The sequence below is a fragment of the Paenibacillus macerans genome (assembly GCF_900454495.1).
In the GTDB taxonomy this organism is placed as follows: domain Bacteria; phylum Bacillota; class Bacilli; order Paenibacillales; family Paenibacillaceae; genus Fontibacillus; species Fontibacillus macerans.
The window spans coordinates 690,443-748,113 of record NZ_UGSI01000002.1 but is presented as its reverse complement, the minus strand read 5'-3'; the positions used below and the strand labels follow the sequence as shown (position 1 = coordinate 748,113).

Sequence of the window (57,671 nt, the reverse complement as noted above, 5' to 3'; positions counted from 1 at the left end):
CGCCGCCGAAGACTGGATGACCGCCAGTACGCCGAAAAACGCGGCGATGCCGTAGATAATCAGCACCGTCTGGCGGTGGCTGAAGCCCAACTCGCGCAGGCAATGGTGCAGATGTCCCTTGTCCGGGGAGAAGATCGGCTTCTTCTGCATCCAGCGGCGCACGATCGCGAACATCGTATCCGAAAGCGGCACGCCAATCAGAATGAGCGGTGTTAGGAAAGATACAATCGCCACCTGCTTGAAGCCCAGCAGCGACAGGAGCGCCAGGCAAAAGCCAAGGAACAGTGCGCCCGAATCGCCCATAAAGATTTTGGCAGGGTGAAAGTTAAAATACAGGAATCCCAGAATACTGCCGAGCAGCAGCAAGCATAAAAGCGCAACCATAACATTGCCCATAACAAAGGCCATGACGGCGATCGTGCCGATGGCAATCGCGGATACGCCTGCCGCCAAGCCGTCCAATCCGTCGATCAGGTTGATCGCATTCGTCACGCCCACGATCCACAGGATGGTGAACGGAATCGCGATCCAGGTTTCCACGGCAGCATAAGAATGAAACGGAATATTTGCAAATTCAATCCGGATATCGAAACCGAACACAACGATGCAGGCCGTCGCGATTTGCACGAGAAATTTCAGCTTGGCCGGTAAATCGAAGCGGTCGTCCAAAGCTCCCAGCAGCACGGTAATCGAACCGCCGACCAGAAAGGCCTTGATGAAGTTCACTTCACGAAGCGTAAAAATCTCCGGAATAAACGGGAAAAGCAGAAGCATCGCAATAATAAACGAAGCGAAAATACCCAATCCGCCGAGTCTCGGCATAATTCGCGTATGAACTTTTCGGGCGTTTGGCACGTCCACGGCGCCGACGGCAAAAGCGAACTTTTTGACGAGCGGCGTTAATCCCAGTGCCAAGCCGAGCGAAACAATGAATCCGATGATATAAATCATCCACAACATTAAGTATTCGACCTCCAATTGTTCTGCCGGAATGAATTATACTCCGTTTAGAGAGAAACACCAACCCCGTATTTGCGCAAAATTCCGATGTTTTGCAAATAAAACGCGACTTTTAGCCCATTTTCGTAAGGTTTTCTCTATCCCGCAGTACGCGCAACGCAAATTTGGGCAGCGCAAGCATTCTGCGGAAACGTGTAGGTTCCTTCAACAAACGGTACAACCATTCCAAGCGGAGCTTGCGAAAAGCGATTGGAGCTCTTTTGGCGCGGCCCGAAATGACGTCAAAGCTGCCGCCGACCCCCATTATCACCGGCACGCGCAGCTTTTCCTTATACTTGGCGATCCAGGGTTCCTGATTGTCCGCTCCCCGCGCGACAAACAGCAAGTGCGGAGCAGCTTTGACGATCTGTTCCACAACTATTTCATCTTCGTCCGGCCCAAAAAAACCGTCGCGGTAACCTGCGATCTCCGTCCCGGGATACTGCAGCGCCAGCCGCCGGGCCGTTTCCTTGACCACTTCGGGCGAAGAGCCTAATAGATACACCTTCCATTGGTGACGTTCCCCCTGCCTCATCAGCTCGTGCAGCAGCTCGTACCCCGGAACCCGCTCGGTTACCGGGTCGCCCCCTTTTTGTGCAGCCCACACCAGCCCGGTGCCATCCGGAACTATAAGCTCGGCGTTTTTCATGATCTCCATATAGTCCGGGTTCTCCAGGGCCGCCATCATCATAATCGGATTGGCCGTAATCACCTGATGCGGCTTTCCTTCGTTGGCCGCCCGGGTCAAGTAGGCTACCGTATCCTTCATTCCCCACTTGCAGACGGGAACACCGTACACCGATACCGTAGGAATCCGGTCCATTGACTTCGTCATCACCTTGCTCACCCTTTGCTCCGTAAAAATTCCACGATCCGCCGCGCCGGCACGCGCGCCTCGCGTTTGAGGCCGGCGATTTGCGATGCACGCGTTTTACGCCAGACATCGCCTTCCTGCAGCAAACGCTCGCCCTCGGCGGCCAAAATCCGCGGGTCCAACTCCTCCGCCGTGCCGACCGGAACGCTCCCGATTCGGCCGAGAAATTGGTCGATCTTCGGGTCATACGAGACGCCGAGCAGCGGCACGTTTTGCGAGGCGGCATAGATCAAGCTGTGCAGCCGCATGCCGATCAGCAGGCTGCACTCGCTTACCTCCCGCAGCATATCCTGCGGGTGCTCCGTCTCCGGCGCTATGCTTACGGCGCAGCCGCATTCCGCCACACTTCCGAGCCGTTCCATCACGAAACGCGAAGCTTCGTCATCACCCGGGAAATGAAACGGCAAAAAGCGGATATGCACCGACTTGCGTCGACAAAGGAGCGACAGCCCCTCGGCCAGCTGCGTTAGCTCGGTCCGCTGCCGGTTCCAGAAGCGGACCGATACGCCAACGACCGGCAGAGGGGAGGCGGAGTCTATGCTTGAACCTTCCGTTTGCCCAGGGGCTGCAACGGAAATGCTCTCATTCGAATCACGTTCAACCGGTGAGTCCGCTCTGCTGCCGCCTTCCGGCAGCGTCAACCCCATTACCGGATCCGGGACCACCTCCACGTTGCCGCCGCGCAACCCCATGCTGCGCAGCAGGGCGGCCGATTCCGCATCGCGGACGGAGATGTAATCGCAGCGCCGGAAAACCGCGGCGATCAGCGGGCGGAAAAATTTGCGTTTCACCGGACCGATCCCCTGGGCATAAACAAAGGTAGGTTTGCCCATCCATTGGGCCAGTTTGATAAAGCCCAAATAATAAGGAATCGTCATGACCCCCGTCGCATCCTGCAGCAGGCTTCCCCCGCCGCTGATCAACCCGTTGCTGCTTTTTATAGCCTTCCTAACCTCGCTGAGTTTCATCCGGTGCACGGCTTCGACGCCATACGTCCGGCGCGTCCATTCCGGATCATTCGACAGCACAACCGGCTTAATGTCGATCCCCGAGGTCAGCCCCTCTTCTTCCAGTGCGAGCAGGATCGACTTTAGCACCGCTTCGTCCCCACTGTTGCGAAATCCGTAATACCCCGACAAAACTATGGTTCTAGCAGTCGCGGCGACCATTTATCCCAGCACCTTTCAATGATTTGCCAAACCAGTACGGCAATCAATCCGAATACCAAACCAAGCCCGAGGCCCAATACGTCGCGAACCAGGGAAATCGCCGCCGGCGTATGAATATGGGCGAACGTGTCGACCATCGACAACTGCCCCATCACCGCCACGATCATCGAAAAAAACGCCCAGCGGTAACGGAAAGCGGCGAAAATACCGACGATAAACAGCGGATGCGCCAGCAAAAACTCCTTGTTGCGCGGACGCACGCCAAACGTGTTCTCCAGGAACGAACGGAAGACCGCTTCGCCCGGCAGCAGCGTACCCGCATTCCCTGTACGAGTTAGGTAATAATACGCAGCGGCGGCAAGTACCACGGCAAGCACGACCCAAATCACCGTGATGGGCATCTTCAGCCAATTTTTCAGCTCTTCCCATACGGAATTGCCCCGGTACAGAAAGACGTAAACGGCGATTAACAAAATCGGCATCAAATGCAGCAGGCTGACGCCGCGGAACTGATTCAACACCAGGCTGTACGTAATATTGTTAAGCAGTGCAATTACGAACGGAACCGCAGCAAGCGAGATGATCGCGGTTTTGACGTACAATACTAACGTATGCATTAATCTTCTTCCGCTTGCCATGCCCGGATGCTTGTCCCCCAGCTCCTGAATCTTGCGGATCGCCAGCACCATCGCCACGGTTGGTGCGCTGATCGCCACGAACAAAGCGAGCGCCTGCTCCAGCATCACCGGTTTCAGCACATACAGCCCGGCCGAGCCGATCAAACCGAGGGCAAACGCAGCCAGCGTGAGCGAAGGCAGAAAACAGGAAATCAGCAGAGCGACAAAAGCGACACCGCCCAAAACGGCCAAGGCTTTTAGATATTTCTGCCAACTGGAATCATGAATTTGGAAAGGCTCCGCCGTCCCTAGTTCAAATCCGTTGTTTTCTATACGCTGAATCGCATTGCCCGGTGCCAGCAGGGAATGAACCAGATTGTCGAGCGGGTTGGTGATCGCTGCTTTTCCGGCATCTTTGGACGGGGAAGCGTTCAAGTAAATCATCCGGATATTGCGGTCCTTAGCGGCCAATACAAAGCGGTCAGCCAAAGTAGCCGTATCCTGACCGGCTTCCGCATCTGCCAAAGAATGCAGCCGGACAACGTTGTAATCGATCAAATACGCCAGCTTGTTGAAGCCTTTTTGCGGCGCCTTCAAGCCTTCGATCGCGGCGATGCCGATGTGATATTTGTTCAGCAGCTCGGCAAAGCCCTGCAAGCTGTTCATATTTTCATTGTCTTTGTACCCCTTGACGGAATCCCCGTCGAATAAAATGCGGGTTACTCCGTTTTCGGCGTAAAAAGCCAGTTGCCGGTCCATCGCTTGCTGATCGTAAGGCTTGCTGTCCGAAAGCCTTGGCAAAATATGAAACCCTTTGTCCCGCAGCATAGCAAACGCGATAGGATCTTGCGGCATCGGTTTCAGCACGGCTTCTTCCATGCCCATACCAATGATCAAGCCGCCATGGCCTTGATACTCCCAATCGGCCACCGAGGCGCCCAGATTCCGGAACGTTTCCTCAATCATCGGCCGAAGCTGCTTCTCGTTTTCCTCGCTGGTAAAAGCGATATAGGTGTAATTGCCGTCCGGGGAAATGACGGACTGGTTCAACTTTGCCGCTTCAAGCGCGCTAAACACCATGATCCGGCGCGCTTTCGACAACTCGTCGAGCGTGCTTTCAAACATCGCCATCGTGTGAATTCCGGCCGCTTTCAGCCGCTCAAGCTGTTCGTTCATATACGTCGCCGGATCCGCTTGATAAGAAGCGATCTCCAACAAACCGCGATAATTGAAAACAAACTCCACCTTATTGGAGGACGACTCCGTTTCCACCCGTTCATAAATCACCGGCACGGAAGCCACGATTCCGACAATCACCAATATCCACAACCATTTGCGGGAAAAGTTATTCCACCGCTGCCAACTTCGAATCACAAAGGTACCTCCTCAAAATGCATAAATGCAGTTGCTTAACGGCTGAAAGTTTGGGTCACCCTATCAAGAAGACAACTGCAAAAGCGCACATACGATGAGCTGTCCACGAAACCAATATTTCCATCATAAATGCACCATTGCAGTTAAATCTTCTCAAATTGTCATTTAAAATCTAAGAAATTGTAACAGAGTTCTAGTCGATTAAGCGTCGACGCGAGCCAGTACTTCGTCCTGGATTCGTTCAAGCCGCGCTGAAGCATCTTCACTCGACGTACCGCAAACGCCGAAATAAAATTTGATTTTCGGCTCCGTACCGGAAGGCCGCAAGCAGAACCAGGAGCCGTCCTCCAGCAAAAATTTCAGCACGTTCTCCTTCGGCAAGCCGTCCAAGCCAAGCGAGTAATCGAGCATTTCGTTAACCTGCACGCCCCCGATTTGCTGCGGCGGATTGCTGCGGAAATTCTCCATCAACTCGCCGATTTTAGCCAGACCGTCCTTGCCTTTCAGCGTGCGGGACGCCAGCGCTTCGCGGTAATACCCAAACTGCGCGTACAGCTCCTCCAGCACGTCGATCAGCGTTTTGCCTTGGCGCTTGTAATAAGCCGCAGCCTCGCAGATCAGAGCCGACGCCACTACCGCGTCTTTGTCGCGAGCATAATTGCCGGCCAGATATCCATAGCTTTCCTCATAGCCGAACAAATAAGTATAATCTTGCGTTTTTTCGAATTGGTCCATTTTCTCGCCGATATATTTGAAACCGGTTAGCGTATTAAACACCGTTGCTCCGTAATGGCGGGCAATCGCCGCACCGAGTTCGCTGGTGACGATCGTTTTGACGACCGCCCCGTTCGCCGGAAGCGTACCGGCTTCTTTCATTTGGCTTAATACATAGTGTACAAGCAATGAGCCCGATTGGTTACCGGTAAGTATTTCATATTCTCCGGTTGCCGTTCTGACGACGGCTCCCATCCGATCGGCATCCGGGTCCGTTCCGATCAGCAGATCGGCTCCCGCTTGTTTGCCCAGTTCGATCGCCATCGCAAACGCCTCGCGCTCCTCCGGATTCGGCGATTTCACGGTGGAGAAGTTCGCGTCCGGCTGCTCCTGCTCTTTCACGATGTGCACCTGCGTGAAGCCCAGCTTCTCCAATACGCGGCGCACCGGCACATTACCTGTGCCATGAAGCGGCGTAAAGACGACGACCAACTCTTTGGCCGCTCCCGCCAAAAGCAGCTCCCGGTTCACGCTGGTGCGGGCAACCGTCTCCGCAAACGCCTCATCCTCCGCTTCGCCTAGCCAAACGAGCAGCCCCTTCGCTTCCGCTTCCTCGCGAGTCAGGCGCTTCACCTGCGCAAACGCGCTGACTTCCTGAATGTTCGCGATGACGCGTTCCGCTTCATGCGGCACCAATTGACCGCCCGAAGCGTTGTACACCTTGTACCCGTTGTATTCCGGCGGGTTATGGCTGGCCGTAATGACAATCCCCCCCGTCGCGTTCAAAGCCCGTACGGAAAAAGATAGCTGCGGCGTAGGACGGAGCGACGGAAACAGCTTGGCGACGATACCATTTCCGGCCAAAACCAGCGCCGCCTCCAGCGCAAATTCCGGCGAAAAATGGCGGCAATCATGGGCAATAACCACCGACGGATTCCCCTCTTTCCCGGCATGCGCTTCCAGAATATATTTTGCGAAGCCTTGCGTAGCCCGCGCCACCGTATAGCGGTTCATCCGGTTGCTGCCGGCGCCGATCACACCGCGAAGCCCGCCGGTTCCGAATTCGAGATCCCGGTAGAACCGGTCCTCCAGTTCCTTCGGATCGTTCTCTAAACTGCGCAGCTCCTGCTTGGTCGCTTCATCTACGGAAGGGTCCTGCAACCATCCCTCCACTTTCGCTTTGATGGATGCGCTGATTTCAGTCATGGTTCATGCTCCTCCTTGTTTTCTCCTTATTGCAATGCGAACATAATCTCGCCTTCGGCAACCACTTTCTCATCGACCTTGGCCACCGCGTGTCCTTTGCCAATCGAGCCTTTCAGGCGGATAATCTCAACCTCCAAGCGAAGCGTATCGCCGGGAACGACTTGGCCGCGGAACCGGAAATTGTCCAAACCGGCCAGGAAGCCGATTTTGCCGCGATTGGCCTCGACCTGCAAAATCGCTACCGCCCCTACCTGGGCGAGCGCTTCCGTAATCAGTACGCCGGGCATGACGGGATACTCCGGAAAATGTCCGGTGAAAAACGGCTCGTTGATCGTTACGTTTTTGATCCCTACCGCCCGTTTTCCCACCTCCAGCTCCACGATCCGGTCAACCAGCAAAAACGGAGGGCGGTGCGGAATGATCTCCTGTATCTGTTTAATATCCAGCATATGTATCTCCTTTCGGTTTTAAAGAAATAGCGGATGACCTCGCCTGAATAAAACGGCCGGCATTCGGTCAAACTGTAGTTATCCTTCGCATCTGCGCAAAGCGAAGGTTAAGATAAGGGGCTTATCCGCAGACGGCGTCAGCGCCGCTTACGGATGAAGCCCTTTTGAACTGTTTTTTCGCCATACGGTCCCCCATCATTATACATTTTCCGCAGGCAAAAAGAAAACTCCCATTGCAGGGAGTTGTGGACATTTCCGCTCAATTTCTACTATATTAATGTATATTCAAAAAGTCAGGTTTTCAGCACCGAGAAGGTTGGATGAAGCTAGGGACGTAAGGAGCGGAGCGTACGTTTGGGGTACGTGAGCAACTGAAATGTTTCCGTAGGAAACATGCTTCGGAAGCATTCGCTTGGCCCGGCTGAATTCAAGATTCGATGCCGATTAAGCTCCATAGTTCTACTTCGTGATCAAAAGATGACTTTTTGAACTTCCTCTTAAGGGGCGAACACCAGATCAAACACATGCCGCCAGGTGGCCCATTGCCAGATGTCCGATGCGTCCTGCTTCCCGAACACAACGTAACCGACGACGGCGCCTCCCACCAAAGCGACGAGCAGGAACAATAAGATAAGTACGATGCGCAGGATTACGATCCAGGCAGCCCGCTTGGGTTCAGGGCGACGTTCTTCAGTCATGGAACTCCCCACCTATCCGCGCAAGTTGTTGGCCAGACCCATCATCGTCTCGCTGGACGTCAAGGCGCGTGCCGAAAGTTGATAAGCCCGCTGCACCTGAACCATCTCCGCCATCTCATCGGTCAAATCCACGTTGGATTGTTCCACCGCTCCCTGCCGGACTCCTGCCTGTTTCCCCACTGGAAGCGTCAGCGTATCGACAAGTGCATCGGCTTCATTTACGCCGTCAGCCAATACGAACAAATTACCGTCCCGTTGACGCAGCGCCTCCGGCCGCTCCGGCGTCAGCAAAGCGATCCGGCCTACTTCCGTCACCTCTTCCCCAAGCGTCGCCCGGATATTGCCCGCACCGTCAATTTCCAGTTTGGCTCCGGCCGGGATTTCAATGGGTTCTCCGTCAGAGTTGAGCACCACATATCCCTGGTTGTTCATTAGATAGGAGCTTTCCCCATCATTCGGATTCGGCTGAATGTGAAAATCCCCGGCCCGCGTATAAGCTTTGACCCCATCCGGCGTCAGTACGCTAAACAGAGCGTTTCCTTCGATCGCCAGATCGGTGGCGTTCCCGGTTTCCTTGATCGAGCCTTGCTGAAAATTCAACGCCACATGAGACAATCTCGAACCAAAGCCCAAATTGAACCCGGACGGCGTCGCCCGGCCCGTCAAATTATTGAATTTGGGAATTTGCTGTTGCACCTCGGTTAATGTATCTTCAAACGAGGCCTCTTTACGCTTATACCCCACGGTATTCACATTCGCGATGTTATCGGCAAGCAAATCGAGACGCTGCTGGATTCCGCCCATCGATACCATGGCGCTGATCATGGAGTTGTTCATGCCATACCTCCCTATTCCCTAGCCCGCGTTATACGCGGCCGATTTCATTTACCGCTTTTTCCAAACTCTTATCATAATATTGGATAATTTTCTGATTCGACTCATACGCCCGCTGGGCAGCCATCAGGTCGACCATCGACTGGGCCGCGTCCACATTGGATACTTCCAGATATCCCTGACGAACGGACGCACCGTCAGCGGCCGGATCAAAAGTTCGGATGCCGGCGGCCGTTTCATCTTGGGCGACATACACACCGTTCCCTTCACGGACCAATTGCTGCGGACGGTCCGCAACAACGATGCCGAGGGCGGCAACCGGAACCGTCGTTCCCGTATTGTTATCATAAGTCGTCAATTGCCCGGCGGCACTGCTTTTCAAACTGTCTACCGACATTCCGGCGGCCAGAACAATAGCGTTTCCTTGATCGTCCAAAACGCGGTAACCGGTCGAAGTTCTAAGCTCGCCCGCAGCGTTCACGTTAAAATTGCCATCTCTCGTGTATCGGACATTGCCGTTCTCATCCGCCACGGCAAAAAACGCCTGGGGCTGATAAGTCACCGTTCCGTCCTGCCCGACGTATTTCCCCGAGGCGTCGAAAGCAATCGGCTCACCGGTAGCCGGATCGTCCAAACTCAAGCTGGAAACGAGGGCAAAATCGGTGCTTTTTTGCGTCTCCTTCAGATCGCCTTGAACGAACGCAGGCAAGCTTTCCTCCGCAAACACCCCGGTCACCAGCTTTCCGATCGGAGCGGGGCTTCCCGAGCGCTTGTCCCCCATCAATGCGATCAGCATCTCCGGAAAAGAGTGCGCTACCGAATTCACCTGTTTGTACCCCGGCGTATTGAGATTGGCGATATTTTGCGTCACCGTATCGTGGCGGCGCTGCTCCGCAAGCATCCCCGAAGCCGCCGTATAAAGACCTCTTAACATGGCCATCCCTCCATCTGCCCAATTTTATGTTCAATTGCCCCGCGGCAATAACATTCCTACATTAATAATATCGTCGGATCAGATCTTTTTCTTGAGGGCCTTGTCCAAATTATCGAGCATGATGCCGGTCCCCTTCACTACGCAGTGCATCGGATCTTCCGCGATCAGCACCGGTACGTGCAGCTCCTCCGCGAGCAGTTCGTCAAGTCCGTTCAGCAGAGCGCCACCGCCGGTCAAAATCACGCCGCGGTCGATAATGTCGGCGGATAATTCCGGCGGAGTGCGCTCCAGCACCGATTTTGCCGCCGCCACGATGTTCGAAACCGGATCGGCAAGCGCCTCCTGCACCTCGTTAGCCTTAATCGTCACGGTCAGCGGAAGCCCGGAAACCATGTCCCTCCCGCGAATATCCATTTCATCCAACCGTCCGTTCGGATAAACCGTTCCGATCTTGATTTTGATATCTTCCGCCGTCCGTTCGCCGATGAGCAGCTTGTACTTCGACTTAATATATTTAATAATGGCGGCATCGAACTTGTCCCCCGCGACTTTAATGGACGAAGCCGTGACGATGTCCCCCATGGAGAGCACCGCCACATCCGTCGTCCCGCCGCCGATGTCGACAACCATGTTGCCGCTCGGTTCGTAAATATCCATCCCGGCCCCGATGGCTGCCGCCTTCGGTTCCTCTTCCAAGAAAACTTCTTTGGCCCCGCTGCGCTCAGCGGCTTCGCGAATCGCTTTCTGCTCAACCGAGGTGATGTTCGTCGGCGCGCAGATCAGAATCCGCGGGTGGCTGTACCAGCTTCTTCCCCCAACGCGATCGATAAAATACTTCAGCATCGTTTCCGTAATTTCAAAATCGGCGATAACCCCGTCCCTCAAAGGACGGATCGCAGTGATGTTGCCCGGCGTACGCCCAACCATTCGCCTCGCTTCTTCGCCAACGGCCATAACGCGTTTTCCTTCGCTGTCGATCGCCACGACGGAAGGTTCGTCCAGAACAACTCCCTTTCCTTTAACGTGAATCGCCACATTGGCCGTGCCTAAATCAATACCAATATCCTTGCTCATCATTACGATGCTCCCCCAAAGCGTATTTTTAACGGATCACGGAAAAGACGGTACAGCCATTTCCAGAGCCCTATGGTAAAAGTCCCACATCTCAGAAGTCGGATTCGACAAAAGCCGATCATAATCGTTAAAATTCGGGAATGATGGATAGAAGTCCACGATCTTATACCTTAGTTAAAAATACCATACTTTAGGGGATGTATTCAATCCTAATCCGCTTAAAGCAATTTTAATATTTACCCATTAGTTTACCGTGCTAATCACCTCGCGTTTGGTCTGCCCTTTTTTCTTATACTTGATCTTGGTCGCTTCTCCACCCCGCAGGTGACGGATCGACTTGTGGTACTCGAGAATGTGTTTGACCTGATCGGCCAAATCCGGATTGATCTCCGGCAGACGTTCCGTTAAATCTTTGTGCACCGTGCTCTTCGACACCCCAAACTCCTTGGCGATCGTTCGAACCGTGTGCCGCGTCTCAACGATGCACCGGCCTATTTTAATCGTCCGTTCCTTGATGTAATCGTGCACGCTCCCGCCTCCCTCTGCTTCGAGATAGTTTGGTACATTATATGAGTGGCGGGCCTATATATTCTTTGTTTCCAAGCCTGACAAGCTTCCGTGGAACCAATTTATTTTCGGGGCATGCAAACGGCTGCCGATAAACGGATGAAAAGTGCAAACGGCATTGCTTTCTTTGGAGAGATTATAGGGGGGCTGAAGAATGCTTGCCTAACGGATAAAAAAGCGGAGGACTTTCGCCCTCCGCCATTGCCGGCGATCCGGGTGGCCGGATCGTTCGGCGTTCTGTTGATACTAATTTAGCCGGGTTGGTTAGTTTTTCGGAAGCACCGTTTCCGGATTCACCAGCTCGTCGTTTTCATAAACGGCGAAGTGTACGTGGTTGTCGAGATCTTTTTCCATCTCGTTGCGTCCGGCGCTGCCGACCACATCGCCCTGCTTCACTTCGGCGTCTTTCTTCACTTTTACTTCCGACAAGCTTTCGTACACGGTTTTCAGGTTGTTGGCATGGGTAATTTCCACGACATAACCGAGCAGCGGAACTTCCTCCACCCGCGTCACTTTCCCGCTCATCGCGGCTTGCACATCAAACGGCTTGCCGTCTTCGCGCGCCAGGTCGATCCCGGTGTTCGGCGTAAACGTATCGTTATACTGCACCAATGCCGCCTGATGCTGCTCCGCCGTAGCGTCCTTTTCGTAGAACGGCTTGACGACGGATACCTCGGACACATTCGCGACCGGCCATGCCAGATCTTCGGAGGAAGCGATCACCTCGGCTGCCTCTCCACCTTGCGTCTCTTCCTGGCCCGTCACTCCCTCATCGCCGGACAGGTTTACGGAGTCGGTCACGCTGGCGGGGGTCGAGTCCATCGGCTTGTTGCTCGCATCCTGGTAGACCCACACTAAGGTTAGTATAATTGCCGCTGCCGCCACATATGCTGCCGGGTAAACCCATCTCTTCGACAATAATCTTTTCCACGAAGATACCGGAGCTGCCGGTTCTCCCAATCCAATTTTAGGAGATTCTTCGCGGGACTGTTTCTTTTGGTCTTGTTCATTCATTTAATCATCACCTCAGTAACCATTGTTACCGGGGCGGATTCTTTTATACTCGGATTATATTAAAATTTCAAAAAAAGTTAGAATACAAGTTTGCATCCTTTTCGGCTACTTTAAAAAATGCGAGGCCTGCTGGAAGGCGATCCCCGTATAATAGTGTTTTAAAATCTGCGTGGCCGTGAAACCCTGCTTGGCCATGCCGTTGGCGCCCCACTGGCTCATTCCGACGCCGTGGCCGTACCCGTAGGTGGTGATCTTCACCTCGCCTGCGTCCAGCGTCATCGTAAACTGGCTTGAGCGCAGACCCAGCTTTTCCCTAACTTCTCGTCCGGTATACGCCTTGCCGCCGACGCGGACTTCTTTTACTCGCCTCCCGGTCGTCCAGGACAGCACTTTAAACGGGGCGGCTTTGAGAGAGGCGGATGCCTGCCGGTTTGTACCGCCGCTCCCGAAAACGGCTTTGACATCCTCCGGCATCTCTTGACCCAGTTTGCCGAACAGCTCAGCCACCGGTAAACGGACGGTTTCCCGATTCCCGGGATTGACGCTCGCGTCCCAAGGGCTTGGAACACTGCGCAAATAGGGTATTTTCAAAGACCAGTATTCCTCGGAATTTTCCGTGTATCCTCCGCTGGAGGAAAAAAAGGAGGCGGTGATAGGCTGGCCTCGGTAGGTCATGACGATTCCCTGCGTTTGCCGGACCGCTTCCTGCAGCTTGGCCAGCTGCTCCGCTTTGCCGTCCGTTTTCCATGCGTTCAAAACGGAGCGCGAGAGGTAGACCTGATGGTCGACCGTATCGGTAACGTCGGCGTTTTCCGCCGGAACCCCGCTCGTGTCGCCGGCGGCCAGGCGGCGGACGATGAAAGTGCGGGCCGCGATCGCCTGCGCTTTGAGCGCCGCCAGCTCAAAGTCCGCCGGCATTTCGGCGGCGATGACGCCGGTCACGTATTGTTCGAGCGGCACGGTTTCGACGGCGCCGGTGCGCGACAGGTAAACGCGCACCGGCGTGTCCGCCAGCGGGGCCGGGGCCTCGCCGGCCTGCGGCGGATTGGCGCCAGCCGCGCCCGGCGGCGCTGGCGCCTGCACAGCGGCGGGCGGCGTGCCCGGCACCGCCGCCGGGTCCGTGCGCGCGGCCGGCGCATGCGCCGCGCGCCAGGCGTGCAGCGCTGGCAGCAGCAGCGCCAGCGCCAGCGCGGCGAGCGCCGCCTGCCAGGCGGCGCGCCGCCCGCCCCATCCGCCCGCCTGGCGGCGGATGGGTGGCTTTCGCGTGCGCACGCTGACGCGCACGCGGTCCGTGCCCGCCCGCGCGCGGGCGTCTGCGACGCGCGCGGGCGCCTCCGCCGCGGACCGCTCCGCGCCGCGCGGATCGCCTGCCGCCACACGCGGCTTCGCCCCGCTGGCGGATTCCGCCGTCCCCGGCTTCGCCCCTCGCACGGCCCCTCCCGCTACCCGCGGCTTCGCCCCGCTCGCTGTTTCTATCGCCGCACCCGCTTTTGCCCGGCTTGCGGTTTCTGCTGTCCCCGGCTTCGCGCCACGTACGGTCTCTACTGCTATCTGCGGTCTCCCACCGCTAACACTTTCTTCCACTGCCCCCGTCCTCGCTCCGCGCTCGCCCCCTCCTGCTGCTTGCAGCTGCGCACCGCTTGCAGCCTTTGTCGCCCCCGCGAGCTTGGCATCACTCGCGCTTTTCCCTGCCGCCGTTGCCGTTGCATCGCCAGCGGCTTTCCCCGCCAGCGCCAGCCTCGCCCCGCCAACCGCCTCCTCCGGCTTACGGCCGTCTGCCCGTGCCGCCGGCGGCCTTCCCTCCGCCGTACTGCCCGCCGGCCTCTCCTGCCTTGGCGCGACGTTTATTTTCAAAGAATGCGTTTTTTCCTGCAGCAACTGAGTTACCTCCATCGGATTCTGACTGCCGCGATCTTCCATAACGATCGCATCCTAGCTTTTGCCCCGTTATATCGTTTGATCGCTATACTCATAGATATGAGTTTTCAGAATCTGCTAGAACCGAAAAACTTAGAATGTGACGGCAAGCTACCGAATTTCCGATGTTTTGAAAGGTTCGTTTCAGGACAAAAAAGCATAACAAATCAAAAGCAGCTGCGGTTCAGACTGCAAAGATCCCGATAAGGCGACTTCCGTTAATTTGATGATACAAGCAGCTCCTAGGTCCGAAAAAGTTCTCTCCCCCACTAGCGCTGCATTAAGCCACAACTATTCTAACGGTTGCCACAACCGCTATACGCTCAAAAAACGTTGATTTCAAATTGTAACGGTTACTATAGCGCTTATTTCACTGACACCCGGCTCATTTTGCTTAAACTCAGGCAAATAACGCTTCTCACATCCGTTAAAATTTTGAAAAGGGCTTTTTTCGGAAAATAGCCGCTGCTACGACCGTTAGATTTCCTGCAAGCCCACTTTTATTTCGAACACTAAGCCTTTGCGGGAAAACTGAAATGTATCAAGACAACAAGTTGTCTTGTGCAGGAGTTTGAGTTTACGCAACGCCAGTGTTCCCGCCCTCGGTTTGGCCATTTCCCGCCTACTATGCCCGTTAAGGATATGGGGCAAACACGGCGATGGCCGAATTGACCCCGGCGCTCCGCGCAAAGCTCATGACTGTTTTGGGCACAAAAAAACGGCATGGAATACCATACCGTCTTCAAGCTGCTCATCGAGCTTACTTATCTGATTAGCTTATTTAATGATTTGTCCAATTACTTGTTTAGATCATTAATCTAGTCCGCCTATCTATTTCACTTGCCTGACCTTTGCCCATCCATTTCACACTGCTCATCCCGTTTCCTTCCCAGCTTAAAGCTGAAACTAGGACTGTACCTCCGCCGATTTCGGGAGCGGCTTCTGGCTTTTGTAGGTTTCGCCCCATTCCTTCATTTTTAGAATGATCGGGACCAGGGTCTGGCCGAATTCGGTTAACGAATATTCCACCTTCGGGGGCACTTGATGATAAACCTCGCGGTGAACGATGCCGTCCTGCTCCAGTTCTCTGAGCTGCAGCGTCAGCATCCGTTGGGTGATTGTCGGGCAAATCCGCCGGAATTCATTGAACCGGATCGGTCCGTTGATTAAATGATACAGCAGCAAGCCTTTCCACTTGCCGCCGATGACGTCCAGCGTATATTCGACCGGGCAGCCTTCTTCATTAGGACAGGCACCGTAGCCGCTTTTGCGATCGCGCATCCTTATTCAACTCCTTAATAGAGGCGGTTCAAAAAGTCATCTTTTGAAGGCATTAAGAAAGAAACAGATGTCCTAGCCTTAGCTTCCTTCATCGCAAGAAAAACAACGCTAACGCGGTCTGTCTCCCAAGTTTGTGCGCCCGCCTCGGCTAAAATCCGACTTTTTGAATTCGCATTATTAAATTCGCATTAATAGTATACAAATGAATACTACATAACATGATTGTGCGTACTTACAATTTTAAAGCACATGCATTACATTAACAAGTGTTAAGGGAAAATCCATTTAATCAGATACGGAGGTTCATAAAGATGGCTAAAGAAATGATGAAAGCGGTAGGGTTCTATAAGTATTTACCGATTAACGATCCGGAAAGTCTGCTGGATGTGGAAATTGAAAAGCCGGTGCCGGGCGGCAAAGATTTGCTGGTAAAAGTCAAAGCGATCTCCGTAAACCCGGTAGACGTTAAGGTGCGTTCCCCCAAAAACCGTACCGAACAAACGCCGCGCGTAATCGGCTGGGATGTCGCCGGGATTGTGGAGCAAGTTGGTCCGGAAACGACGTTGTTTCAGCCTGGCGATGAAGTGTATTATGCCGGGAGCATCGTCCGGGCCGGGGGAAACAGCGAATTCCACCTTGTGGATGAACGGATCGTCGGACGCAAGCCGGCATCGCTAGGATTTGCCGAGGCGGCGGCTCTGCCTTTGACCGGGATTACCGCCTGGGAGGGCCTGTTCCACCGGCTTGGCATCTCCCCAAACGCCGGCGATAACGCCGGCAAATCGCTGCTCGTCATCGGCGCTGCCGGAGGCGTCGGCTCCATCGCCACGCAGTTGGCCAAACTCGCCGGGTTGACGGTCATCGGCACCGCTTCGCGGCCCGAGTCCGCCGATTGGGCCAAACAAATGGGAGCCGATCACATTATCAATCATTATGAAGCGTTTGTTCCGCAGTTCCAAAAGATCGGCATTAAGCACGCGGATTACATCTTCTGCCTGAATAGCACGGAAAAGCATTGGGGAAACATGGCGGAAGCGATCGCCCCGCAAGGAAAAATCTGCTCGATCGTGGAAACCGATGAGCTGCTGAATTTGACGCTCCTGCAGGATAAAAGCGCAACGTTCGTCTGGGAGCTGATGTTTACCCGCCCGATGTTTCAAACGGAAGACATGATCGAACAGCATAAGCTGCTAAGCGAGTTGTCCCGGCTCGTGGATAAGGGCAAAATTCGTACAACGATAGCTGAAAAGCTGGAACCGATCAATGCCGCCAACTTGCGCCAAGCTCACGCCATGGTGGAAACAGGCCGGACCATCGGCAAAATCGTTCTAGAGAACTTTAGTTGATCAACGTACTTGGTTGATTAGTTGCAAAAGTTACAACTGGATTTAATCCAAGATACGGATTTGTATATTTTAAATGTATTTCCTGCATCTACACCCAAACATGTCCGCCAGCCTTGCTGATTAATCAGATATAATTGTAGGGTTTGCAATTATACAAGCGCTTGGCTACATATCCGTATTAATAACTTTATGTTTTGCAACTATTCAACGGTTCACCCTCGCGGTAGTTTTCCTTCCGTTATCAGGATGCTGATATCTTTAAACAAAAAACCATGCTGCCACCAGCATGGTTCTTTTCACTCCTATGATAATAACCATCATTTCGGTCATGCACGGAAAAAAGCTTGCTTCATTACGCCCAGGAAGGCTGGATTTTCAAAACAGGCATTTCCTCCTTGATGGTTACCGGAACTTTTTCGGCTTCCTGCGAGGTCTGTTTCTCGTCTACGGAGATCCGCCAAATGTCCGCGCCAAGTCCGGACAATTTCTCGGCCAAATGAACGTAACCCCGGTCGATGTGATGCGTTCCGCTCACTTCCGTCGTTCCGTCGGCAGCCAGCCCGGCGATAATCAACGCCGCACCCGCGCGCAGGTCGGTCGCGCAAACTTTGGCTCCGCTCAGCTTGGACTCGCCGGTGACGATTGCGCTGCGGCCCTCCACCTTAATCTCCGCATTCATCAAGCGGAATTGGTCCACATGCATAAACCGGTTTTCGAAAACCGTCTCGGTAATTACGCTCGTTCCTTGGGACACGAGCAGCAGGGCCATCATTTGCGACTGCATGTCGGTCGGGAATCCCGGGTACGGCAAGGTTTTGACGTCTACCGCTTTAAGCGGCTTGCCGGCGATGACGCGGACGCCGTTTTCCTGGACTTCCACAATCACGCCCATCTCTTCCAGTTTGGAAATGACCGGCCCCAAATGATCGGCGATCGCCCCTTCGACAAACACGTTTCCGCCCGTAACGGCGGCGGCAATCATAAAGGTTCCGGCTTCGATGCGGTCGGGAATGACGGTATGCTCGCAGCCGTGCAGCTTCTCCACGCCTTCGATGCGGATGACGCCGGTTCCCGCGCCGCGAACTTTCGCGCCCATTCCGTTCAAGTAATTGGCCAGATCGACGATTTCCGGCTCCTTGGCCGCATTTTCGATGACGGTCGTCCCTTCCGCCAACGTTGCTGCCATCATGATGTTTTCCGTCGCTCCGACGCTGGCCACGTCGAGATATATTTTAGCGCCGCGAAGCCGCCCTTGCGATTTGGCTTCAATAAAGCCGTGACCAAGGTTGATTTCCGCTCCCATCGCTTCAAACCCTTTTAGATGCTGGTCAATCGGCCTCGTTCCGATTGCGCATCCTCCCGGCAGCGAAATTCGGGTGAAACCCATCCGTGTCAGCAAAGGACCCATGACAAGAAAAGACGCCCGCATTTTGCGCACCCATTCATAAGGGGCTTCACATGAAGCGATGTGCTGCGCGTTCACCGTGATCACTTCCCGGTCATATGTAACTGTCGCTCCAAGTGATTCCAAAACTTTATTGATGGTCATTACATCGTCAAGCGGAGGAGCATCGCGAATGACGCTGATTCCTTCCTCACCTAATAAAGACGCTGCAATGATCGGTAGCACTGAATTTTTAGCACCGCTTACTTTTACGTTCCCGGCCAATACATTGCCACCGCGGACGATAAATTTGCTCATCATGGTTCCCTCCGCGCGTTCATTTTCACTTTTTTTCCCCGATTGGAAGAAGGTATCCCGTATATACCCTAAATTCCATCATATCACCTGTCATTTAAGGCGTACAAGGCGCTAATCTTGTCGAATAAGCTCATTTTGACTAGAAAACTGGCTTTTGTCCAGTTCTCGGGCTTGCTTTTGAGCCGTAGTCCTTATTCACCATTGTTGACACAATGAAATGATGTTATTCGACATTTTCTTGCCACGGGTGTTTCAAAACATATACTTCAACATTTGGGTATAACCCCAATATTCCATTACAAAGTCGGCGACCAATCGCCCAAGCACAATGGCGAGCAGCAGCTGCAGCAGCTTTCCTTGCGGGCTTTTCGGATGCCGGATGACAAGGTCCAGCTTCAAGTTCTGCAGCGACCACCAGGAGATGGCGATACAGGCCAATAAAACAAGGATCGCCGTCAAGCCATTCACTCCAACCGAGGTTGACACAGTCTCGACCGGGCTCATGCTTACATCCACTCCATTACGTTTTATATTTATGCTGCAAGCACCTAATCGGTTAATGCCTCTTTGCAAAGCAGTCCTTTTCGCTTATGCTCCCGATTTTTGATTTCGGTCAAAAATATAGAACCTTATATATCATACTTGCCCGCGAAGGAATAATCCAGCATTTCTTTGTCTGCAAAGGGTTACAAAATATCAATTTTTTAAGGATTTCTCTTGCTGAAAAACCGTATTTTTAGTATGTTCTCCTAGTATGTTCTTCATAAACGGCAAGATTTCCTGCGAAAGTCCTAATTTTAAGCGAAATCAAATAAGCAAAACGTACTAATCGCCAAAAAGACCGGACACCTAAGGGTGCCCGGTCTTTTTGGCCTATTTCTTAGCTTTGGAGGATACGTTGATCCGCGTGACCGCCCGCTGCAGCGCAAGCTCGGCCCGGCGATGATCGATACGGTCCTGGTTGCTGCGCGAAGCCAATCTGCGTTCGGCCCGTTCCCGGGCGGCGATGGCGCGCTCCACGTCGATCTCCTCCGGCAGCTCGGCGCTTTCGGCGAGTACGATCACTTTGTCGCTTTGCACTTCTATGAATCCGCCGTGTACGGCGATCAAACGGGTTTCCTTGCCTTTTTTGGCCACGATCGGTGCCACCTGGAGCGGCGTTACAAGGGGGATATGGCCGCGCATAATGCCAAGCTCCCCTTCGCTGCCCCGGACAGTCAGACTGTCCACCTCTTGCGAGAACACCACATGCTCCGGCGTGACGATTTCCAATAAAAAGGTGCTCACTTGTTATCCCTCCTGTTCGCGGGATAGTTCATTTCTGAAGCATCCGCTTTAACGGCGCGGTTTTACAGCGTCTTTGCTTTTTCGACAGCTTCTTCAATCGTACCAACGAAGAGGAACGCGGCTTCCGGAAGATCATCATGTTTGCCGTCCAGAATTTCCTTGAAGCTGCGGACCGTTTCGGCAACAGGCACATATTTGCCCTTGAAGCCGGTAAACTGCTCTGCTACGTGGAACGGCTGCGACAGGAAACGTTCGACTTTCCGGGCGCGGGCCACCAGCGTCTTGTCGTCATCGGAAAGTTCATCCATACCGAGGATGGCGATGATATCCTGAAGCTCTTTATAACGAGCCAAAATTTGTTTTACCCCTTGGGCAACATCGTAATGTTCCTGTCCCACGACTTCCGGAGTCAAAATCCGCGAGCTGGAAGCCAGCGGGTCAACCGCAGGGAAAATCCCTTTTTCGGAAATTTTCCGCTCGAGGTTCGTCGTCGCATCCAAGTGGGCGAACGTCGTAGCCGGCGCCGGGTCGGTGTAGTCGTCCGCAGGCACGTAAATGGCTTGAATCGAAGTAACGGAACCTTTTTTGGTCGAGGTGATCCGTTCTTGCAGCTGACCCATTTCCGTAGCCAGTGTAGGCTGATAACCTACCGCGGAAGGCATCCGGCCGAGCAGGGCCGATACTTCCGAACCGGCTTGCGTAAACCGGAAAATGTTGTCGATAAACAGCAGCACGTCGCGGCCTTCCTGATCGCGGAAATACTCGGCCATCGTAAGGCCGGTCAGAGCTACGCGCAAGCGCGCACCCGGCGGTTCGTTCATCTGCCCGAATACCATGGCCGTTTTCGAAATTACGCCGGATTCGGTCATTTCCATGTAAAGGTCGTTCCCTTCACGCGTCCGTTCCCCTACACCGGCAAACACGGAAATACCGCCGTGTTCTTGCGCGATATTGTTGATTAGTTCCTGGATCGTAACGGTTTTCCCTACGCCGGCGCCGCCGAACAGGCCGATTTTGCCGCCTTTCGCATAAGGCGCCAGCAGGTCGATAACCTTAATCCCGGTTTCCAGCATTTCCGCTTGCGTCGAGAGCTCTTCGAACTTCGGCGGCTCGCGGTGGATCGGATATCTTAATTCCGTTGCGGCTTCGCCTTTATTGTCGATCGTTTCGCCAAGGACGTTAAATACGCGGCTTAGGGTCACTTCCCCTACCGGAACCGAAATCGGCGCCCCTAAATCGACAGCTTCCGTGCCGCGCACAAGACCGTCCGTCGAGGCCATGGCGATACAACGCACCAGGTTGTCGCCGAGATGATTGGAAGCTTCCAGAACCAGGGCGGACTGGCCATCCTGTTTCTCAATTTTTATTGCGTTGAAGATTTCCGGCAGTTGACCGCGCTGAAATTCGATGTCAACAACCGGACCCATTACGCTGACAACGCGTCCTTTGTTCATCTTCGTTTCCCTCCTAGATAATGCTTTCGGAACTATCAGCTTTGCGCGTTCGCCCCTGCGACAATCTCCGTAATTTCTTGGGTAATCGCGGCTTGACGAGCGCGGTTGTATGTCAGGGTAAGCTCATTGATCATTTTCGTCGCGTTTTTCGTCGCGCTGCCCATCGCCGTCATTTTGGCGCCAAGCTCGCTCGCTTTGCCGTCAAGAAGCGCGCCAAAAATCAACGTTTCGGCATACTTCGGAAGCAGCACTTCGAGCACACCATCTGGCGAAGGCTCATACTCATAGCTGCTGGTTGGACCTTCCGCTTGCACGGACTCGAACGGAAGCAAACGCTCGACCGTCGGCAGCTGCGTAATCGCATTGATAAACCGACTATAGCAAACGTAAATTTCATCGAACTGTTCCGTCTCAAAACCTTGAACGGCCGCGTACGTCAACGATTTGATGTCCGCAAATTTCGGCGTATCGGACAGTTCGGTCACTTCTTCAACGACCGGATAATTGCGGCGTCTGAAATAGTCTCTGCCTTTTCGTCCGATCACGAAGATGCCGTATTCCGACGAAGAGGTGTGCTTGCTCTTGATCAGATCCGTTACTTTCCGCAAAATATTCGCGTTGTAGCCACCGACCAGACTGCCGTCCGAAGTAATGACGATATACGCCGTTTTCTTCACCGGACGCGATTCGAGCATCGGATGGCTAACCCCTTGAGTTCCGGCGGCAATGCTGGAAACGACCTCTTTCAGCTTTTCCGCATAAGGGCGGGAAGCCTGCGCTCTTTCCTGCGCTTTGCGCAGCTTGGCCGAGGCTACCATTTCCATCGCTTTCGTGATCTGCCGGGTGTTCTGAACGCTTTTGATCTGGCGCTTGATTTCGCGCATCCCTTTTGCCATGATTTCACCACCTCAAAACTTTGGCGGAGCCAAAGTTACTTCGTAAGCATAGTCTAAGTTTTGGCGGGGCCAAAACCGCTTCGTAAGCAAGTGCTTGAACTTTGGCGAAGCCAAAGTTACTTCGTAAGCATAGTCTAAGTTTTGGCGGGGCCAAAACCGCTTCGTAAGCAAGTGCTTGAACTTTGGCGAAGCCAAAGTTGTTTTACACAGCCACAAACCGGCGTTTGCCCATAAAGCCAAAGCCGGTTTATGCTTCAACTCATTTATGCCTTCGTCGCGAATCCGCGTTTGAATTGCTCGATCACTTGTTTCAGCTTTTCTTCGTTGTCTGCGGTCAAATCCTTCGTATCGCGGATCGACTGCAATACATCGTCATGATTGTTTTGGATGAAGGACAGGAATTCCGTTTCGAAACGGCGCACATCGCCCAGCGGGATATCGTCCAGATAACCTTTAACCGCCGTATAAAGGCTGACAACCTGCAGTTCAACGGCAAGCGGTTGGTTTACGCCCTGCTTGAGGATCTCCATCATCCGCGAACCGCGCGTCAGGCGCGCTTGCGTCGATTTATCCAAATCGGAACCGAATTGGGAGAACGCCTGAAGCTCGCGATATTGGGCGAGATCAAGGCGCAGGCTGCCCGCAACCTTCTTCATCGCTTTGATTTGCGCCGAGCCGCCTACCCGGGAAACGGAAATACCGACGTTAACGGCCGGACGTTGACCGGAATAGAACAGGTCGGACTCCAGGAAGATCTGACCGTCCGTGATCGAAATAACGTTCGTCGGAATATAGGCCGAGACGTCGGACGCCTGCGTTTCGATGAACGGCAGCGCGGTAATCGAGCCGCCGCCGAGCTCGTCGCTCAGCTTCGCGGCGCGTTCCAGCAGACGGGAGTGCAGATAGAATACGTCGCCAGGGAACGCCTCGCGGCCCGGAGGACGGCGAAGCAGCAAGGACAATTCGCGGTAAGCCGCGGCTTGCTTCGACAAGTCGTCATAGATAATCAAAACATGCTCGCCTTTGTACATGAAGTACTCCGCCATGGCAACGCCGGCATATGGAGCGATGTACAAGAGTGGCGACGGTTCCGAAGCGGAAGCCGTTACTACGATCGTGTAATCCAACGCGCCGTGACGGCGCAGCGTTTCCACCACGTTTACGACGGTGGATTGCTTTTGCCCGATGGCTACGTAAATACATTTCACGCCGTTGCCTTTTTGGTTAATGATCGTATCGATGGCGATCGCCGTTTTACCGGTTTGACGGTCGCCGATAATGAGCTCGCGTTGGCCGCGGCCGATCGGTACCATCGAGTCGATTGCCTTGATCCCGGTCTGCATCGGTTCATGTACCGATTTCCGTTCAATAACGCCCGGCGCATTGTTTTCTACCGGACGGAATTCCGTCGTCTCAATCGGCCCTTTGCCGTCAACCGGCTGGCCGAGCGGGTTCACGACGCGTCCCAGCATAGCTTCCCCGACCGGAACCTGCATAATCTGCCCGGTGCGTTTTACTTGATCGCCTTCGCGGATCTCGCTGTAAGGGCCAAGGATAACGACACCGACATTGCTTTCTTCCAGGTTGAGCGCAAGACCAAAAACGCCGTTTTCAAACTCAAGCAACTCGTTTGCCATGGCGTTTTCAAGTCCGTGGACACGGGCGATACCGTCGCCAACTTGAATAACGGTGCCGACCTCGGCCACTTCGATTTCCGATTTATATTGTTCGATCTGACTTTTAATCAGCGTGCTGATCTCTTCAGGTCTGATACTCAAGTGTTTCACCCCTATCTACAGTGCTTGTCTTCGAAAAGACTTTTCAAGCCGTTCCAACTTGCCGGCCAAGCTTCCATCGTATAATGTATCGCCGATTCTGACCTTCATGCCGCCGAGCAGCGATTTGTCGATCTCGTTTTCGACGCGGATTTTTTTGCCCACGAGCGCGCCGAATTCGGCAGCAACCTGCCCTTTTTCTTCTTCGTTGAGCGGATACGTGGTCAACACCACCGCATTGGCGATTCCAAGAGCATCGCTGGAGATTTTGATGTAAGCGTCCAGCAGTTCCGGCAAAATCCCGATTCTTCCCCGTTCCACCAACAGCTTCGCCAGCGAGACGACGGACTTGGACAACTTGCCCTCGATCGCTTGGGATATCACTTCCCATTTTTGGCTTTCGGTGATGTTCGGCGAAGAAATAAAATGCGAGACTTCTGCTCCGGACCGGAAGGCGCCGACGAGCGCTTTCAGCTCTTCTTCCACTTCCAGCGTCCGGTTTTCCCCCGCCGCGATCTCGTACAACGCTTTGGCATACCGTTTGGCTGCTACGGATTCGCGGCTCATGAGCGGCCACCGACCTCTTTAAGATACTTGTCAACCAGTTCGCCTTGAACTTGGGTATCGCTGACCTCTTTTTCGATCAGCTTGGAAGCAATCTTCACGGAGACAGTTCCCACTTCGTTGCGAAGCTGTTCCACCGCACGGTTTTTCTCGTTTTGAATATCGCGCAGCGCCTCTTCCTTCAAACGAGTGGCCTCATCTTTGGCCTGCTCCAGCATTTGAGCCGCTTGCTTGCTGCTCGTTTGCTTGGACTGCTCGATGATGTCGTACGCCTCTTTACGCGCTTGCTGCAGGGCCGCCTTCTGCTCCTCCACAAAAGCGCTTGCTTGCTCGCGGGTTTGCGCGGCTTCGTTCAGCTGCTGCTGCACGAGCTCGCGGCGTTTTTCCATCACGGAAAACAGCGGGCCAAAAGCATATTTATTTAACAAGAAGTATAGAATTCCGATCGCAATCAGTGCGATGACGGTATTTTCCCATACGAAACTCAATCTCAAGTCACTCCTTTCCGAAGCCTATCCGCATATAGCGAGATCGTTCTGCCTGGGCTAAAAAGAAGGCGTGGACGGCTGTGGCCTTCCCCGCCAGTTCTTCTTTCCCTTTTCATTTAGCCGGCCAAACCATAGAACATGAAGGCCAAGACCACGCCGATGATCGGAAGGACCTCGATCAGACCAACGCCGATAAACATCGTCGTTTGCAGAGTGGATTTCGCTTCCGGTTGACGCGCGATCCCTTCGACCGTTTTGCTGATAACCATCCCGTTACCCAGCGCTGCGCCAAACGCGCCCAAACCTGCTACGATAGCTGCTGCCAATAATGCCATTGCTCCCATTTGTATATCCTCCTTAAAAATAAATTCAATTTGTATAGTTCAGTCAGGATGAAGCAGTACTCCATTCCGTAACTTGAAACTGATTTTTAAAACCTTGCAGCGTAAATCTCATGTTATCAATGCTCTTCTTCATGGCTCTCCAGGTTCTGCGAAATATACACCATCATCAGAATGACAAACACAAACGCCTGAATCGCACCGACGAAAATACTGAAGCCCTGCCAAATCATCAGCAGCGGTACAGAAGCGATCATCCCGATGACGCTGGCCTTCGCCAAAGTCATGATCGTGGAGATCAACACCTCGCCCGCAAAAATATTGGCAAATAGACGAACGCCGTGCGTCAGCAGCTTCGACAGCTGCTCAATGATGTTAATCGGCAGGAAAAACGGATACGGTTGGATATAGTGCTTCAAATAATTTTTCGTGTTTCTCGTAAGTCCAAGTCCGTGGGATATCAGGAATACCAGCAATGCCAGCCCCATTGTCACGCTTACGTCCGCGGTCGGGGATTTCCACCAGGCCACTTCGGCGTGCGCTTCCTCATCCGGGTGCTTCGCGTGTTCTTCCTCAAGCACCTTCACAACGGAGGTAATTTCGTGTCCGAAAATGGTTGCTTTTGCCGGGTCGGTATACTCCGTGGCGATCCCTAACGGAAGCCCAAGCATATTGGCCACAAAAATGAACATAATCATCGTCATAGCCAGGGATAAAAAAGGCTTCCCTTTCTTCCAGTCCATCGTGCTTGAAATCATGTTCTGAACGAATTCAACCGCCCATTCCAAAAAAATTTGCAATTTTCCGGGATTCTCGACAGACAGGTTTCGCGTAGCCAATTTCGCCAGCACAAAAACGATGGTGCAAGTTACGACCAGCATCAAAATGATCGACAAGTCGAAACGCAGGCCGCCCAATTCAATAATCGGAGCTTCATGCATGTTTTCTCACCCCCAATCTCAGGTTGAATACAACTCAAGGTTTGCGAGAATATTTGATGCCTATAATAAGAAGGTAAAGTTGCGCAAAAACCAGACTCCCGGCAACCGCATACACGTTGAGGTACTGCGGATATTTCATGGCGGCGAATACCGCCAAGACCGCCGTAGCCGTCCGGGTAAGAAAACCCATGTTGATCCGCTTGGCTTCGCCGGCCGCAGCCGCATCACCCAGACGCCGCACCTTTCGGCCCAGGTAATACGCATTGATCCAGCTTACCGCCGCACCCAGCGCCATACCGAGCATAATGCTTTGCAATCCCGGCAATAAAGCGCCTCCCAAAAAGCAAAGGGCCAAGAAACCAAGCGTCCCGGCTGTCAAAGCGCGGCTTAATTTCGACAGCTCATCCATTATTTCCCCCTCATGACCGATCTGATCAGCGCTACGATGCCGACGATCCCGACCGCAATTCCTGTTAGAACGCCCAGACCGATACCGACACCATTCGTCAGCCAAAGCTTATCCAACCAGGAACCGAAGTAGAAACCGCCGATCGTGCATATGGCAAAATTCGTCCCTAAGGCCGTTACCAAAGCGGCAACCTTCCATACACTGTTGTTGCCTCCAGGTTTTATCGGATCCTCCATTTCAATTCACCCTAATAATCCCAATTTATTTTACTAACTGTGAACAGTTCTTGTCAATTGAGGTTTTTTAGCGGTTTAAAGTCGTGAAATGCTAAATTTGTCCTTGCAATCCTGGGGCAAACGCATACAGCGTACAGTAATACTGTATACTTTTTTATGCTTGCGATCAAAACAAATTTTCGTCAATTTGTGAACTTTCTGTGAAAATCCTCCGGACGCTCGTCCGTTATTCCAAAATAGTGATAAATCGCATTGACAATTCGCGTAGATGCTTTCCCATCACCATATGGATTAGCGGCATGGCTCATGGCGGCGTAAGCTTTTTGATCGCAAAGCAGCGCCTTTGTCCGTTCATAAACCATCTCCTCGTTCGTGCCGACCAGTTCCAGTGTCCCTGCCTCGATTCCTTCCGGACGTTCCGTCGTGTCGCGAAGCACGAGCACGGGAACGCCAAAGGAAGGCGCTTCTTCCTGCAAACCGCCCGAATCCGTAAGTATAAGGTGGGTGTGCGGATAAAAATTGTGCAGATCCACCACATCCAAAGGATCGATAAGTTTAATACGGGGATGCCCTCCCAAAGTTTCGTGGGCGGGACCTTTAACCGCCGGGCTTGGATGTACCGGATACACGATGGCCACATCCTCAAACTCATCGGCGATTCTCCGCACGGCGCGGAAAATATTCAGATGCGGTTCGCCCTGTGATTCGCGGCGGTGAGCCGTCATCAAAATCAACCGTTTGCCTGCGGCCCAGTCGAGCACATCGTTCTTATAATCAGGTTGTACTGTATATTGAAACACATCTGTTACCGTGTTGCCTGTGACATATATAGCTGACGACGGCTTATTTTCCTTCCGCAAATTTCCAGCGGACCACTCCGTCGGAGCAAAATGCAGGTCCGCAAGCACTCCAGTCAACTGGCGGTTCATTTCTTCCGGATACGGAGACAACTTGTTCCAGGTGCGCAGGCCCGCTTCGACATGGCCGACTTTGATCTGTTGCAGGAAAGCTGCATAGCTGGCCAGGAATGTCGTGAGCGTGTCGCCGTGGACCAGCACGATATCCGGCTTCGCCTCGCGCAGCACCCCTTCCAAACCTTGCAGTACGCGAATCGTGATTTCGTTCAGGCTTTGGCTCGGCTTCATCACATCCAGATCGTAGTCCGGAACGATTTTAAACACGTCCAGCACCTGGTCCAGCATCTCACGGTGTTGGGCCGTCACACACACGATAGAGTCGATATGGTCGCTATGCTTTTGCAATTCCAGAATCAGCGGCGCCATTTTAATCGCTTCCGGCCTTACGCCGAAGACGGTCATTACTTTAATCTTAGACATGTCCCATTCCCTTCCTTTAGCGGTAATTCAAAAAGTTGTCTTTTGATCACGAAGTTGGTACACAGCAGCATATTCGACATCGAATCTTGAATTCAGCCGGGCCTTCCGTTGCTCACGTAGGATCATCCTACGCTCCGCTACTCAGTCCCTAGCTTCATCCAACCTTCTTGGTGCTGAAAAGCCAACTTTTTGAACAATACTTAAATGAGGTAGTTCAAAAAGTCGTCTTTGGATCACTTCGTGCCGTACAGACGGTCGCCGGCGTCACCCAGGCCAGGGATAATATAACCGTGATCATCCAGGCGTTCATCCAGGGCGGCAACGTAGATATCGACGTCCGGATGGGCGTCATGCACCGCTTTGACTCCTTCCGGGGCGGCGATCAGGTTCATCATTTTGATTTGCGTGCAGCCGCGTTTTTTCAGGGCGTCGATCGCCGCGATCGCCGAACCGCCTGTCGCCAGCATCGGATCGATGACGATCAACTCGCGTTCCTGTACATCCGTCGGCAGCTTTATGTAATATTCCACCGGCTGCAGCGTCTGCGGATCACGGAACAGTCCGACATGCCCCACCTTCGCCGCAGGCAGCAGCTTTAACACGCCGTCCAGCATGCCCAGCCCCGCGCGGAGAATCGGAATAAGCCCGAGCATCCGGCCGGAAATGACCCGCGATTCGGCCTCGGCCACAGGGGTTTGCACCTTGATGGATTCCAGCGGAATATCCCGCGTAATTTCATAGGCCATTAATGTGGCCACTTCATCCACCAGCTCGCGGAAATCCTTCGTGTTCGTTCGCATATCACGGATAAATGTCAGTTTGTGTTGGATTAAAGGGTGATCGCATACCACCAATTTCGCCATAATTAGTCCCTCCGGTTCTATTGCTAAGTTTCCATTTGCATCAAGTTTCCCAAATTCCAATGTGCACAAATCTTGTTTATTATATCACTGTCTTTTTTCGAATGCCATGAAGGGGCCGGTATGGAATCGACTGGCAAAAAAGAGCAAAGAAAAACGGCGTATTGGCGTACTTTCGCTGGAAAGCAGAGACAAATGGGTAGCGAAATGCAAAAGTGCAGTACAATTCCGGTCAAAAGCTACTTTTTTATCGGAAGGCTCAAATGAGATGCACTTTTGCATTTGTATCGCATAAGTGGGCCAGTTTGAGGTGAATAAACTGCACTTTTGCACTTGGTCCACCAAACCGTCTTTCTTCAAAAAAAAGCGCCATAGGCGCCCTGCAACAAAATCCGTCTTTTAGCCGGCTCGCACCGTTTGGCGCGAACCCTCGGCTCATGACTCTTCTATATAATGGTCGTATCTGCTGGAAATCAGGTAGTCTCCCCTTGAATCAGGGTGATGTCCACCGTCGTATTGTTGATCAATTCCCCTTCCGTATTTTCGATCATTCGGATCAACGTGTTTGTCAGCATGGCGCCGATCCGGTCACTGGGCTGCATGATGGTGGTTAGCTTCGGATTTTGCAGCATCCGCGTGAAGCTATGGTAATCGTAGCCGACGATTTTAAAATCCTCTGGCACCCGGATACCGTGCTGCTGCGCGTAAATGTACAAGGCGTATGCCACGATGTCATTGCTGCAAAATACGCCGTCGTATTCGCCAAGCTTGTCCGGCGGCAGCTTTTCGGCGATAAACGACCAGAAATAATCGAAGGTGAGCTTGTTGTGTGCGCCTTCAATGATATCGTAGGCAATGCCGTGCTTCATGCAAGTGATCACGAAGGCGTCCCTCCGCCGGTTGGAGAGCATATCCAGACCGAGCGGCCCCGAGATATGCAGGAGCCGTTTGCATCCCCGCCCGATCAGATGCTCCGTCGCCAGTTCCCCGCCTCTGTAATTGTCGGAGCCTACGCAGGGGATATTCGGCGATACGAGACGGTCAAAGGAAACGATCGGAAAAGGAACCTTCTTATAACTTTCGATATCCATCGTATGGCTGCACATGATGATCCCGTCCACCCGGTTCTGGCGCAGCATACTAATGTAGTTCGCTTCCTTGTCCGGGTCCTCGAGGGAATTGCAAACGAGCAGCTTGTAGTTTTTTTCATTCGCGCTCATTTCAACATACTTGATCAAATCGGAGAAAAACGGGTGATTCGAGTCGGGAACGATGATCCCGATAAAATAAGACTGATTTTTCTGCAGCGCCCTGGCGATCTCGTTGGGATGATAATCGATCATCTCCATCGCCTTTTCCACCTTGCGGCGGGTTTCTTTGCTGATATATCCCCGGTTGTTCATCACTCTGGAAACGGTCGTCACGGATACTCCGGCAACTTTGGCCACATCTTTGATACTCGCCATTTCATGCATCCCCTCACTTTATCTATCGAAAAGAACCCGCAACTCGGAATTGTCTATTTCCATAATAGTCGGCCATATCCTGGCATACAACTGTTTTCATATGATTAACGATACCATAAAACTTTGTAAATTATCAGTTACTATATCCTTATTTTACGGGATTTTTTTATAGGAAAACGTTTGACATATTTTTTGCACGGTTATAAAATGAGTTGTATTCAAAATCTAGGAGGTCTAATAGTTATGAAGAGAACGCTTTCATCACTGCTGTTAGTCGGCTTATTGTCCCTGGCGCTTGCGGCGTGCGGCGGCAATTCGGGCAAAGGCGACGCCGGAGCCGGCAACGCCGGCGGCAGCGGGGCGAAAACCGAAATTTCGGTGCTGGTCGGCAAACAGGAAATTTCGAAACAGTTTGAAGAAATGGTCCAGGAATACAACAGTTCGCAGGACAAGGTCAAAGTTTCGCTGATTCCGATGGCCGGACAAAATGGCTACCAGCGGATCACCACCCTGTACGCTTCCAATAACGCGCCGAACATCATGCACTTTCTGAGCGAATTCGATCAAATGAAGGACAAGCTTGCCGATCTTTCCGATCAGGAATGGGTGCAGCACGCCAATGCCGGTACGCTTGATTATGTCACCGTCGACAACAAAGTATACGGTATGCCGATGTCGATCGAAGCCTTCGGCTTCCTGTACAACAAGAAGGTGCTGGACGCAGCCGTAGGCGGCAGCTTTGATCCTTCCACAATCCGCACCCAGGACGACTTGAAGGCTTTGTTCGACAAGATTGAGGCAACCGGCGCAAAAGCTGTTGAAATCACCCCGGTGGACTGGTCCCTGGGCGCGCATTTCACGAACGTGTTCGCCGCAAACGAGTCCCAGGATCACGCGGGACGTTTGCAATATCTCGAAGATCTGAAAAGCGGCAAAGTGGACCTGGCCCAAGACCAGGTTTTCAACGGCTGGCTGGACACGCTGGATCTGATCAAACAATACAACTACGCGAAGGACGCGCCGCTCTCCGCAACCTATGACGACGCTCCGATCGTGCTCGCGGACGGACAAGCCGGCATGTGGTTCATGGGCAACTGGGCCTATACCCAAATTAAAGAAATCGATCCTGAAGGGGAGTATGGATTCCTGCCGGTTCCGGTCAGCAACAACGCCGGCGATTTCGGCAACAGCCGTATTTCTGTCGGCGTTCCGGAATATTGGGTCGTCGATGCCAGCCAATCCACGCCTGAAGAACAGCAGGCTTCGAAGGATTTCCTGAACTGGATGGTGTCCAGCGAAAAAGGTCAGGACTACTATGTAAATCAGTTCGGATTTTTGCCGGCATACGACAATTTCACGACCAAACCGACGGATCCGGTCTCCACATCGGTGCTTTCCTACACGGAATCCGAGAACACGCTGGCATGGATGAACTCCTACTATCCGCCTGATGCCTTCCCTGCCATGGCGGCCAGTCTGCAAAAATACCTGGGCGGAGAAATCGACAGAGCCGGGTTGACCAAGGAGTTCCAAGCTTACTGGGCTTCCGCGGGCAAGAAATAAGCGAGGCGCAAGCATCACCAGCAAAACGGCCGGGAATAAGCATGGACGCTTGCTCCCGGCTCATTTCAGGCGCCAGATGGGAGGTTCCTCATGTACAACGAGAAAACATGGATCGACAAACTGAAAGTTTTTATGACATTCGGCTTTATCCCTTTATTCGCTTTCGCGACAGTCATACTCGTCCCCTTTTGCATGGGAATATTCACGACGCTCACGGACTGGAACGGCACCTCCGACACCTTTCATTTTTTGGGACTTTCCAACTATCAAGCTGCCCTGACCGATTCGACATTCTGGGCATCGATGGGAACGACGCTGAAATACGTGGTCGTCACGCTCGTGCTGACCAACGTCGTCGCGTTTGGGCTCGCCCTGCTCGTCACCGGCGGTTTTAAAGGGCAGAACTTTTTCCGCGCCGGATATTTTACGCCCAATCTCATCGGGGGCATTATTTTGGGGTTCGTATGGCAGTTTATTTTTGCCAGAGTATTTACGTACGCCGGCCGCGAGCTGGACTGGGGATTTCTGTCTTCGTCCTGGCTGGGCGATCCGGATAAAGCGCTGTGGGCCCTTATCATCGTGAGCATTTGGCAAAACGCCGGCTACATGATGCTTATTTACGTAGCGGGGTTGAACGGGATTTCGGCTTCGCTGACCGAAGCGGCCAGCCTGGACGGAGCGTCCTATATCCGCCAGTTGTTCAACGTCAAAATTCCGCTCATGGTACCCGCTTTTACGATCAGCTTGTTTTTGACGCTGCAAAGAAGCTTCATGGTATACGACACGAACCTGTCGCTGACGAAAGGCGACCCCTTCCGCTCGACGGAATTGATCGCCATGCACGTGTACAACGAAGCCTTTGTGTACCAGCGTTTCGGGCCGGGGCAAGCTAAAGCGTTTATTCTGTTTGCCGTGGTGGCGATCATCGCCATTGTTCAGGTCAGCGTGATGAAAAAGGTGGAGGTGGAAGCATGATGACCGGATCGTCCCGAATGAAAAAAGCATCCGCGCTTGTATTGAATGTACTGCTGCTGGTTGCGTTCATTTTTCCGCTGCTTATGATTATCGTGAACTCGTTTAAGTCGCGGATCGATATCGTGCGCAATCCGCTTGCGCCGCCGGCGGACTGGAGCTTTGCCAACTACACCGAAGCTTACAAGACCATGGGATTCGGCAGCGCCTTTGTCAATTCCTTGATTATCACGGTTTTCGCCGTCGCGCTGATCTTGATCTTTTCCTCCAGCCTCGCCTTCTTCCTGGTAAGGTGGAAATGGAGAATCAACCACATCATCCTGCTGATGCTGATCGCTTCGATGATTATCCCGTTCCAAGCGATCATGATTCCGTTCGTCTCGGTGTTCGGGTCTTTGGACATGCTCAGCAGCAAATGGTGGCTCATTTATTTCTACCTCGGGTTCGGCATCAGCTTGTCGACCTTTATGTACCACGGTTTCATTAAGGGCGTCCCGGTCGATATGGACGAAGCGGCGCTGATTGACGGAGCCGGACGGATCAAGCTGTTCAGCAGCGTGATTTTTCCGATTTTGAAACCGATCACGACCACGATCGCCATACTTAACGTACTTTGGATTTGGAACGACTTCCTGCTTCCTTCGCTCGTTCTCATATCGCCGGAAGACCGGACGCTGCCGCTGTCCACCTACTATTTTTTCGGTAAATATACGTCCAATTACGGAGTAGCCATGGCGGCGCTGGTTCTTTCGATGATTCCGATCGTGATCTTCTACGTGGCGATGCAGCGGCAGATCATCCAGGGCGTTGTGGAAGGAGCCGTCAAATCGTAATCAAACTATAGAAATAAAACGAAACAAGGAGCAGGAGACCCATGAATCAGGAGTGGTGGAAACAAAGCGTTGTCTATCAAATTTATCCGCGCAGCTTCAAAGACAGCGACGGGGACGGGATCGGCGACATCAAGGGGATTACGCAAAGCCTGGATCATTTGCAAAACCTGGGCGTCGACGTGATTTGGCTGTCGCCGGTTTACCGATCCCCCAACGATGATAACGGTTACGACATCAGCGATTACCGCGCCATTATGGATGAATTCGGAACGATGCGCGATTTCGACGAAATGCTGAGCGAAGCCCATGCCAGAAATATAAAAATCATGATGGATCTCGTCGTGAATCATACCTCGGACGAGCATTCCTGGTTTATCGCGTCGCGAAGCTCGAAGAGCAGCCCTTACCGCGATTATTACGTGTGGAGACCAGGGAAAAACGGAGGCCCTCCCAACAATTGGGGCTCTTTCTTCGGCGGAAGCGCCTGGGAATACGATCCCGTGACGGGAGAATATTATTTGCATCTGTTCAGCAAGAAGCAGCCCGATCTAAATTGGGAGAATCCGCAATTGCGCCGGGAAGTGTACGACCTGATGACCTTCTGGCTGAATAAAGGCGTGGACGGATTCCGAATGGATGTCGTTAATTTCATATCGAAGGATCAGCGTTTTTTGGACGGCGTTGTTGGCGATACGGCATATGGCGACGGCGGCCCCCACTTCACGAACGGCCCCCGCATTCATGAATTTCTTCGCGACATGAACCATGAGGTACTCGCCAAATACGACACGATCACGGTCGGCGAAATGCCGAACGTAGGCGTCGAGGAAGCAAAGCTGTACACGGCCAAGGAGCGCCGGGAGCTCAACATGGTGTTCCATTTCGAACACGTCGATGTCGGCAACGGCAAATTCGGGAAATGGTCCCCGCAGCCGTGGAAGCTCACGGATTTGAAGCAGATTTTCACAAGATGGCAAAAAGGGCTGGAAAAACAGGGTTGGAACAGCTTGTATTGGAGCAACCATGACCAGCCGCGGGCGATTTCCCGCTTCGGCAACGACAGCGAGGAATACCGCGAGGTATCCGGCAAAATGCTGGCCACCTGCCTGCATATGCTTAAGGGGACGCCTTACATTTACCAAGGCGAAGAGATCGGAATGACCAACGCAGCGTTTGAAACCGTGGATGAATACCGCGATATCGAAACTTTAAACACGTACAGAGATTACATTGCGGCCGGGCTACTCACCCGCGAGGAAATGATGAAGGCGATCCACGAACGCAGCCGCGACAACGCGCGCACGCCAATGCAGTGGACGGACGCGGAACATGCCGGATTTACGGCCGGTCAGCCTTGGATTGCCGTAAACCCGAACTACAGGCAGATCAATGTCGAAGCCGCAATGCGGGATCAAAATTCGATTTTCTATTATTATCAAAAACTGATCCGCCTGCGCAAGGAAAATCCGGTGATCGTGGACGGCGGCTACGAGCTGCTGTTGGACGACCATGAACAGATTTACGCGTACACACGAACCTTGCAGGAAGAACAACTGCTCGTGATCTGCAATTTTTCCGCGGAACGGCCTCAGTTCACGCTGCCGGAAGGCTTGAACCGTACCCGGGCAGAACTGCTTATCTCCAATTACGAGGGCGATGGAAAGGACGATTTCCGGTCTTTCCGGCTTAAGCCGTATGAAGCCAGAGTGTACCGGTTGAAATAAAGACCGCTTATTTTTCCGATAGAGAAGGAGAACTTATGAAGATAAAAAATGAAGCGATGCTGATTACGTACGCAGACAGCCTCGGGACGAACTTGAAGGAATTGAACCAGGTGCTGGACAAGCATTTGCAAGGAGTCGTCGGCGGCGTTCACCTGTTGCCTTTCTATCCTTCTTCAGGCGACCGTGGTTTTGCGCCCATGGACTACACCAAGGTCGATCCGGCCTTCGGCGATTGGTCCGATGTCGAGCAAATGAGCCAAAAATATTACATGATGTATGATTTCATGATTAATCATATCTCCCGGCAATCGCCGTATTTCCAGGATTTTCTGGAGAATAAAGACGAGTCCGCCTACAAGGATCTGTTTATCCGCTACAAAAACTTCTGGCCCGGCGGAGAGCCTACTCCGGAGGACGTGGATTTGATCTACAAGCGCAAACCGCGTGCCCCTTATGTAGAAGTAACCTTTAAGGACGGAAGCACGGAAAAGGTATGGTGCACCTTCGACGAGCAGCAGATCGACCTGGATGTAACGACCGACACCACGAAAAAGTTCATCCGCGACAATCTGACGTTCCTGGCCCAAAAAGGAGCCTCCATCATCCGGCTTGACGCCTTTGCTTACGCCAACAAAAAAATCGGCACGAACTGCTTTTTCGTGGAGCCGGATATTTGGGACATGCTGCGGTATTCCAAGGACATCATTTCCCCTTCCGGCATTACGGTCCTCCCGGAAATTCACGAGCATTACAGCATTCAGCTGAAAATCGCCGAGCAGGACTATTATGTGTATGACTTCGCCCTGCCAATGCTGGTGCTGCATGCCTTGTACAGCGGCCAGGTTCACCGGCTCGTTCATTGGCTTAACATTTGTCCGCGCAAACAGTTTACGACGCTGGATACCCATGACGGCATCGGGGTCGTCGACGTTAAGGACCTGCTGTCCGACGAGGAGTGCGAAATGACCCGGGAGAGCCTGTACAGTCAGGGCGCCAACGTCAAAAAGATTTACAGCACGGAAGCCTACAACAATCTCGATATTTACCAGATCAACTGCACCTACTACTCGGCGCTCGGCAACAATGACCAGAGCTACTTGTTGGCGCGGGCGATTCAGTGCTTCGCCCCGGGCATCCCGCAAATCTATTATGTAGGTTTGCTTGCCGGCGAAAATGATATTGAGCTGCTGGAGCGCACCAAAGAGGGGCGGAACATCAACCGTCATTATTACACGCTGGAGGAAATCGAACGCGAAGTGGAGCGTCCTGTCGTGAAACAGTTGTTCCGGCTGCTGAAGTTTAGAAACACCTGCCCGGCGTTTGACGGAACCGTCGAAGCCGAGCAAGCGGACATCAACAATTTGCGGATCATTTGGAAAAACGGCGCCTCCGAAGCGAAGCTGGAAGCCAACCTGGCCACCAAGGAATTCAGCATCCGATACAAAGACGCAGGGACAAACTGGACCTTATTGATGTAGTTTTGCAAGCGAAGAGATCATGCTTAAAAAATCGGCGCCTGTCAGGGATAAAACTTCCCAAAGACAGGCGCTTCCATATTGGCTCAACATTTGGTCATCCGCCCTGAGCGGCTGAATTCAAGATTGCTTTTTCAGCCTCGCCACCTGCTCTTCGGTTAGCCCCGTAACTTTAGCGACCAGCGATGTCTCCATTCCCTCGCGAAGCATATTAAGCGCCGCCTTTTCCATGCCCACGGCTATACCTTGTTCAATCCCTTTCTCTATGCCTTGCTCAATCCCTTTTCCCAAACCTTTCTGCAAGCCTTCCTTCAAGCCTTCCTCGTATCCCAAACGACTCCACGCGGGCATCAGTTCCATAATAGACTCACCTACCTCCGGGTTTTGTTCCTTCAACTCTTCCAGCAACCGCTTATCTTCCTCGGGATCGGTATTGAAATACAGATCCGCCACCGACATGATCAGGGCCATTCGCGCATCATCCAACCTTCCTTGCAGCCGTAAAATCATTCGTAAATACGCCAGGCGTATTTCTCGCTCTTCCCCCTTAGTATAGCCCATTTTCGCCAGCAGCGCAGCAGCCACCGGATTGGCGGAATCGATAAACTGCCGCCAAAGTTTCTTCCTTAGCTCCACCTTCATAAATTCAAACCGCAAAATCGGCTGCTGCGGCGTGCTCATCACCAGCGTATTTTTCTCCTCCTTAGCCTCGTCCGTCGTAAAGACGGCAATCGGAATAATGAGTTTATATTCCTTCCGATGCCGCTCAAACAAACGGCTGAAATAGATGAACATTCGCTCATGGAAGTCGTTCTCCTGGTAGGATTGCGGCTCAATGTGGATCAATATGTAGGCGTCCAGCTCCAAGTATCTCGTTTCCAGCAGCAGATCCAGGGTCCGCTTCTCCTCGCCAACGATATCTACAAGCAGCTCCTGCATTAAAAAACGCGTATGACGATGATCGAGCAGCTTGTCGAGTTCAGGAAAAAACAGTTCAATGAACTCCGCAAAAAAGGTTTGCAGCAGCTTCTTGAACGCTTCGTCATGCGGGGTAAACGGCCTGCCTTCCGGCCATTTCGCTTTCTTTTCTCTTACCGCTAGTTCATAAGCACTCATGATTAACCCTTCCTCTCCCACAATGGGCAATTTTCAACGAAAAAAAAGCACACCGCCACAACGCCCCTTGGGCACCGGCAAGTGTGCTTCACTTTTTCATTTTCATTTGTATATCTTAAGCTATTTCATCAATCAGTATGGGAAGCAAAGCCAGAAGGACCTTATTTGATCAAAAACAAGCTGAAATGTTCTGTTTTCACCTGAATAAGGTCTCTGGTGTCCGTTACATTCAAAATCGCGCCGCTTTTCGGTCCAATTCACGGATCAGGCTTGGAAAAAGCGCCTTTTGAACCACGCCTCAGCTTGGCGAGGATAAGGCCGCGTCGGCCAAAGCCAGAGCGCCGGCCAGTCCGGCATTGTCGCCAAGCCCCGGCGGAACGATATAATCGGCGATTCCCTCACGCAAGCTTGGGTGCTGAATGTACCCATTCAGCAAATTCTGCAGCTTGTCCGCGATCAGCGGGAAGAGCTGGCTCTGCTTCATGACTCCGCCGCCCATAATGATCTTTTGCGGAGAAAGCACGAGAATATAGTTCATCAATGCCTGCGCCAAGTAATAGGCCTCCATTTCCCAAGCCGGATGGTCGGGAGGAAGATCCGCGCCGTTGGCGACTCCCCAGCGTTTGACGAGGGCCGGACCGGCGGCCAAGCCTTCCAGGCAATCCCCGTGGTAAGGACATGTGCCTTCATATTTATCGTCCGGATGACGGCGCACGAGAATATGCCCCATTTCGGGATGGGACAAGCCGTGAATCAGCCCTCCGTTTAAAGCGGATCCGGCCCCGATTCCCGTTCCGACCGTGATGTAAAGGCAATTATCCAGTCCTTGGGCCGCACCCCAGCGTAATTCGCCCAGCGCCGCCCCGTTTACGTCCGTGTCAAAGCCTACCTTGCAGTTCTTGGCCTTCAGAACGGCCCCAACGAGATCAAAGTTGCTCCAGTACGGCTTCGGGGTCGTCGTGATATAACCATAGGTTGGGCTCCCCGGAATCGGATCGATCGGTCCAAACGAGCCGATGCCCATGGCCTCAATCTCCTTATCCCGGAAATAATCGTGCACCCGGCCCATCGTCTCTTCCGGCGTCGTCGTCGGAAAGCTGACCCGGTCCAGAATCGTGCCGTCCTCATGGCCGATACCGCATACAAATTTAGTTCCTCCGGCTTCAATAGCCCCCAGCAATTTCAATGATGCCAACCTCCATTTTCAGCTTGCGGATAAGATAGTATGACGAACGTTACCATATCAGTCTCTAAAAAAATTATACCATGATATCGGCCGCGTTAATAGAAGATCCTATCCGTTTCCCGAACCCAACACCTCGGCCGTCCACCTGCCGATCAGGCGCTCGCGGTTTTTGCCGGCCCATTCGAGGTCGTATGGAATGGCATTCAGTTTCTCCAAAGGAATGGCTTCCTCGGGTGCAACGGCGTCGGGATTCGTCAACTGCTGGTAATTGCCGACCTGCTTGCCGAGTTCCTGAGCTTGCTTGGTCAGCGCCCAATCGACGAACTGCCGGGCCTCCTCCTGATTCGGACCGCCCTTGATGATGCCGACCGCCCCGATTTCGTAGCCGGTTCCTTCGGTTGGAAAGTTAATGACAAGATTTTGAAACCCTTCCTTGTAATATTTGAGCGCATCATGAGCGAACATGACCGCCGTGCCTGACTCCCCCATGCCTACCGTTCGCCCGGGAACGCTCCCGGAGGTGGTGTAAACGACATTTTGCAGGTGCAGCCGGCGCAAATAGTCAAACGCCTGATCCTCGCCGAACAACTGCACAAGCGTAGCCAGCGTCGTATAGGCGGTTCCCGATGAACGGGGGTCCGCCATCGAAATCATCCCCCGGTACTCCGGCTGCAGCAGGTCATTCCACGATTGAGGAGCTTGCAACCCTACCTCCTGCAGCCAGGTTTTGTTGGACACAAACGCGATGGAACCGACGTAAATTCCTGTCCAATATCCGCTCGGATCGCGATACTCACGGGGGATCGATGCGGCATTTTGCGAAAGATACGGTTCCAGCAAGCCCTCGGTTTTCGCCTGAATAAACGTATCCGCCGGTCCGCCATACCAAACGCTCGCTTTGGGCGCGTTCCGCTCCCCCCGGATTCGCGCCAGGATTTCCCCGCTCGACATCCGCACATAATTCACTTTAATGCCGGTCTGCTTCTGGAACGTCTCGATCGCCTTGATGGCGTGATCCTCATACAGTCCCGCATACACCGTCAACGTACCTTGACTCTCCCTGCCGCAAGCGGCCAGAAGCGGCGATATCATAAGGAACAGCAGCAATATGCCTAAAGTTATTCGTTTCATGCCGCCCCTCTCCCCCTTGCTTGATGTCATCCGAACGTGATGTTTTGGGTTAAATCACATGAAGTGCGTCTTCGGCAAACTGCAGCGATACATTGGCTCCGACCGCGTAAACTTTCTCCTGGATCGGGTTATGCTCGGTAATTTGGAACAACTGGCCGGCAAACTGCACTTCGTATTCCTGCGTTTGGCCCATGAATACGCTCTTTCGCACGACACCCAGGTGCGCCGATTCATTGGACAAGGATACGGCTTCCGGGCGGATTACGACGGTAACGCGGTCTCCCGCCTTAAAACCGTCCCGGCGAATCCGCAGCAAACCTGCGTCCGTCTCCACCAGCAGCCGGCCTGCCTCCGTTCCTTTCACCGTCCCCTCCATAAAGTTGGCGGTTCCGATAAAGTCCGCCACAAACTTCGTTTTGGGGCGCTGGTAAATCTCCATCGGCGTACCGACCTGCTCGATTTTCCCTTTATTCATAACGATGACTTTATCGCTCATGCTCATCGCTTCGCTTTGATCATGCGTGACATAAACGGCCGTAATGCCGATCTGCTGCTGAATCCGCCGGATTTCGTCCCGCATCACCAAACGCAGCTTGGCATCCAGGTTGGACAACGGCTCGTCAAACAGCAGCACGCCAGGCTCCATCACGAGCGCTCTGGCCAGGGCAACCCGCTGCTGCTGCCCGCCCGACAATTGGCTCGGCATCCGGTCCCGGTAATCCCGCAAATTCATTATATCCAATACGGATTCAACTTTCGAGCTAATCTCCGACTTGGTCAGCTTCTTAATTTTGAGCCCGTAAGCGATATTGTCAAAAACATTCAAATGCGGGAACAGGGCATAGGATTGGAACACCATCGTGCAGTCCCTCCGGTTTGGAGGTATCCCGTCGACCGCCTCATTCCCGAAATAAATATGCCCTTCGGTAATCTCCTCGAATCCGGCAATCATGCGCAGCGTCGTCGTTTTGCCGCAACCTGAAGGGCCGAGCAGAGTGACGAACTCGCCCTCTCCGATGCTCAGATCAACCCCGGTTACCGCGTACGACCGTTCGCCTTTGTCGTTCACGAAGGCCTTCGATATATTTTTAAGAGTGACAGATTTAGCCATAAACAATACCTCCTTCAAGAATGGGCGCCAATTAAACGGATCGTTCTTTGCCGCCCATCCATTTCACCAGCAAGTTGATTAGCGCCAGAGCAACGATCATGATGAGAATCAGAATCGTACAGTAAGCGCTGGCCACGCCGATCCGGCCCGCCTCGACCTGCGCCAGAATCGACGCCGTAATGAGATTATATTTGGCCGAAATAAGGAAAATCACGGCGCTCATCGCGGTCATGCTTTTGACAAAGCTGTTGACGAGGCCGCTGAAGAAAGCGGACTTGATCAGTGGCAACACTACGCTGGTGAACACTTTACGTCCCCCGGCTCCCAGATTCGTCGCGGCCTCTTCGATGCTCGGGTCGATTTGCTGCAAGGCGGCGATCCCGGAACGAATGCCCACCGGCATGGAACGTACGACGAAGGCGGCCACGATAATCATTCCTGTTCCCGTCAACGCCAGCGGTGCCTTATTGAAGGCAAGAATATAACCGATCCCGATGACCGTGCCCGGCACGGCAATCGACAGCATGCTGATCACCTCCAGCGCCTTTTTGCCGAAGAAACGCTTGCGGACAATCAGGAAGGCGATGATCATCCCCAGCAGACCGGCGACCGGAGTGGCGACGACAGCCAGCGTCAGCGTGTCCTTGATCGCTTTTTGCCCGATGGAGAATACGTATTTGTAATGGTCCAGGGTCAGGCTGTTGTTGATCCCCCACAGCTTGATGAACGATCCGACCGGTACCAGAGCATAAAAAGCGATAACGGCCAGCGACATGATCAAGCAAAAAGCGAATAACCCTTGTTTAACGGCCCCGGACTCAATCATTCTCCGCTGTCCCGTCGGTTTGCCCGTTACCGTGACATAGCTTTTTTTACCCACCCAGAAGTTTTGCAAAATATACACGATAATCGTAACCGTAAGCAAAATCATCGCCAGAGCCGCGCCCGCTTGCAAATTATAGCTTCCGACCGCCTGCAAATAGATTTCCCTGGCAACGGTAGAGTAGTTCCCTCCGATCGTCATCGGATTGCCAAAATCGGCCAGAGATTGGACAAACACTAGTAAAAACGCGTTGGCTATCCCAGGAACCGAGAGCGGCAAAGTAACGCTAAGGAACGTCTTCAACCGGCTGGCCCCCATATTTTGACTCGCTTCCTCCAAAGAAGGGCTGATCGAACGAAGCAGACCCGACAGCGTCAGAAACGCGATTGGAAAAAACGATAGCGTCTGCACCAGCACCAGGCCATGCAGCCCGTATATGTTGGCGTTTTCGAGGCCCAGCAAATTTTTGGTGATCAAGCCCTGTTTTCCGAACAGCAGCATCGCGGATAACGCGATCACAAAGGGCGGAGATATGACCGGTAAAATAGCAATTCCGTTAAACAGCTTCTTAAACGGCACCTTTACATAAGCGAACGTATAGGCGAATACATAGGCGATCGCTGTGGACAGCGTCGACGTCAATACGGCCAGGATCAGGGAATTCACCAGGGATTGCAGCAACCCTCCCCCGGAGAGTACCCGCTGATAACCTTGAATGCCAACCTCGCCGGCGGAGCCGACGAAGCTGGACTTTAGAATCTGGAATAACGGATAGACGATAAAAACGACTAAGCAGAGCATGACCAACACGATCAGAATCGGCAGGAGCGGCTCGCGCTTGAATCTTTTGAACATGGCGCTCATTCCAGCTCTCTCCTCACAGTTATTTTTTGACCTCGGCGCTCCATTTGTCGATCAAGCGCTGGCGTTCCTTTCCGGCTTCAACCACGTCATAATCAATCGTTCTGATATCGGACAGGTTCAAGGCTTGTTCCGGCCCTACCGCATCCGGGTTCGTCAGGTTTTGGAAGCTGCCCACCGTTTTGCCAAGCTCCTGTGCTCCCGGAGACAAGGCCCAATCGACGAATTTTTGCGCGAGCTCCTCGTTTTTCGTGTTTTTGATGATGCCGATTGAGCCTGTCTCATACCCCGTACCGTCTTGTGGGACCGTCAGCACGAGGCTGTCAAAGCCTTCTTCCTGATACTTGATAATGTCATGCGCAAACAAAATACCTACGCCGGCTTCGCCCATGCCGACCATCCGGCCCGGAGCGGCGCCGCTTGTCGTATACTGCTGAATTTGCGGATGCAGGCTTTTGAGGTACTCAAAACCTTTCTCCTCGCTGCCCATCACCTTCAACACCGAATACATGGCCGTGTATGCCGTACCGGAAGAAGCCGGGTCCGCCATAACGATTTCGCCCTTAAACGCCGGATTAAGCAGGTCCGCCCATTTCGTCGGGGCCTGTACGCCTTTCTTCTCCAAAAATTCCTTGTTGGAGGCAAAACCGACAGCGCCTACGTACACGCCGGTCCAGTAGCCTTCCGGGTCTTTATACTTTGCGTCGATTTTCTCGGCAACCGGCGATTGATAAGGCTGCAGCAGCCCCTCGCTTGCCGCTTGCACGAACGTGTCGGCCGGCCCGCCATACCAAACGTCCGCTTGCGGATTGTCTTTTTCGGCCCGAACCTTGGCCAGGATCTCCCCCGCCGACATCCGGATCATGCTGGCTTCGATGCCGGTGTCTTCCGTAAACTTCTTGATGGCGGCTACCGCATGGTCTTCCTGAAAACCAATATAGACCGTCAGCTTGCCTTGAGGCTTGTCCGCAGCGTCTTTCCCCGCCTTATCCCCTGCAGCATGGTTTCCGCCCGCCGATCCGCAGCCTGAAAACAGCATGGCGGCCATCGTCAACGCGGCAACGGAACTGATCCATTTTTTCTTTCTCATCTTGAAATCCCCCTTCGCTATTTATGAGTCAATTATATTGGCTGCGCTTACAATACTGTGAGTCCAAGTCTTTGCCACTTCTTTCGGCAAAAAAACGGACACGCCAAAAAAGCCCGACCCCGCCTCTCCAAGGCGAAATCGGACTTTCTTTATACGGTCGGAAGCTACCCCTTGAACCAACCAAACAACGCATGGACCAGCACGCCGATTACCGAGAAATCGCTGTCGGCAAACGTCGCCCGCAGATAGCCGAGATTCGACAACAGCGGAATCAGAAACACCGGCAGGATCGTGATTGCAAACCCGTGGCATAGAGAGGATACGATCAATCCCTTGCGCCCTCCGATTCTATAGGCGATGACGCCAGCCGTTCCTCCGGAGAAGAAATGCGGAATAACCCCGGGAATAATGACCGTGTACTGAACCTGCAGCAGAACGGCCATCGCCGCCAGCCCGCCGGCAAAGCTGAGCAAAAAGCCGATCATCGCCGAAAACGGCGAAAATTTGAACAATACCGGACAATCCAGGGCGGGAATGGCTCCCGGCACGATCCGGTCGGCAATGCCTTTGAAAGCGGGGACGATTTCGGACAGCAGCATGCGTACGCCGGCCAAAATAACGTAACAGCCGCCTGCGAACCAGGTGGCCTGAATCAGTGAAACCACCAGAATATGCCGGCCGGAGAACATTTCCGCGACCCCGCCGGAAGAGACGAAGAGCCCCGAGAAAAGGAATAACACGAACGTAAATACCGTAATCACGACCATATGGTCCTGGAAAAAGGAGCGCAGCTTCTGAAGTCCCGGCGACTCCGGCGGCTCCTTCCCTTTTCTGAACCAGGAGGCGATAAACCCGCTTAGAACATAGCCGGCGCTGTTGAAATGCCCGAGCGCAAAATCATCGTTTCCCGTTACCCGCCGAACATAAGGCTGCGCGATCAGCGGGGCAAAAGACATGCACAAAGCCAGAACCACGCCGCCGCTAAGCGCCACCTGCCATAACGGGATGGACATCGACACCAAGACCCCCGCCAGCAAAGAAGCCATGAACAGCATATGATGTCCGGTCAAAAAGATGTATTTCACCGGTGTGAACCGGGCGATCATCAGGTGAACGATCATCCCGGCCAGCATAATGAGCGCGATTTCCTCGCCATAATTGATTTGCGCCAGCGCGGTAATCGTCTCGTTATGCGGAATAATGCCGATAATTTGGAATCCTTTCTGAATGACCGCCGATAAATTCGACAAGGAGGAGCCGGCGGCGTTAGCTCCGATTTGCAATAGTGTGTATCCGAGCATCGTTTTGATCGTACCGTGAATGAGTCTTTGAAACGGCTGCTTCTGCAGCAGCAATCCGACAAACGCGATTAATCCGAGCAGCAGGGCGGGTTCCCCAAGCAGTCCCTTGCTGATGATTTGCGTCGCATTCATGGGTAACCCCCCGTCTTGTGGTAAATTCCGTAAGTTTGTTGCGCTAGTCCAGCCAACTGCGGACCGTAACGCTTTCCTTGAGCCGGGCTTTTAAATATTGGCGGTCCGTAATGTCCTCCAGCCCGATCGTCTCCGCATTCCCGCCAATGTGCAGCGATTCCATATGGTAGCTGGAGCCTATAATCAAATCGGCATCATCAAAGGCATCAACCGAGGTAATGTCCGTATGTTCGATTTGGGCCTTTATTCCCCACTCCTTCATAAGCGCCTCCACATTCAGCCGGATCATCAGGCTCGTCCCCAGACCGCTGTTGCAAGCAACGATGATCTTTTTCATAAGCCCTCCTTCTCCCGCAGCTTTCGCCACACGCCTTCCGCATCCACGGTTTGCCGCAAATCGGCCATAAATGACTCATCATTCATGACATCAAGCAGCGTTCCGAGCGCGGTCACATGCCGCTCCTTATCGATGGCCGCCAAAGTAATCACAAGCCAAACCGGCTGCGCGGACGGCCCGAACGCCAGCGCCTCGCGAAAGGTCAGCAAACTGAAGCCCGTTCTTGTCACGCACTCCGGCATGTACACGTGGGGAAAAGCCACCCCTGAACGTATAATAAAAGGATGCTTGTTGGAACGAATGATTTCGAGCAGGGCATCCCCGTATTTGGCGTCCGCAACGCCCCTTTCGATCAGCAGCCGGTTCCCCTCGCGAACGGCGTCCTCCCATGGAACAGGAGCTAGTCCAAGGCGGATGGAGACCGGCGGCAACAGCGAAGTGAGCGCATAGTCCTCATAAGGCCCCTTGTCCACCCCGCTTCCGCCCTGAAACAGATGCAGCAGTTCCTCCAGCAAGCGGTTCCGGTTATGGATATGGGCATTTCGCTCAACCGCTTGAAAAATATCGTTAACCGCTTGCACGGCCGCCGCCGCCGCAGCCGGTTCGCCCGAAGGAGAAACGCCCAGAAAGCCGGCAATTCGCTGCTGATCATGCTGATCGAGCAGCGGCGATACTTTAACCCACGGCACCTGCAGCGGATGGCTGATCTCCATCGTGCTAATCATCGCGTCCGCTTCTCCTAGCGTGATGCTTACGGCTTCCTTATACGAATACGTACCTGCAATATCGACTTGGGGAAAAATAACGGCCATCCGCCGCTTCAGCATCGCCGAAGTGCCGAGACCCGAACCGCATACAATCGCCACGCGCTTGCGCACGGGCGCCTTAGGAGGAATCAGCCCGCTCCCGATATGGAGCATAATATAACCGACCTCGTCCCGGTCGAAGACGATGGACCACGGTTCCATCACCTCGTTCACTACCCGCTCCAGCAAGTTGAGCAGCGTGCCGTACTGCGCCTCCAATTGCCGCATCAGCGGATTTTTCGACTGCAGCCCAAACTTTGCGCGGTAAATGGCCGGCTTCAAATGAATGGCCAAGCCCTGGACAATCTGTTCAGCCATTTGCAGCGGACGGCCCAAAGCCCGCTCGATGCGGATCACCATTTGCTCCGCCAGCTCGGCGATCATCAACTCCTCGGCCGGCAGGCTTTGCTTCTGGGCGCCGAGGATATGCTGGGTAATATAGCCGATTTCCGCCGCGGGCAGCTTTACCCCGAAATGCCTTTCAATCCGCGGCGCCGCTTCCGTCTTGATCTGTTCATATACGTCATGGCCTTGCAGCTCGGAAAGCGATTCACGGTCCATCTCAATCGAATGCGTTTCTTTCAGCCGCTCCATCGCCATCAGCATATGAAGGATCAATGTGGAATATCCGGCGTCCGTAAACTGAACGCCCATCTTTTCCTCCAGTTGTTGTATCGTATCAAACAGCATGGCCGCATCTCCGGCCTTGAACCATTCCTTCCACGGCTGAAGCCGCAAATGGGGTTCTTCCCGCTCCCGCTGATCAAGGATATACCGAAGCAGCCGGTCGTCCGTAATTTCGTCGCGAAGCAAACTTAAATAAGCTCTTCGCTTCAGCTTCTCCGGCCCTTCGATGTAAAGCGCTCCCCGGTCACGGACCAAGGATAGCCCCCACCGCCCGAGCCGCTGCTTAATTTCGTTCAAGTCTTGCAATAGCGTATTTTTGCTAATCCCGAATTCTTCCATGATCTCCTTGACGGACAGTGCCGCCGCCTGCAAGAGCTGTTTGAGCAACAAGCCGATTCGCTGTTCCGCATCCATATAATCGGGCCGCTGCTCCATATGAACTGCAAGGCGCTCCGACTGACCGGGCCCAAGCCGCAGCCGAACGCCGGCGGAGCGGTCCCGTTCCAGACGCACTCCCCGCTCTCTGAGCCAATCCTCCAGGTGCAGCAAATCGCTCCGTACCGTTCGCAGGGAGATCCCGTAATCATCCGCCAATTTCTGCAGGGGAATAAAGACGGCTCCCTCGCTCTCCATCAGTTGTCCGAGCATTCTCTGTTGTCTGCTTGATATCATAATGTCACCCTGCGGTTCGCAATTTTGTATGCGCTATCATAAATTTATTATTACATATTTGCTTGGCGAGATATAGGGCATTCGTCGAAAAAAGTCGCCGAGCATCATCCGTTAGCGAGGATGCGGCCCCCGCAAACGTAACCGCGGGGCCAGTATCAGACCTGTACCATGGGCCAAGATTCAAAAGAGGCCAACCCGCATCGACGGGTTGGCCTCCGTTAAACCATATGCGCTTATTCGTAGCTGAGTTCCGGATAGATCGGGAATTTATCGGTTAGTTCGACAACTTGCTGACGGGCTTTAGCCAGAGCAGCCTCGTCTTTCGGGTTCTTCAGGACAAGCGCGATAATCTGCCCGATCGACTTCATCGCCTCCTGATCCATGCCCCGCGAGGTTACGGCCGGCGTGCCGATCCGGATGCCGCTCGTTACGAACGGGCTTGTCGGGTCGAACGGAATCGCGTTTTTGTTGACCGTGATGCCGATCGAATCCAGCACATGCTCAGCGTCTTTACCGGTGATGTTCAGGTTGCGGGTATCGACGAGCATCAAATGGTTGTCCGTACCGCCGGATACGATGTTCAGGCCTTCGGCCAGCAGCGTTTCGGCCAGCACTTTGGCGTTTTTGACCACATTTTCCGCATAAGTTTTGAAGGAAGGCTGCAGCGCCTCGCCGAGCGCAACCGCTTTGGAAGCGATCACGTGCATCAGCGGTCCGCCTTGCGTGCCCGGGAACACCGCTTTGTCGATCGCGGCCGCCCATGGCTGACGGCATAGGATCAGGCCGCCGCGCGGACCGCGCAGCGTCTTGTGCGTCGTGGTGGTCACAAAATGAGCGTGCGGTACCGGATTCGGATGAAGTCCCGCCGCAACAAGGCCGGCAATATGCGCCATATCGACCATGAACAAAGCCCCTACGTCACTCGCGATCGAGGCCAGCTTCTCGAAATCGATGATCCGCGGATAAGCGCTCGCGCCGGCAACGATCAACCGCGGACGGTGCTTGAAGGCCGCTTTGCGCACTTCATCGTAATCGATCAGGAACGTGTCTTCCTGTACGCCGTATGCCACGAAATTATACAGTAAACCGGATGCGTTGACCGGGCTGCCGTGGGTCAAATGGCCGCCGTGAGCCAGGTTCATCCCCAGCACGGTGTCCCCCGGTTTAAGCGCGGCCAGATAGACCGCCATGTTGGCCTGGGCGCCGGAGTGCGGCTGCACGTTGGCATGCTCGGCGCCGAACAGTTCCTTGGCGCGGTCGCGGGCGATGTTCTCCACGATATCGACGCGTTCACAGCCGCCGTAATAACGTTTGCCCGGATAACCTTCGGCGTATTTGTTGGTGAGCACCGAACCCATCGCTTCCATCACCGCTTCGCTGACGATATTTTCGGAAGCGATCAGCTCGATATTGTTGCGCTGGCGCTTCAGTTCCAGGTTCATCGCTTCCAGCACGGCCGGATCTTGTTTTCTCAAGTTTTCCATTGTTAAATTCCTCCTTGGAATAATATACAATTGCAGATGACTTGTTCCCCAGCAAAATCTCATACCCGATTACGAATCACAGCGCACCTTTACTGGCAATGCGGGGCGTTCCCGTCCGCAGCCTGCGGCAGCGCGTAGACCGCCCGCTCTCCGCCGATCAGCTTCGGGCGCGCCCAGGCTGCGGTCACGCGGGCCATGCCGATCATCCGGCGCGAAGGGCGGAAAGGCACCGCCACGCGGCGCAGATGCATCCCGATAAGCGTCTCGCCGATGTCGATCCCGGCGTGAGCCTCCAGGCTCTCGGCCAGGCAAGGATCGGCAAACCGGCGGTAAGCGGCCGCCGCCATCGATCCGCCGGCTTTCGGCACGGGCACGGCCGCCACCTCCGTCAGGCGAAGCCGCTCCAGAACCGTACGCTCCACCACCAGGGCGCGGTTCAAATGCTCGCAGCATTGAAAGGCGAGGTCAAAGCCGAATTTGCCGCGAACCTGCTCGAGCCCGTCAAACAGCGCGGCGGCAATGTCTTCCGCTCCGCCGGTGCCGATTCTGCGGCCCGCCACTTCGCTGGTGCTGGCGCCGACCACCAGCAATTTCCCCGGGCCAAGCTTGGCCGCCGCCGCCAATTCCCCGGCAATTTCCGCCACCTGGTCCCGGATGTTTCCGAGTTCTCCTTTTTCCATGCATCCGGCCTCCTTCAGTCTTAAGTGAAGAACCTCCATAGAGTCTGTCCTTATTATACCTAAAACCACCGGAATTCGTGCCGACAAATCCGCCTCCGCGGCAAACCGTGACGCTTCATGCAACAAAAAAAGAGCAGAACGCAACCGCTGCGTCTTGCTCTTTGCCCAGGCGACCGGCCGTATACTCCGATGCTCCACCGTGGTTTGATCCACTTTTGTCGCCAGTTACATCGGAACCAAAAACTATCTGATCTTAGAATAAAGCATTAGGCCGACAAATGCAACTTCGTTTTCGCTGCGTTATTTCCCCAGCTCTCCGCGCTGCAGTTTATCCGCCAGTTTTTCCAATACGGCGCCGATTTCGGCCGCCGTCCGGTCGTAATCCGCCCGCGATCCTCCAAACGGGTCGGAAATATCGTAGACCGGCATTCGCTGCTGCAGTTCGTTCAAGCGGCGCTCCTCCGCGTCCGTCCAACCCTGGCCGAGCGCTTTGCCCAGCTCCCGGTCCGCAATGAGACGCTGCAGCTCTTCGCGATCCGCAAGCAGCTTTTCATCGTCTTCGACGAATTCCTTCAAAGTGTATATCTTGTCCGCGGCATGGGGAAATGTGTAAACCACCTGGCGTTTATGGCCTTGCGTCAAGGTCAGAATGAGGTCCGCCCACTCCGCGAGCTCCGCGTGCAGCGGCGTCGACTCGAACGCATCCGTGATGCCCCGCTCCTTCAGTACGGCCTCCGCATGCATGGACATCGAAGCGCCCTTTATCGCGGCCACGCCGGCGGACCGTACCTCCACGTCCAAACCGCGTCCCCGCGCAATCTTGCGCAGCAATCCTTCCGCCATCGGGCTGCGGCATGTATTCCCGGTACATACAAACAAAATGCGCATGCCTTTCACCTCCCACGTCCGGATATTTTATCGCGTTTATGATATTTTATCAAAAGATGAACATAAGGCCAAACGCGAGCAAAATCGCTCCCCCGGCCGCTTCTCCGTATTCGCCCATCGTCCTTCCCACCCGGCGGCCCATCACCAGTCCGGCGAGCGACATCAAACCGCCGAAAAAACCGAAGGCCAGCACCGTCAAAATCCAATCGCCATGAAACATGCCAAGCGAGACGCCGACGGAAAAGGAATCGATGCTGACGCTTAACGAAAACAGCAGCACGCCGAACCATGTCCGATGGCTGATCGACTGCACGCCGCCGCCTTTTACCGAGCTGAAGATCATATGAGCGCCCAAGACAAACAGCAGCCCTCCGGCCGCATACCGGGCGAGATGGCCCAGCAATATACCGACGTATTTGCCCGCCAATATGCCGAGCAGAGGCATCAGCACGTGAAACAGAGCCACCGCCGATCCGATGCGGATCGCATCCCGCGACCGGACCCCTCTCATTCCGATGCCGATACCCAGCGACAATGCATCCATCCCCAGAGCCACCGCCATCAGCAGAATGGTAAAAAGCTCTCCCAGCCGCGCGTATACCTCCGTCATCATCGGTATCCTCCATGTCCGTGTATTTTGTACAACCATATGCGGACAGGTCCGAATTCATGACATGGACAAGGCGAACGGGCGCCTGGCGCTTGTGATTCTGTCAGTTATAGTGCGGGTTCAAAAACATAGTTCTACTTCGTGATAAGGAAAATTTCTATCGATGTACATTTCTAGGGAGACAGACCGCGTTTAGCGGTTGTTTTTCTTGCGATATAAGGAAGCTGAGGCTCCGACGTCCATTCTTTCTTATATCTTCAAAAGCTAGCTTTTTGAACTACCTCTTTATACATCGAATAGATCCAGCTGTCTGGGCGGTAGCGCGCGCGGCCTTAGGCCGAGGATCTCCATCATCTCCAGCGCATTTCCCGCGGCATCGCCCCCGGAGTTGTTGTTGAAAATCATGCCGATTTCCCGCGTGCCTTTCCCGGACAGCTCCGAAAGCATGTCCCGCCATTCCAACAACTCTTCGCGCGAGTAGCGGTACAAATTGCGGAGCTCCCGCCAACGGGGCGATCCGCTTTGGCTCCAACCGGCAGCATTGCGGCCGTGCAAGCGGACCAGCGTCAGGTCCGGAGCGGTTGGCTCCAGCACCGTCGGCACCGAACCCTGACCGGACTGGGGCTCGTCGCAAACGACATGAATCCAGCCCTCTTCCCGCATAAACGCCAGCGTGCGCTCCCGCGTCTCCTTCGCAAACCAGCTTTGATGGCGAAACTCCAGCGCCAGCGGGAGCCGTCCCATCCACTTGCGAACGGCGCGCAGTTGGCGGACATGCTCCGGGCTGCAGTCGAACCAGGGCGGAAATTGAAACAGCACCGCCGTGAGACGGCCGGCCTCCACGACCGGCTGAATCGAATCCAGGTAAGCCTGGAACATTTCGCCCGGTCCGCCGTAATTCGTTTTGCCCCGGGAATGCCCGGTCATCCCCTGGTACGCCTTGAGAATAAAGGTCATATCCGCCGGCGTCTCAGCCAGCCAGCGCCGGTACACATCCGTGCCAAGCACGGCGTAAAAGGCGCTGTCCACCTCCACCAGGGAAAAGTAGCGGGCATACCAGGCCAGCTTGTCCCTGGCCGGCGTCCGGGGAGGGTATAAATCGTCGTGATCGCCCCAGCCGGACAGCCCGATCTTGATCATGCTTCATCCCAGCCTTTCCTATGCGCCGGCAGTTGACTTCCGTTCGCGGGCATTCTCAGTCGCAGGTATTTCTACCGTTCGTCGGCTTATTCATTCGCCGGCGTCGATGACGCGGTGTCCGGCCGCTTTCAGCAGCCGGTTCATCACTGCGGCGCCGAGTCCCTCCTCGGGACAGGACTCGGCGAGAATATAAGTGACGCCGCATTCGTCGAAGCGGCGGAGCGCCGCGTACAGGCGGTGCGCCGCCGCCGCGAGCTCGGTTTCGCTGCCGAGCGAAAGCGAGCAGTCGGCGCGGTAGGACGGGAGACGCTCGTCGAAGGCGAGCACGCCCGTCTTCTCCCCGCGCGCCGAGGCCGCCGCCAGCTCGGCCTGAATGCGGGCCGCCACGCGGTCTGCGGCCCCGCTCACGATGCGCATTACCCCTTGCGGCGCATAATGGGTGTACTTCATGCCCGGCGCGCGCGGCGCCGGGCTGTCCGCACCGCCGCCCGCCTCGCGCAGGGCGGCGTCAAGCTTCACGCCCGCGCCCGTCACGCGGGCGATTTGTTCCGCCGTGATCCCGCCCGGGCGGAGCACGGTCACGGTGCCGTCACGGCCGGCTTCCACCACCGTCGACTCCAGGCCCACCCCCGTGGGCCCGCCGTCGACGATGCCGTCGATCCGGCCGGACAGGTCCTCGCCCACGTGGCTTGCCAACGTGGGGCTCGGGCGGCCCGACCGGTTGGCGCTGGGCCCCGCCACCGGGCACCCCGCTGCGGCGATCAGCCGCAGCGCCACGTCGTGGGCGGGCATCCGCACGCCCACGGTATCCAGCCCCGCCGTCACGCGGGGCGAGACGACGCCGGGGGCCGCGGGCAGCACCAGCGTCAGCGGCCCGGGCCAAAACGCCTCCATGAGCTTCCGCGCGGTCTCGTTTACCTCCGTAACGAGCCCCTCCAGCTGGCTCATGGACGCGATGTGCACGATCAGCGGATTGTCCGAAGGGCGGCCTTTGGCGGCAAAAATCGCCTCCACCGCCTTCGTGTTCCGCGCATCCGCGCCCAGCCCGTACACCGTCTCCGTCGGGAACGCCACCGTCCCCCCGGCGGCCAGCACCGCGGCCGCTTCAGCCAAAGCCTCGGCGTCCCGCGCGGCCTGGGCAGCCGGGACCGAGGCGGGTTGGCCAGCGCCAACGGTTTGAGCACCTATACCCGCCGCTTTTATTTGTTGATCGGCAGCCGCCCAGGTGGAAGCGACCTTCCACCAGCGGGTTGGCCGTACTTCCCCGGCCGCCGCTGTCCCCGATTGGGGCTTGTCCGCCGGCACCGTCCGGTGTTCCGCCGTCCGTCCGGCGGCGGAATCTGCTCTTCCCTCCCGGCTCGCCCGATCCACATGTTTCTGTCTATCCATTCGTATCGCGTCCTAACTTCAAGTTATTCTTCTATTATACCCGATCACGTCCCGGAGCATAGTACGCAGCAATGAATTACATGTTTACGGCTTCGGCGAATCTTTCGCGGTTTACACCCCCGCCAAAACCCCCGCAACCCAATCGCCCCCCACTTCACATTGGAAAAATCCAATAGATTTCCTCAACCCCCCCCCCCCCCGTTTTACGCCTTTATCCGATCAGAATCGCCCGGTCACGCCGAGAGACGCAAAAAAACCGTACGATACGCTCCGCACGGCCGCTTTTTACTATTATCATCAGTGCATGGTTCAGGCAAACAAACCCGTAACCCAGCCCCCTAACTTGGTCAGCATGTCCCATAAGAAAAACCGCACCTCGACTTGATCCGGCTCTACGGGCGAGGCTGCCGAGTCCGCGCCGACACTGCCGCCGGCAGCAGCCGCTAAGCCCGCTTTGTCCGAAGCACCTTTCGCCGCTGCCGCCGCCGTCGTAGCTGCCGTTTTTCCGCCCCCAGCCAGCGCATCCCCGCTGCCGGCGTCGATGAAGCAAAGCGGAGGAAACAGCACGCACCACCAGTTTTTGCCCTTGCCCTCGCCGAGCGTGACGCGCAGCGCTTCGTAATCGCCCGCCGGGTAGACGGCGCCGCCGTACATTTTCGTCGGAAACGGCACAACCCCAAGCTCCACTTTGTAATCGTAGTTTTTCCCGCTTTCCTTCAGCGTTTCCCCTACCTGCTCCTCGATGGCCGGTAAATTGTCGCGAATGATGCGCCGCGCTTCTTCCAGGCTTTGCGGCTGATCCAGCCGGGCGGCCCAGCCGTTCATTTGCTCCACGACGGCATCGCGCACCTTCCGTTTTACGATCTGGTCGCCAGCGCCGTCCGAATTCGCCAGAATGCGCAGCCGGATTGAATCCTGCGGGATCAGCCCCGCAGCCGCCGCGGTATCGTTAGCCTGCCCTTCCCAGGACATCAGCAGCATCGCCAAACTGAAAACCATAAGCGCAAAATTGCGAATATAAGGTCTGTCTTTAGTCATGTCCGTTCTCCCCTTAACCGAATCCTTTATGCTGATGTCTACCAGTATGTCCGGTTAAGAGAGATGTAAACCTATTAATCTATGAAAAAATAATGGCTCAACCTAATAATCAGCGCTTGATAGCCAAGCCGGTAACCGAATCGTGGCAAGAAATATCAGCAGTTCAATATCCGCTGTCCGGACGCTTTGCACGATTATCCCGTTTGATCCGGAAGCAGAGAGGAAAATAAGAGAGGAAGATAAATTCAGGAGAGAAAATAGGTTTGGGAAAAGCAGACATGTTCGAGATCGTTAGACAGGTTTGTGAGAAGGAGGTTTAGGGGAAGCGAAGCGACCTGACGGGAGAAATGGGGCAAGACACAGAAAAAATAAAAATGAAAGGACCGTGATTTGCCCCCACCCTCTCCCCCTGAACAAAAGGAATAATCGTGCAAAGCAGCATGCAGGGATACTAAGACACAAACGCTATAGACAGCCCAGCCACCTCAGAGCCAAAGCCATAATTTATTTTGTCAAGCACTGATCCCCAAAATCCCGCTATTTTCTTCAGATGTACAATCAGTTCACTCCAAACTACTCTTGGCTTTCAAGGAAGCGTACCGGTCGGAAGGGATATTGTTCTCCTCTTCCTTTTCATGGCCGTGGATGCGGATGCTCATCGCCACTCCGATGCTCGCCATATTGATCAGCAGCGAGGTACCGCCGTAGCTGATAAAAGGCAAGGTGATACCCGTAAGCGGCATAAGTCCGATAAACATCCCGATATTTTCGAAAATCTGGTACAGCAGCATCGCGACGATGCCGACGATCAGATAGGGGCCGCCGGTGTCGCGGCATTCCAGAGAGATCAGAATCAGCCGGTGGATCAGCACAAAATAAAGCAGAAGCAGCACCGAACTGCCGAGAAAACCGAACTCCTCGGCGATCACGACGAAGATGGAATCCGAATACGTCAGCGGCACGCGCTCCGATTGCACGGTCTCGCCCTTCATGTACCCTTCCCCGGTCATTCCCCCGGAAGCGATGGCCAGTTTGGCGTTTCTTGTATGGTAGGAAGCGTCTTCCGACGCTTTTTCCGGCATCAGCCACGGGTCGATCCGGTTGATCCAATGCTCCCGGCCGATCTCTACGAAGAAGTTGTATACCTGGTCATGGTAAGTCTTGTAGGCGGTAATCCCGCCGAAAACCGTACCGGCAAAAATCGCCAAGGCAATCAGCGCATGCGTATATTTAATGTTGCCGATCCACAGCATCCCGGCCAGGATCACCACGTAGCTGAGCGCGTTCCCGAGGTCGTTTTGCGCCATGACCGCCAGAAACGGAATAAACGTCAGCAGACAGATCGGCACCACATCGCGCCAGAACGAAAGGCGCGGCTTCCGCTTGCGCAGCAGCATGAAACCGAGAAAAACAACCAGGAGCAGTTTAAAAAATTCCGCCGGCTGAAAACTCTGGTTGATTACCGGAATGGTGATCCAGCCGGTAGCGTTATAGTAAGTGTTGCCGATAAACATTACGACGACGAGCAGCCCGAATCCGAACAAGTATAAATAAGGCGCATACTTCATAAGCAGGCGGTAGTCCAGAACGGCAAACCCGAAAAACGCGGCAAACCCCAGCGCATAATAGGCCAGCATACGAAGATGGTAACCGTGGTATTGGGTATGCGAGGTAGCGCTGTACAGCACCGTGATGCTGATCGCCATCAGCAGCAGCAAAATAAACACAATCGTGTAGTCGATCTTTTTGAGTTTGCTCAGCACGTTCATCCTCTTTTCCTTTGATGGCTAATAACACCGTCTATTTACCTGAAGCAGCTCTTATCCCTTATTATACTGTAAAAGAATCCTCATAAAAGC

The 57,671-nt window shown here is 54.1% G+C and carries 52 protein-coding genes and 1 riboswitch (1 of these 53 cut by a window edge); of the genes, 6 read left to right on the top strand and 46 right to left on the bottom strand.

Annotated elements, in window-relative coordinates; genetic code table 11:
* The 14 genes from DYE26_RS26455 to DYE26_RS26385 form a co-directional block, all read right to left on the bottom strand.
* Positions 1-957: the 5' portion of a glycosyltransferase family 4 protein gene (locus DYE26_RS26455; RefSeq protein WP_036627422.1), read on the bottom strand. 165 nt of this gene lie to the left of the window's left edge; the window shows 957 of its 1,122 coding nt (coding positions 1-957); the start codon lies at positions 955-957; its stop codon lies beyond the left edge, outside the window.
* Positions 958-1,072: 115 nt separating this feature from the next.
* Positions 1,073-1,834 (bottom strand): WecB/TagA/CpsF family glycosyltransferase, encoded by a 762-nt coding sequence (locus DYE26_RS26450; protein WP_082207638.1) that lies wholly within the window; start codon positions 1,832-1,834, stop codon positions 1,073-1,075.
* Between the two features lie 8 nt (positions 1,835-1,842).
* A complete protein-coding gene (csaB, locus tag DYE26_RS26445; RefSeq protein ID WP_036619269.1) occupies positions 1,843-3,042 on the bottom strand; it encodes a polysaccharide pyruvyl transferase CsaB in 1,200 nt (399 codons plus the stop codon).
* Positions 3,015-5,033 (bottom strand): DUF5693 family protein, encoded by a 2,019-nt coding sequence (locus DYE26_RS26440; RefSeq protein ID WP_036619267.1) that lies wholly within the window; start codon positions 5,031-5,033, stop codon positions 3,015-3,017. Before DYE26_RS26440 ends, csaB begins: the two co-directional genes overlap by 28 nt.
* A 201-nt stretch (positions 5,034-5,234) precedes the next feature.
* Entirely contained in the window at positions 5,235-6,953 is a 1,719-nt protein-coding gene (locus tag DYE26_RS26435; protein WP_036619264.1) for a phospho-sugar mutase, read from the bottom strand.
* 26 nt (positions 6,954-6,979) lie between these two features.
* Entirely contained in the window at positions 6,980-7,402 is a 423-nt protein-coding gene (gene fabZ / locus DYE26_RS26430) for a 3-hydroxyacyl-ACP dehydratase FabZ (protein WP_036619262.1), read from the bottom strand.
* Positions 7,403-7,899: 497 nt separating this feature from the next.
* Positions 7,900-8,100 carry a DNA-directed RNA polymerase subunit beta gene (locus tag DYE26_RS26425; protein WP_036619260.1) on the bottom strand — a complete coding sequence of 67 codons (201 nt, stop codon included), beginning with the start codon at positions 8,098-8,100 and terminating at the stop codon, positions 7,900-7,902.
* Positions 8,101-8,112: 12 nt separating this feature from the next.
* Positions 8,113-8,937: a flagellar hook-basal body protein gene (locus DYE26_RS26420; protein ID WP_036619258.1), complete on the bottom strand. Its 825-nt coding sequence runs from the start codon at positions 8,935-8,937 to the stop codon at positions 8,113-8,115.
* 28 nt (positions 8,938-8,965) lie between these two features.
* Positions 8,966-9,868 carry a flagellar hook-basal body protein gene (locus DYE26_RS26415; protein ID WP_036619256.1) on the bottom strand — a complete coding sequence of 301 codons (903 nt, stop codon included), beginning with the start codon at positions 9,866-9,868 and terminating at the stop codon, positions 8,966-8,968.
* Between the two features lie 78 nt (positions 9,869-9,946).
* On the bottom strand, positions 9,947-10,945 hold the full coding sequence (gene mreB, locus DYE26_RS26410; protein ID WP_036619254.1) for a rod shape-determining protein: 999 nt from the start codon (positions 10,943-10,945) through the stop codon (positions 9,947-9,949).
* A 240-nt stretch (positions 10,946-11,185) separates the two neighbouring features.
* Entirely contained in the window at positions 11,186-11,470 is a 285-nt protein-coding gene (spoIIID, locus tag DYE26_RS26405) for a sporulation transcriptional regulator SpoIIID (protein WP_036619252.1), read from the bottom strand.
* A 303-nt stretch (positions 11,471-11,773) separates the two neighbouring features.
* Positions 11,774-12,523, bottom strand: a complete 750-nt coding sequence (locus DYE26_RS26395) for a M23 family metallopeptidase (RefSeq protein WP_036619250.1) — start codon at positions 12,521-12,523, stop codon at positions 11,774-11,776.
* Between the two features lie 105 nt (positions 12,524-12,628).
* Positions 12,629-14,443 (bottom strand): stage II sporulation protein D, encoded by a 1,815-nt coding sequence (gene spoIID / locus DYE26_RS33950; RefSeq protein ID WP_244927445.1) that lies wholly within the window; start codon positions 14,441-14,443, stop codon positions 12,629-12,631.
* Between the two features lie 903 nt (positions 14,444-15,346).
* A complete protein-coding gene (locus DYE26_RS26385) occupies positions 15,347-15,721 on the bottom strand; it encodes a winged helix-turn-helix transcriptional regulator (protein ID WP_036619246.1) in 375 nt (124 codons plus the stop codon).
* 311 nt (positions 15,722-16,032) lie between these two features.
* On the opposite strand from DYE26_RS26385, the gene DYE26_RS26380 reads away from it, so the two are divergent.
* The gene (locus DYE26_RS26380) at positions 16,033-17,067 is read left to right on the top strand and encodes a zinc-binding alcohol dehydrogenase family protein (protein ID WP_036619244.1); all 1,035 of its coding nucleotides are present in this window, start codon (positions 16,033-16,035) and stop codon (positions 17,065-17,067) included.
* Positions 17,068-17,419: 352 nt separating this feature from the next.
* On the opposite strand, the gene murA is transcribed toward DYE26_RS26380, so the two are convergent.
* From murA to DYE26_RS26305, 15 genes are all read right to left on the bottom strand, one after another.
* On the bottom strand, positions 17,420-18,769 hold the full coding sequence (gene murA, locus DYE26_RS26375) for a UDP-N-acetylglucosamine 1-carboxyvinyltransferase (RefSeq protein ID WP_036619242.1): 1,350 nt from the start codon (positions 18,767-18,769) through the stop codon (positions 17,420-17,422).
* 252 nt (positions 18,770-19,021) lie between these two features.
* On the bottom strand, positions 19,022-19,273 hold the full coding sequence (locus DYE26_RS26370) for a DUF1146 family protein (protein WP_036619240.1): 252 nt from the start codon (positions 19,271-19,273) through the stop codon (positions 19,022-19,024).
* A 369-nt stretch (positions 19,274-19,642) separates the two neighbouring features.
* A complete protein-coding gene (locus DYE26_RS26365; RefSeq protein WP_036619238.1) occupies positions 19,643-20,056 on the bottom strand; it encodes a F0F1 ATP synthase subunit epsilon in 414 nt (137 codons plus the stop codon).
* A gap of 62 nt (positions 20,057-20,118) precedes the next feature.
* Positions 20,119-21,510, bottom strand: a complete 1,392-nt coding sequence (gene atpD / locus DYE26_RS26360) for a F0F1 ATP synthase subunit beta (protein ID WP_036619236.1) — start codon at positions 21,508-21,510, stop codon at positions 20,119-20,121.
* 35 nt (positions 21,511-21,545) lie between these two features.
* A complete protein-coding gene (gene atpG, locus DYE26_RS26355; protein ID WP_036619234.1) occupies positions 21,546-22,406 on the bottom strand; it encodes an ATP synthase F1 subunit gamma in 861 nt (286 codons plus the stop codon).
* Positions 22,407-22,669: 263 nt separating this feature from the next.
* Positions 22,670-24,184, bottom strand: coding sequence for a F0F1 ATP synthase subunit alpha (gene atpA, locus DYE26_RS26350; protein WP_036619232.1), 1,515 nt, complete (start codon positions 24,182-24,184; stop codon positions 22,670-22,672).
* Between the two features lie 15 nt (positions 24,185-24,199).
* Positions 24,200-24,748, bottom strand: coding sequence for a F0F1 ATP synthase subunit delta (locus DYE26_RS26345; protein WP_036619230.1), 549 nt, complete (start codon positions 24,746-24,748; stop codon positions 24,200-24,202).
* Positions 24,745-25,233, bottom strand: coding sequence for a F0F1 ATP synthase subunit B (atpF, locus tag DYE26_RS26340; protein WP_036619228.1), 489 nt, complete (start codon positions 25,231-25,233; stop codon positions 24,745-24,747). The genes DYE26_RS26345 and atpF overlap by 4 nt, the downstream gene beginning before the upstream one ends.
* A 116-nt stretch (positions 25,234-25,349) precedes the next feature.
* A complete protein-coding gene (gene atpE / locus DYE26_RS26335) occupies positions 25,350-25,577 on the bottom strand; it encodes a F0F1 ATP synthase subunit C (RefSeq protein ID WP_036619226.1) in 228 nt (75 codons plus the stop codon).
* A 116-nt stretch (positions 25,578-25,693) separates the two neighbouring features.
* Positions 25,694-26,515 carry a F0F1 ATP synthase subunit A gene (atpB, locus tag DYE26_RS26330; protein ID WP_036619225.1) on the bottom strand — a complete coding sequence of 274 codons (822 nt, stop codon included), beginning with the start codon at positions 26,513-26,515 and terminating at the stop codon, positions 25,694-25,696.
* Between the two features lie 34 nt (positions 26,516-26,549).
* A complete protein-coding gene (locus tag DYE26_RS26325) occupies positions 26,550-26,924 on the bottom strand; it encodes an ATP synthase subunit I (RefSeq protein ID WP_036619223.1) in 375 nt (124 codons plus the stop codon).
* Positions 26,924-27,160 carry an AtpZ/AtpI family protein gene (locus DYE26_RS26320; RefSeq protein WP_036619222.1) on the bottom strand — a complete coding sequence of 79 codons (237 nt, stop codon included), beginning with the start codon at positions 27,158-27,160 and terminating at the stop codon, positions 26,924-26,926. The genes DYE26_RS26325 and DYE26_RS26320 overlap by 1 nt, the downstream gene beginning before the upstream one ends.
* 182 nt (positions 27,161-27,342) lie before the next feature.
* Entirely contained in the window at positions 27,343-28,497 is a 1,155-nt protein-coding gene (gene wecB, locus DYE26_RS26315; RefSeq protein WP_036619221.1) for a non-hydrolyzing UDP-N-acetylglucosamine 2-epimerase, read from the bottom strand.
* A 233-nt stretch (positions 28,498-28,730) separates the two neighbouring features.
* Positions 28,731-29,360 carry a uracil phosphoribosyltransferase gene (gene upp / locus DYE26_RS26310; RefSeq protein WP_036619220.1) on the bottom strand — a complete coding sequence of 210 codons (630 nt, stop codon included), beginning with the start codon at positions 29,358-29,360 and terminating at the stop codon, positions 28,731-28,733.
* Between the two features lie 470 nt (positions 29,361-29,830).
* Entirely contained in the window at positions 29,831-30,823 is a 993-nt protein-coding gene (locus DYE26_RS26305; protein ID WP_036619218.1) for a LacI family DNA-binding transcriptional regulator, read from the bottom strand.
* A gap of 243 nt (positions 30,824-31,066) precedes the next feature.
* On the opposite strand from DYE26_RS26305, the gene DYE26_RS26300 reads away from it, so the two are divergent.
* The 5 genes from DYE26_RS26300 to gtfA all read left to right on the top strand — a co-directional run bounded on the left by DYE26_RS26300 (position 31,067) and on the right by gtfA (position 37,393).
* Positions 31,067-32,386: an ABC transporter substrate-binding protein gene (locus DYE26_RS26300; RefSeq protein WP_036619217.1), complete on the top strand. Its 1,320-nt coding sequence runs from the start codon at positions 31,067-31,069 to the stop codon at positions 32,384-32,386.
* Positions 32,387-32,476: 90 nt separating this feature from the next.
* Positions 32,477-33,361, top strand: a complete 885-nt coding sequence (locus DYE26_RS26295; RefSeq protein ID WP_036619215.1) for a carbohydrate ABC transporter permease — start codon at positions 32,477-32,479, stop codon at positions 33,359-33,361.
* The gene (locus DYE26_RS26290; protein WP_371861047.1) at positions 33,358-34,191 is read left to right on the top strand and encodes a carbohydrate ABC transporter permease; all 834 of its coding nucleotides are present in this window, start codon (positions 33,358-33,360) and stop codon (positions 34,189-34,191) included. The genes DYE26_RS26295 and DYE26_RS26290 overlap by 4 nt, the downstream gene beginning before the upstream one ends.
* A 41-nt stretch (positions 34,192-34,232) precedes the next feature.
* Positions 34,233-35,915: a glycoside hydrolase family 13 protein gene (locus tag DYE26_RS26285; RefSeq protein WP_036619214.1), complete on the top strand. Its 1,683-nt coding sequence runs from the start codon at positions 34,233-34,235 to the stop codon at positions 35,913-35,915.
* A gap of 35 nt (positions 35,916-35,950) precedes the next feature.
* Entirely contained in the window at positions 35,951-37,393 is a 1,443-nt protein-coding gene (gene gtfA / locus DYE26_RS26280; RefSeq protein ID WP_036619212.1) for a sucrose phosphorylase, read from the top strand.
* Positions 37,394-37,510: 117 nt separating this feature from the next.
* Here gtfA and DYE26_RS26275 read toward each other — a convergent pair whose 3' ends face one another.
* The 17 genes from DYE26_RS26275 to DYE26_RS26195 all read right to left on the bottom strand — a co-directional run bounded on the left by DYE26_RS26275 (position 37,511) and on the right by DYE26_RS26195 (position 57,575).
* Positions 37,511-38,506, bottom strand: coding sequence for an Rpn family recombination-promoting nuclease/putative transposase (locus tag DYE26_RS26275; RefSeq protein ID WP_051985217.1), 996 nt, complete (start codon positions 38,504-38,506; stop codon positions 37,511-37,513).
* A gap of 298 nt (positions 38,507-38,804) precedes the next feature.
* Positions 38,805-39,692, bottom strand: coding sequence for an ROK family protein (locus DYE26_RS26270; protein ID WP_051985216.1), 888 nt, complete (start codon positions 39,690-39,692; stop codon positions 38,805-38,807).
* Between the two features lie 108 nt (positions 39,693-39,800).
* On the bottom strand, positions 39,801-40,823 hold the full coding sequence (locus DYE26_RS26265) for an ABC transporter substrate-binding protein (protein WP_036619209.1): 1,023 nt from the start codon (positions 40,821-40,823) through the stop codon (positions 39,801-39,803).
* A gap of 49 nt (positions 40,824-40,872) precedes the next feature.
* Complete coding sequence (locus tag DYE26_RS26260) at positions 40,873-41,934, bottom strand: ABC transporter ATP-binding protein (protein ID WP_036619208.1); 1,062 nt, start codon at positions 41,932-41,934, stop codon at positions 40,873-40,875.
* A 31-nt stretch (positions 41,935-41,965) separates the two neighbouring features.
* Positions 41,966-43,621 carry an ABC transporter permease gene (locus DYE26_RS26255; RefSeq protein ID WP_036619206.1) on the bottom strand — a complete coding sequence of 552 codons (1,656 nt, stop codon included), beginning with the start codon at positions 43,619-43,621 and terminating at the stop codon, positions 41,966-41,968.
* A gap of 19 nt (positions 43,622-43,640) precedes the next feature.
* On the bottom strand, positions 43,641-44,708 hold the full coding sequence (locus DYE26_RS26250; RefSeq protein WP_036619205.1) for an ABC transporter substrate-binding protein: 1,068 nt from the start codon (positions 44,706-44,708) through the stop codon (positions 43,641-43,643).
* Positions 44,709-44,872: 164 nt separating this feature from the next.
* Entirely contained in the window at positions 44,873-46,141 is a 1,269-nt protein-coding gene (locus tag DYE26_RS26245) for a PTS ascorbate transporter subunit IIC (RefSeq protein WP_036619204.1), read from the bottom strand.
* Between the two features lie 43 nt (positions 46,142-46,184).
* The gene (locus tag DYE26_RS26240) at positions 46,185-46,478 is read right to left on the bottom strand and encodes a PTS sugar transporter subunit IIB (RefSeq protein WP_036619203.1); all 294 of its coding nucleotides are present in this window, start codon (positions 46,476-46,478) and stop codon (positions 46,185-46,187) included.
* A complete protein-coding gene (locus tag DYE26_RS26235) occupies positions 46,475-48,583 on the bottom strand; it encodes a BglG family transcription antiterminator (protein WP_082207637.1) in 2,109 nt (702 codons plus the stop codon). The genes DYE26_RS26240 and DYE26_RS26235 overlap by 4 nt, the downstream gene beginning before the upstream one ends.
* Positions 48,584-48,816: 233 nt before the next feature.
* The gene (glyA, locus tag DYE26_RS26230) at positions 48,817-50,067 is read right to left on the bottom strand and encodes a serine hydroxymethyltransferase (RefSeq protein ID WP_036619201.1); all 1,251 of its coding nucleotides are present in this window, start codon (positions 50,065-50,067) and stop codon (positions 48,817-48,819) included.
* Between the two features lie 89 nt (positions 50,068-50,156).
* Entirely contained in the window at positions 50,157-50,747 is a 591-nt protein-coding gene (locus tag DYE26_RS26225) for a TIGR01440 family protein (protein ID WP_036619200.1), read from the bottom strand.
* Between the two features lie 156 nt (positions 50,748-50,903).
* Positions 50,904-50,986: riboswitch (ZMP/ZTP riboswitch) on the bottom strand.
* A 61-nt stretch (positions 50,987-51,047) separates the two neighbouring features.
* The gene (locus DYE26_RS26220; protein ID WP_036619198.1) at positions 51,048-51,635 is read right to left on the bottom strand and encodes a low molecular weight protein arginine phosphatase; all 588 of its coding nucleotides are present in this window, start codon (positions 51,633-51,635) and stop codon (positions 51,048-51,050) included.
* Positions 51,636-51,684: 49 nt separating this feature from the next.
* Positions 51,685-52,245, bottom strand: a complete 561-nt coding sequence (locus DYE26_RS26215; protein WP_036627415.1) for a manganese efflux pump MntP — start codon at positions 52,243-52,245, stop codon at positions 51,685-51,687.
* Between the two features lie 285 nt (positions 52,246-52,530).
* Positions 52,531-53,385: a DUF72 domain-containing protein gene (locus DYE26_RS26210; RefSeq protein ID WP_036619197.1), complete on the bottom strand. Its 855-nt coding sequence runs from the start codon at positions 53,383-53,385 to the stop codon at positions 52,531-52,533.
* Between the two features lie 90 nt (positions 53,386-53,475).
* Positions 53,476-54,774, bottom strand: a complete 1,299-nt coding sequence (locus DYE26_RS26205) for an L-threonylcarbamoyladenylate synthase (RefSeq protein ID WP_371861048.1) — start codon at positions 54,772-54,774, stop codon at positions 53,476-53,478.
* A gap of 309 nt (positions 54,775-55,083) precedes the next feature.
* The gene (gene spoIIR, locus DYE26_RS26200) at positions 55,084-55,812 is read right to left on the bottom strand and encodes a stage II sporulation protein R (protein ID WP_036619195.1); all 729 of its coding nucleotides are present in this window, start codon (positions 55,810-55,812) and stop codon (positions 55,084-55,086) included.
* A 563-nt stretch (positions 55,813-56,375) separates the two neighbouring features.
* The gene (locus DYE26_RS26195) at positions 56,376-57,575 is read right to left on the bottom strand and encodes an FtsW/RodA/SpoVE family cell cycle protein (protein WP_036627411.1); all 1,200 of its coding nucleotides are present in this window, start codon (positions 57,573-57,575) and stop codon (positions 56,376-56,378) included.
* Positions 57,576-57,671 lie beyond the last annotated feature (96 nt).

What these genes read in the sequence shown, in the direction of transcription:
- gtfA (WP_036619212.1), top strand. Translation starts at nt 35,951, where the DNA reads ATGAAGATAAAAAATGAAGCGATGCTGATTACGTACGCAGACAGCCTC.
- glyA (WP_036619201.1), bottom strand. Translation starts at nt 50,067, where the DNA reads ATGGAAAACTTGAGAAAACAAGATCCGGCCGTGCTGGAAGCGATGAAC.
- DYE26_RS26295 (WP_036619215.1), top strand. Translation starts at nt 32,477, where the DNA reads ATGTACAACGAGAAAACATGGATCGACAAACTGAAAGTTTTTATGACA.
- DYE26_RS26235 (WP_082207637.1), bottom strand. Translation starts at nt 48,583, where the DNA reads ATGATATCAAGCAGACAACAGAGAATGCTCGGACAACTGATGGAGAGC.
- DYE26_RS26255 (WP_036619206.1), bottom strand. Translation starts at nt 43,621, where the DNA reads ATGAGCGCCATGTTCAAAAGATTCAAGCGCGAGCCGCTCCTGCCGATT.
- DYE26_RS26420 (WP_036619258.1), bottom strand. Translation starts at nt 8,937, where the DNA reads ATGAACAACTCCATGATCAGCGCCATGGTATCGATGGGCGGAATCCAG.
- DYE26_RS26320 (WP_036619222.1), bottom strand. Translation starts at nt 27,160, where the DNA reads ATGGAGGATCCGATAAAACCTGGAGGCAACAACAGTGTATGGAAGGTT.
- DYE26_RS26240 (WP_036619203.1), bottom strand. Translation starts at nt 46,478, where the DNA reads ATGAAAAAGATCATCGTTGCTTGCAACAGCGGTCTGGGGACGAGCCTG.
- DYE26_RS26285 (WP_036619214.1), top strand. Translation starts at nt 34,233, where the DNA reads ATGAATCAGGAGTGGTGGAAACAAAGCGTTGTCTATCAAATTTATCCG.
- DYE26_RS26260 (WP_036619208.1), bottom strand. Translation starts at nt 41,934, where the DNA reads ATGGCTAAATCTGTCACTCTTAAAAATATATCGAAGGCCTTCGTGAAC.
- atpB (WP_036619225.1), bottom strand. Translation starts at nt 26,515, where the DNA reads ATGCATGAAGCTCCGATTATTGAATTGGGCGGCCTGCGTTTCGACTTG.
- DYE26_RS26450 (WP_082207638.1), bottom strand. Translation starts at nt 1,834, where the DNA reads ATGACGAAGTCAATGGACCGGATTCCTACGGTATCGGTGTACGGTGTT.
- DYE26_RS26435 (WP_036619264.1), bottom strand. Translation starts at nt 6,953, where the DNA reads ATGACTGAAATCAGCGCATCCATCAAAGCGAAAGTGGAGGGATGGTTG.
- upp (WP_036619220.1), bottom strand. Translation starts at nt 29,360, where the DNA reads ATGGCGAAATTGGTGGTATGCGATCACCCTTTAATCCAACACAAACTG.
- DYE26_RS26380 (WP_036619244.1), top strand. Translation starts at nt 16,033, where the DNA reads ATGGCTAAAGAAATGATGAAAGCGGTAGGGTTCTATAAGTATTTACCG.
- spoIIR (WP_036619195.1), bottom strand. Translation starts at nt 55,812, where the DNA reads ATGACTAAAGACAGACCTTATATTCGCAATTTTGCGCTTATGGTTTTC.
- DYE26_RS26325 (WP_036619223.1), bottom strand. Translation starts at nt 26,924, where the DNA reads ATGGATGAGCTGTCGAAATTAAGCCGCGCTTTGACAGCCGGGACGCTT.
- DYE26_RS26300 (WP_036619217.1), top strand. Translation starts at nt 31,067, where the DNA reads ATGAAGAGAACGCTTTCATCACTGCTGTTAGTCGGCTTATTGTCCCTG.
- DYE26_RS26275 (WP_051985217.1), bottom strand. Translation starts at nt 38,506, where the DNA reads ATGAGTGCTTATGAACTAGCGGTAAGAGAAAAGAAAGCGAAATGGCCG.
- wecB (WP_036619221.1), bottom strand. Translation starts at nt 28,497, where the DNA reads ATGTCTAAGATTAAAGTAATGACCGTCTTCGGCGTAAGGCCGGAAGCG.
- DYE26_RS26290 (WP_371861047.1), top strand. Translation starts at nt 33,358, where the DNA reads ATGATGACCGGATCGTCCCGAATGAAAAAAGCATCCGCGCTTGTATTG.
- DYE26_RS26205 (WP_371861048.1), bottom strand. Translation starts at nt 54,774, where the DNA reads ATGGATAGACAGAAACATGTGGATCGGGCGAGCCGGGAGGGAAGAGCA.
- fabZ (WP_036619262.1), bottom strand. Translation starts at nt 7,402, where the DNA reads ATGCTGGATATTAAACAGATACAGGAGATCATTCCGCACCGCCCTCCG.
- csaB (WP_036619269.1), bottom strand. Translation starts at nt 3,042, where the DNA reads ATGGTCGCCGCGACTGCTAGAACCATAGTTTTGTCGGGGTATTACGGA.
- mreB (WP_036619254.1), bottom strand. Translation starts at nt 10,945, where the DNA reads ATGATGAGCAAGGATATTGGTATTGATTTAGGCACGGCCAATGTGGCG.
- atpG (WP_036619234.1), bottom strand. Translation starts at nt 22,406, where the DNA reads ATGGCAAAAGGGATGCGCGAAATCAAGCGCCAGATCAAAAGCGTTCAG.
- DYE26_RS26245 (WP_036619204.1), bottom strand. Translation starts at nt 46,141, where the DNA reads ATGAATGCGACGCAAATCATCAGCAAGGGACTGCTTGGGGAACCCGCC.
- DYE26_RS26250 (WP_036619205.1), bottom strand. Translation starts at nt 44,708, where the DNA reads ATGAGAAAGAAAAAATGGATCAGTTCCGTTGCCGCGTTGACGATGGCC.
- DYE26_RS26225 (WP_036619200.1), bottom strand. Translation starts at nt 50,747, where the DNA reads ATGGAAAAAGGAGAACTCGGAAACATCCGGGACCAGGTGGCGGAAATT.
- DYE26_RS26385 (WP_036619246.1), bottom strand. Translation starts at nt 15,721, where the DNA reads ATGCGCGATCGCAAAAGCGGCTACGGTGCCTGTCCTAATGAAGAAGGC.
- DYE26_RS26215 (WP_036627415.1), bottom strand. Translation starts at nt 52,245, where the DNA reads ATGACGGAGGTATACGCGCGGCTGGGAGAGCTTTTTACCATTCTGCTG.
- DYE26_RS26305 (WP_036619218.1), bottom strand. Translation starts at nt 30,823, where the DNA reads ATGGCGAGTATCAAAGATGTGGCCAAAGTTGCCGGAGTATCCGTGACG.
- DYE26_RS26210 (WP_036619197.1), bottom strand. Translation starts at nt 53,385, where the DNA reads ATGATCAAGATCGGGCTGTCCGGCTGGGGCGATCACGACGATTTATAC.
- DYE26_RS26415 (WP_036619256.1), bottom strand. Translation starts at nt 9,868, where the DNA reads ATGTTAAGAGGTCTTTATACGGCGGCTTCGGGGATGCTTGCGGAGCAG.
- murA (WP_036619242.1), bottom strand. Translation starts at nt 18,769, where the DNA reads ATGAGCAAATTTATCGTCCGCGGTGGCAATGTATTGGCCGGGAACGTA.
- DYE26_RS26220 (WP_036619198.1), bottom strand. Translation starts at nt 51,635, where the DNA reads ATGCGCATTTTGTTTGTATGTACCGGGAATACATGCCGCAGCCCGATG.
- DYE26_RS26265 (WP_036619209.1), bottom strand. Translation starts at nt 40,823, where the DNA reads ATGAAACGAATAACTTTAGGCATATTGCTGCTGTTCCTTATGATATCG.
- DYE26_RS26425 (WP_036619260.1), bottom strand. Translation starts at nt 8,100, where the DNA reads ATGACTGAAGAACGTCGCCCTGAACCCAAGCGGGCTGCCTGGATCGTA.
- DYE26_RS26395 (WP_036619250.1), bottom strand. Translation starts at nt 12,523, where the DNA reads ATGAATGAACAAGACCAAAAGAAACAGTCCCGCGAAGAATCTCCTAAA.
- atpE (WP_036619226.1), bottom strand. Translation starts at nt 25,577, where the DNA reads ATGGGAGCAATGGCATTATTGGCAGCAGCTATCGTAGCAGGTTTGGGC.
- DYE26_RS26370 (WP_036619240.1), bottom strand. Translation starts at nt 19,273, where the DNA reads ATGAGCCCGGTCGAGACTGTGTCAACCTCGGTTGGAGTGAATGGCTTG.
- atpD (WP_036619236.1), bottom strand. Translation starts at nt 21,510, where the DNA reads ATGAACAAAGGACGCGTTGTCAGCGTAATGGGTCCGGTTGTTGACATC.
- spoIID (WP_244927445.1), bottom strand. Translation starts at nt 14,443, where the DNA reads ATGGAAGATCGCGGCAGTCAGAATCCGATGGAGGTAACTCAGTTGCTG.
- DYE26_RS26345 (WP_036619230.1), bottom strand. Translation starts at nt 24,748, where the DNA reads ATGAGCCGCGAATCCGTAGCAGCCAAACGGTATGCCAAAGCGTTGTAC.